At 67.9% G+C, this 55,866-nt stretch carries 57 protein-coding genes (2 of these 57 cut by a window edge); 26 read left to right on the forward strand and 31 right to left on the reverse strand.

Annotation, left to right across the window (positions count from 1 at the left end; translation table 11 throughout):
* Nucleotides 1–231, forward strand: partial view of an ATP-binding cassette domain-containing protein gene (locus ACFTWF_RS19270; protein ID WP_378462778.1) — the 3' portion only. Its footprint begins 726 nt before the window's first position; only the last 231 of its 957 coding nucleotides appear in the window; its start codon lies off the left edge, out of view; its stop codon occupies nt 229–231.
* A complete protein-coding gene (locus ACFTWF_RS19275; protein ID WP_378462779.1) occupies nt 228–1,046 on the forward strand; it encodes an ABC transporter permease in 819 nt (272 codons plus the stop codon). The genes ACFTWF_RS19270 and ACFTWF_RS19275 overlap by 4 nt, the downstream gene beginning before the upstream one ends.
* 18 nt (nt 1,047–1,064) lie before the next feature.
* Here the strand turns inward: ACFTWF_RS19275 and ACFTWF_RS19280 are convergent, their stop codons facing one another.
* On the reverse strand, nt 1,065–1,646 hold the full coding sequence (locus ACFTWF_RS19280; RefSeq protein ID WP_378462780.1) for an NTP transferase domain-containing protein: 582 nt from the start codon (nt 1,644–1,646) through the stop codon (nt 1,065–1,067).
* 116 nt (nt 1,647–1,762) lie between these two features.
* Here ACFTWF_RS19280 and ACFTWF_RS19285 point away from each other — a divergent pair, with 116 nt between their 5' ends.
* Nucleotides 1,763–2,707, forward strand: coding sequence for an alpha/beta fold hydrolase (locus ACFTWF_RS19285; RefSeq protein WP_378462781.1), 945 nt, complete (start codon nt 1,763–1,765; stop codon nt 2,705–2,707).
* A gap of 73 nt (nt 2,708–2,780) precedes the next feature.
* Here the strand turns inward: ACFTWF_RS19285 and ACFTWF_RS19290 are convergent, their stop codons facing one another.
* Together ACFTWF_RS19290 and ACFTWF_RS19295 are read right to left on the reverse strand one after the other, a co-directional pair.
* Nucleotides 2,781–3,320 carry a hypothetical protein gene (locus tag ACFTWF_RS19290; protein ID WP_378462782.1) on the reverse strand — a complete coding sequence of 180 codons (540 nt, stop codon included), beginning with the start codon at nt 3,318–3,320 and terminating at the stop codon, nt 2,781–2,783.
* Between the two features lie 103 nt (nt 3,321–3,423).
* Complete coding sequence (locus ACFTWF_RS19295; RefSeq protein ID WP_378462783.1) at nt 3,424–4,317, reverse strand: LysR family transcriptional regulator; 894 nt, start codon at nt 4,315–4,317, stop codon at nt 3,424–3,426.
* A gap of 152 nt (nt 4,318–4,469) precedes the next feature.
* On the opposite strand from ACFTWF_RS19295, the gene ACFTWF_RS19300 reads away from it, so the two are divergent.
* Both ACFTWF_RS19300 and ACFTWF_RS19305 read left to right on the forward strand, forming a co-directional pair.
* Nucleotides 4,470–5,774: an NAD(P)/FAD-dependent oxidoreductase gene (locus ACFTWF_RS19300; protein WP_378462784.1), complete on the forward strand. Its 1,305-nt coding sequence runs from the start codon at nt 4,470–4,472 to the stop codon at nt 5,772–5,774.
* 9 nt (nt 5,775–5,783) lie between these two features.
* A complete protein-coding gene (locus tag ACFTWF_RS19305; RefSeq protein ID WP_378462785.1) occupies nt 5,784–6,260 on the forward strand; it encodes an NUDIX domain-containing protein in 477 nt (158 codons plus the stop codon).
* 7 nt (nt 6,261–6,267) lie between these two features.
* On the opposite strand, the gene ACFTWF_RS19310 is transcribed toward ACFTWF_RS19305, so the two are convergent.
* The 5 genes from ACFTWF_RS19310 to ACFTWF_RS19330 all read right to left on the reverse strand — a co-directional run bounded on the left by ACFTWF_RS19310 (nt 6,268) and on the right by ACFTWF_RS19330 (nt 12,126).
* Nucleotides 6,268–8,979 carry a molybdopterin-dependent oxidoreductase gene (locus ACFTWF_RS19310; RefSeq protein WP_378462786.1) on the reverse strand — a complete coding sequence of 904 codons (2,712 nt, stop codon included), beginning with the start codon at nt 8,977–8,979 and terminating at the stop codon, nt 6,268–6,270.
* On the reverse strand, nt 8,976–9,785 hold the full coding sequence (locus ACFTWF_RS19315; protein ID WP_378462787.1) for an FAD binding domain-containing protein: 810 nt from the start codon (nt 9,783–9,785) through the stop codon (nt 8,976–8,978). The genes ACFTWF_RS19310 and ACFTWF_RS19315 overlap by 4 nt, the downstream gene beginning before the upstream one ends.
* 4 nt (nt 9,786–9,789) lie before the next feature.
* A complete protein-coding gene (locus ACFTWF_RS19320; protein ID WP_378462788.1) occupies nt 9,790–11,172 on the reverse strand; it encodes an 8-oxoguanine deaminase in 1,383 nt (460 codons plus the stop codon).
* Nucleotides 11,169–11,684 carry a 2-oxo-4-hydroxy-4-carboxy-5-ureidoimidazoline decarboxylase gene (uraD, locus tag ACFTWF_RS19325; protein ID WP_378462789.1) on the reverse strand — a complete coding sequence of 172 codons (516 nt, stop codon included), beginning with the start codon at nt 11,682–11,684 and terminating at the stop codon, nt 11,169–11,171. Before uraD ends, ACFTWF_RS19320 begins: the two co-directional genes overlap by 4 nt.
* 67 nt (nt 11,685–11,751) lie before the next feature.
* The gene (locus ACFTWF_RS19330; RefSeq protein WP_378462790.1) at nt 11,752–12,126 is read right to left on the reverse strand and encodes a WhiB family transcriptional regulator; all 375 of its coding nucleotides are present in this window, start codon (nt 12,124–12,126) and stop codon (nt 11,752–11,754) included.
* Between the two features lie 214 nt (nt 12,127–12,340).
* Between ACFTWF_RS19330 and ACFTWF_RS19335 the strand changes: the two genes are divergently transcribed.
* Entirely contained in the window at nt 12,341–13,030 is a 690-nt protein-coding gene (locus ACFTWF_RS19335; RefSeq protein WP_378462791.1) for a GntR family transcriptional regulator, read from the forward strand.
* A gap of 156 nt (nt 13,031–13,186) precedes the next feature.
* Nucleotides 13,187–14,521, forward strand: coding sequence for a flavin monoamine oxidase family protein (locus ACFTWF_RS19340; RefSeq protein ID WP_378462792.1), 1,335 nt, complete (start codon nt 13,187–13,189; stop codon nt 14,519–14,521).
* Between the two features lie 15 nt (nt 14,522–14,536).
* On the opposite strand, the gene map is transcribed toward ACFTWF_RS19340, so the two are convergent.
* Nucleotides 14,537–15,307 carry a type I methionyl aminopeptidase gene (map, locus tag ACFTWF_RS19345; RefSeq protein WP_378462793.1) on the reverse strand — a complete coding sequence of 257 codons (771 nt, stop codon included), beginning with the start codon at nt 15,305–15,307 and terminating at the stop codon, nt 14,537–14,539.
* A 98-nt stretch (nt 15,308–15,405) separates the two neighbouring features.
* Here map and ACFTWF_RS19350 point away from each other — a divergent pair, with 98 nt between their 5' ends.
* Nucleotides 15,406–15,672, forward strand: coding sequence for a helix-turn-helix domain-containing protein (locus ACFTWF_RS19350; RefSeq protein ID WP_185727326.1), 267 nt, complete (start codon nt 15,406–15,408; stop codon nt 15,670–15,672).
* An 82-nt stretch (nt 15,673–15,754) separates the two neighbouring features.
* Here ACFTWF_RS19350 and ACFTWF_RS19355 read toward each other — a convergent pair whose 3' ends face one another.
* The 8 genes from ACFTWF_RS19355 to ACFTWF_RS19390 all read right to left on the reverse strand — a co-directional run bounded on the left by ACFTWF_RS19355 (nt 15,755) and on the right by ACFTWF_RS19390 (nt 24,494).
* Nucleotides 15,755–17,110, reverse strand: coding sequence for an MFS transporter (locus ACFTWF_RS19355; RefSeq protein ID WP_378462794.1), 1,356 nt, complete (start codon nt 17,108–17,110; stop codon nt 15,755–15,757).
* A gap of 267 nt (nt 17,111–17,377) precedes the next feature.
* Nucleotides 17,378–18,106 carry an aspartate/glutamate racemase family protein gene (locus ACFTWF_RS19360; RefSeq protein ID WP_378462795.1) on the reverse strand — a complete coding sequence of 243 codons (729 nt, stop codon included), beginning with the start codon at nt 18,104–18,106 and terminating at the stop codon, nt 17,378–17,380.
* Between the two features lie 12 nt (nt 18,107–18,118).
* A complete protein-coding gene (locus ACFTWF_RS19365) occupies nt 18,119–19,657 on the reverse strand; it encodes an NCS1 family nucleobase:cation symporter-1 (RefSeq protein ID WP_378462796.1) in 1,539 nt (512 codons plus the stop codon).
* A 178-nt stretch (nt 19,658–19,835) separates the two neighbouring features.
* Nucleotides 19,836–20,549: a GntR family transcriptional regulator gene (locus tag ACFTWF_RS19370; RefSeq protein ID WP_378462797.1), complete on the reverse strand. Its 714-nt coding sequence runs from the start codon at nt 20,547–20,549 to the stop codon at nt 19,836–19,838.
* A gap of 10 nt (nt 20,550–20,559) precedes the next feature.
* A complete protein-coding gene (gene puuE, locus ACFTWF_RS19375; protein WP_378462798.1) occupies nt 20,560–21,492 on the reverse strand; it encodes an allantoinase PuuE in 933 nt (310 codons plus the stop codon).
* Nucleotides 21,489–22,484, reverse strand: a complete 996-nt coding sequence (gene alc / locus ACFTWF_RS19380; protein WP_378462799.1) for an allantoicase — start codon at nt 22,482–22,484, stop codon at nt 21,489–21,491. The genes puuE and alc overlap by 4 nt, the downstream gene beginning before the upstream one ends.
* Nucleotides 22,485–22,573: 89 nt before the next feature.
* Nucleotides 22,574–23,821: a DUF6986 family protein gene (locus ACFTWF_RS19385; protein WP_378462800.1), complete on the reverse strand. Its 1,248-nt coding sequence runs from the start codon at nt 23,819–23,821 to the stop codon at nt 22,574–22,576.
* 94 nt (nt 23,822–23,915) lie between these two features.
* Complete coding sequence (locus tag ACFTWF_RS19390) at nt 23,916–24,494, reverse strand: TetR/AcrR family transcriptional regulator (protein WP_378462801.1); 579 nt, start codon at nt 24,492–24,494, stop codon at nt 23,916–23,918.
* Nucleotides 24,495–24,572: 78 nt separating this feature from the next.
* Between ACFTWF_RS19390 and zapE the strand changes: the two genes are divergently transcribed.
* On the forward strand, nt 24,573–25,490 hold the full coding sequence (zapE, locus tag ACFTWF_RS19395) for a cell division protein ZapE (RefSeq protein WP_378462901.1): 918 nt from the start codon (nt 24,573–24,575) through the stop codon (nt 25,488–25,490).
* A gap of 48 nt (nt 25,491–25,538) precedes the next feature.
* Here the strand turns inward: zapE and ACFTWF_RS19400 are convergent, their stop codons facing one another.
* Nucleotides 25,539–26,855 (reverse strand): TrpB-like pyridoxal phosphate-dependent enzyme, encoded by a 1,317-nt coding sequence (locus ACFTWF_RS19400; protein ID WP_378462802.1) that lies wholly within the window; start codon nt 26,853–26,855, stop codon nt 25,539–25,541.
* 131 nt (nt 26,856–26,986) lie between these two features.
* Here ACFTWF_RS19400 and ACFTWF_RS19405 point away from each other — a divergent pair, with 131 nt between their 5' ends.
* Genes ACFTWF_RS19405 through ACFTWF_RS19425 form a run of 5 tightly spaced genes read left to right on the forward strand, consistent with a single transcriptional unit; the run spans nt 26,987 to nt 30,915 of the window.
* Nucleotides 26,987–27,949 (forward strand): DUF4129 domain-containing protein, encoded by a 963-nt coding sequence (locus tag ACFTWF_RS19405; RefSeq protein WP_378462803.1) that lies wholly within the window; start codon nt 26,987–26,989, stop codon nt 27,947–27,949.
* Nucleotides 27,931–28,413: a hypothetical protein gene (locus ACFTWF_RS19410; protein ID WP_378462804.1), complete on the forward strand. Its 483-nt coding sequence runs from the start codon at nt 27,931–27,933 to the stop codon at nt 28,411–28,413. Before ACFTWF_RS19405 ends, ACFTWF_RS19410 begins: the two co-directional genes overlap by 19 nt.
* Entirely contained in the window at nt 28,410–29,366 is a 957-nt protein-coding gene (locus ACFTWF_RS19415) for an AAA family ATPase (RefSeq protein ID WP_378462805.1), read from the forward strand. The genes ACFTWF_RS19410 and ACFTWF_RS19415 overlap by 4 nt, the downstream gene beginning before the upstream one ends.
* Nucleotides 29,363–30,586 (forward strand): DUF58 domain-containing protein, encoded by a 1,224-nt coding sequence (locus tag ACFTWF_RS19420; protein WP_378462806.1) that lies wholly within the window; start codon nt 29,363–29,365, stop codon nt 30,584–30,586. Before ACFTWF_RS19415 ends, ACFTWF_RS19420 begins: the two co-directional genes overlap by 4 nt.
* A complete protein-coding gene (locus ACFTWF_RS19425) occupies nt 30,583–30,915 on the forward strand; it encodes a hypothetical protein (protein ID WP_378462807.1) in 333 nt (110 codons plus the stop codon). Before ACFTWF_RS19420 ends, ACFTWF_RS19425 begins: the two co-directional genes overlap by 4 nt.
* Here ACFTWF_RS19425 and ACFTWF_RS19430 read toward each other — a convergent pair.
* The 3 genes from ACFTWF_RS19430 to kstD form a co-directional block, all read right to left on the reverse strand.
* Nucleotides 30,894–31,421, reverse strand: a complete 528-nt coding sequence (locus tag ACFTWF_RS19430; RefSeq protein ID WP_378462808.1) for an NlpC/P60 family protein — start codon at nt 31,419–31,421, stop codon at nt 30,894–30,896. The two genes, ACFTWF_RS19425 and ACFTWF_RS19430, sit on opposite strands and share 22 nt — an antisense overlap.
* A 189-nt stretch (nt 31,422–31,610) precedes the next feature.
* Nucleotides 31,611–32,477, reverse strand: a complete 867-nt coding sequence (locus tag ACFTWF_RS19435; RefSeq protein ID WP_378462809.1) for a MaoC/PaaZ C-terminal domain-containing protein — start codon at nt 32,475–32,477, stop codon at nt 31,611–31,613.
* A complete protein-coding gene (gene kstD, locus ACFTWF_RS19440; protein WP_378462810.1) occupies nt 32,467–34,173 on the reverse strand; it encodes a 3-oxosteroid 1-dehydrogenase in 1,707 nt (568 codons plus the stop codon). Before kstD ends, ACFTWF_RS19435 begins: the two co-directional genes overlap by 11 nt.
* A gap of 148 nt (nt 34,174–34,321) precedes the next feature.
* Between kstD and ACFTWF_RS19445 the strand changes: the two genes are divergently transcribed.
* Genes ACFTWF_RS19445 through dmpG form a run of 3 tightly spaced genes read left to right on the forward strand, consistent with a single transcriptional unit; the run spans nt 34,322 to nt 37,054 of the window.
* The gene (locus ACFTWF_RS19445) at nt 34,322–35,107 is read left to right on the forward strand and encodes a 2-keto-4-pentenoate hydratase (protein WP_378462811.1); all 786 of its coding nucleotides are present in this window, start codon (nt 34,322–34,324) and stop codon (nt 35,105–35,107) included.
* A 10-nt stretch (nt 35,108–35,117) separates the two neighbouring features.
* On the forward strand, nt 35,118–36,020 hold the full coding sequence (locus tag ACFTWF_RS19450) for an acetaldehyde dehydrogenase (acetylating) (protein ID WP_378462812.1): 903 nt from the start codon (nt 35,118–35,120) through the stop codon (nt 36,018–36,020).
* Nucleotides 36,017–37,054 carry a 4-hydroxy-2-oxovalerate aldolase gene (gene dmpG, locus ACFTWF_RS19455; RefSeq protein WP_378462813.1) on the forward strand — a complete coding sequence of 346 codons (1,038 nt, stop codon included), beginning with the start codon at nt 36,017–36,019 and terminating at the stop codon, nt 37,052–37,054. Before ACFTWF_RS19450 ends, dmpG begins: the two co-directional genes overlap by 4 nt.
* Before the next feature lie 39 nt (nt 37,055–37,093).
* Here dmpG and ACFTWF_RS19460 read toward each other — a convergent pair whose 3' ends face one another.
* The 3 genes from ACFTWF_RS19460 to ACFTWF_RS19470 all read right to left on the reverse strand — a co-directional run bounded on the left by ACFTWF_RS19460 (nt 37,094) and on the right by ACFTWF_RS19470 (nt 39,098).
* Nucleotides 37,094–37,471 (reverse strand): VOC family protein, encoded by a 378-nt coding sequence (locus tag ACFTWF_RS19460; protein WP_185727345.1) that lies wholly within the window; start codon nt 37,469–37,471, stop codon nt 37,094–37,096.
* Between the two features lie 134 nt (nt 37,472–37,605).
* Nucleotides 37,606–37,953: a hypothetical protein gene (locus tag ACFTWF_RS19465; RefSeq protein WP_378462902.1), complete on the reverse strand. Its 348-nt coding sequence runs from the start codon at nt 37,951–37,953 to the stop codon at nt 37,606–37,608.
* 2 nt (nt 37,954–37,955) lie between these two features.
* Nucleotides 37,956–39,098, reverse strand: a complete 1,143-nt coding sequence (locus tag ACFTWF_RS19470; RefSeq protein ID WP_378462814.1) for a Rieske 2Fe-2S domain-containing protein — start codon at nt 39,096–39,098, stop codon at nt 37,956–37,958.
* 190 nt (nt 39,099–39,288) lie between these two features.
* On the opposite strand from ACFTWF_RS19470, the gene hsaA reads away from it, so the two are divergent.
* From hsaA to hsaB, 4 genes are read left to right on the forward strand one after another with little or no spacing between them, the layout of a single operon-like run.
* Complete coding sequence (hsaA, locus tag ACFTWF_RS19475; RefSeq protein WP_378462815.1) at nt 39,289–40,464, forward strand: 3-hydroxy-9,10-secoandrosta-1,3,5(10)-triene-9,17-dione monooxygenase oxygenase subunit; 1,176 nt, start codon at nt 39,289–39,291, stop codon at nt 40,462–40,464.
* Nucleotides 40,465–40,472: 8 nt separating this feature from the next.
* Nucleotides 40,473–41,351 carry a 4,5:9,10-diseco-3-hydroxy-5,9,17-trioxoandrosta-1(10),2-diene-4-oate hydrolase gene (hsaD, locus tag ACFTWF_RS19480; RefSeq protein ID WP_378462816.1) on the forward strand — a complete coding sequence of 293 codons (879 nt, stop codon included), beginning with the start codon at nt 40,473–40,475 and terminating at the stop codon, nt 41,349–41,351.
* Nucleotides 41,351–42,253 carry an iron-dependent extradiol dioxygenase HsaC gene (gene hsaC, locus ACFTWF_RS19485; protein ID WP_378462817.1) on the forward strand — a complete coding sequence of 301 codons (903 nt, stop codon included), beginning with the start codon at nt 41,351–41,353 and terminating at the stop codon, nt 42,251–42,253. The genes hsaD and hsaC overlap by 1 nt, the downstream gene beginning before the upstream one ends.
* Entirely contained in the window at nt 42,250–42,837 is a 588-nt protein-coding gene (gene hsaB / locus ACFTWF_RS19490; RefSeq protein WP_378462818.1) for a 3-hydroxy-9,10-secoandrosta-1,3,5(10)-triene-9,17-dione monooxygenase reductase subunit, read from the forward strand. The genes hsaC and hsaB overlap by 4 nt, the downstream gene beginning before the upstream one ends.
* Before the next feature lie 3 nt (nt 42,838–42,840).
* Here the strand turns inward: hsaB and ACFTWF_RS19495 are convergent, their stop codons facing one another.
* Entirely contained in the window at nt 42,841–44,289 is a 1,449-nt protein-coding gene (locus ACFTWF_RS19495) for an NAD-dependent succinate-semialdehyde dehydrogenase (protein WP_378462819.1), read from the reverse strand.
* Nucleotides 44,290–44,404: 115 nt separating this feature from the next.
* Between ACFTWF_RS19495 and ACFTWF_RS19500 the strand changes: the two genes are divergently transcribed.
* From ACFTWF_RS19500 to ACFTWF_RS19510, 3 genes are all read left to right on the forward strand, one after another.
* On the forward strand, nt 44,405–45,646 hold the full coding sequence (locus ACFTWF_RS19500; RefSeq protein ID WP_378462820.1) for an aspartate aminotransferase family protein: 1,242 nt from the start codon (nt 44,405–44,407) through the stop codon (nt 45,644–45,646).
* 69 nt (nt 45,647–45,715) lie between these two features.
* Complete coding sequence (locus ACFTWF_RS19505; RefSeq protein WP_087559473.1) at nt 45,716–46,210, forward strand: DUF3830 family protein; 495 nt, start codon at nt 45,716–45,718, stop codon at nt 46,208–46,210.
* Between the two features lie 73 nt (nt 46,211–46,283).
* A complete protein-coding gene (locus tag ACFTWF_RS19510) occupies nt 46,284–47,105 on the forward strand; it encodes a PhzF family phenazine biosynthesis protein (protein WP_378462821.1) in 822 nt (273 codons plus the stop codon).
* On the opposite strand, the gene ACFTWF_RS19515 is transcribed toward ACFTWF_RS19510, so the two are convergent.
* On the reverse strand, nt 47,102–48,262 hold the full coding sequence (locus ACFTWF_RS19515) for an iron-containing alcohol dehydrogenase (protein ID WP_378462822.1): 1,161 nt from the start codon (nt 48,260–48,262) through the stop codon (nt 47,102–47,104). The two genes, ACFTWF_RS19510 and ACFTWF_RS19515, sit on opposite strands and share 4 nt — an antisense overlap.
* 12 nt (nt 48,263–48,274) lie before the next feature.
* Nucleotides 48,275–49,765 carry a CoA-acylating methylmalonate-semialdehyde dehydrogenase gene (locus ACFTWF_RS19520; RefSeq protein WP_378462823.1) on the reverse strand — a complete coding sequence of 497 codons (1,491 nt, stop codon included), beginning with the start codon at nt 49,763–49,765 and terminating at the stop codon, nt 48,275–48,277.
* A gap of 116 nt (nt 49,766–49,881) precedes the next feature.
* Here ACFTWF_RS19520 and ACFTWF_RS19525 point away from each other — a divergent pair, with 116 nt between their 5' ends.
* Nucleotides 49,882–50,781 (forward strand): LysR family transcriptional regulator, encoded by a 900-nt coding sequence (locus ACFTWF_RS19525; RefSeq protein ID WP_378462824.1) that lies wholly within the window; start codon nt 49,882–49,884, stop codon nt 50,779–50,781.
* A gap of 1 nt (nt 50,782) precedes the next feature.
* Here ACFTWF_RS19525 and ACFTWF_RS19530 read toward each other — a convergent pair whose 3' ends face one another.
* The 3 genes from ACFTWF_RS19530 to hisD all read right to left on the reverse strand — a co-directional run bounded on the left by ACFTWF_RS19530 (nt 50,783) and on the right by hisD (nt 54,347).
* Nucleotides 50,783–51,133, reverse strand: coding sequence for a WhiB family transcriptional regulator (locus tag ACFTWF_RS19530; protein ID WP_378462825.1), 351 nt, complete (start codon nt 51,131–51,133; stop codon nt 50,783–50,785).
* A 470-nt stretch (nt 51,134–51,603) separates the two neighbouring features.
* Nucleotides 51,604–53,025 carry an aspartate ammonia-lyase gene (locus ACFTWF_RS19535; protein ID WP_378462826.1) on the reverse strand — a complete coding sequence of 474 codons (1,422 nt, stop codon included), beginning with the start codon at nt 53,023–53,025 and terminating at the stop codon, nt 51,604–51,606.
* Nucleotides 53,022–54,347: a histidinol dehydrogenase gene (hisD, locus tag ACFTWF_RS19540; RefSeq protein WP_378462827.1), complete on the reverse strand. Its 1,326-nt coding sequence runs from the start codon at nt 54,345–54,347 to the stop codon at nt 53,022–53,024. The genes ACFTWF_RS19535 and hisD overlap by 4 nt, the downstream gene beginning before the upstream one ends.
* Nucleotides 54,348–54,688: 341 nt before the next feature.
* Here hisD and ACFTWF_RS19545 point away from each other — a divergent pair, with 341 nt between their 5' ends.
* Nucleotides 54,689–55,708 (forward strand): aldo/keto reductase, encoded by a 1,020-nt coding sequence (locus ACFTWF_RS19545; RefSeq protein WP_378462828.1) that lies wholly within the window; start codon nt 54,689–54,691, stop codon nt 55,706–55,708.
* A 122-nt stretch (nt 55,709–55,830) separates the two neighbouring features.
* On the opposite strand, the gene ACFTWF_RS19550 is transcribed toward ACFTWF_RS19545, so the two are convergent.
* Nucleotides 55,831–55,866 carry the 3' portion of a mycofactocin-coupled SDR family oxidoreductase gene (locus ACFTWF_RS19550; RefSeq protein ID WP_378462829.1) on the reverse strand. Its footprint extends 822 nt past the window's final position, so only the last 36 of its 858 coding nucleotides appear in the window; its start codon lies beyond the right edge, outside the window — the gene reads right to left on this strand; it ends in the stop codon at nt 55,831–55,833.

A 55,866-nucleotide genomic window follows, 5' to 3' on the forward strand; every position in this document is an offset into this window, starting at 1 on the left:
GTGGTGCGCGACGAACTGGCCCCGCTCGCCGCAGGCGACATCCTGGTGGAAGAAAACGTCCGCCGGGTGACGGTCCCGGTCACCGGGGGTGCAGACGCGCTCGTCGAGGCGCTGGGCCGACTCTCGAATCGAGGAGTGAAGGTCTTCGACGTCGGTCTGCGCAGACCGACCCTCGACGACGTCTTCCTGACCCTGACCGGACACGAAGCCGAAGAGGAGCACGTCTCATGAGCGCCCAGCAGACGGCATCCGTGCACACCGCGCTCGCGGACGGACTCACCATCGCCAAACGCAACATGATCAAGATCAAGCGCGTCCCCGACCTCATCGTGTTCACCACGTTGTCGCCGATCATGTTCGTGCTGCTGTTCGCGTACGTGTTCGGTAGCGCCATCCAGGTTCCCGGGATGTCCTACCGCGAATTCCTGATCGCCGGCATCTTCACACAGACGGTCATCTTCGGGGCCACATGGACGGGCCTCGGAATGGTCGAGGATCTGCAGAAGGGGATCATCGACCGGTTCCGGTCGCTGCCGATGGCCCCGTCCGCCGTGCTGCTCGGCCGCACGTCCACAGACGTCCTGATCAACATCGTCAGCCTCGTCGTGATGTCGCTGACCGGCCTGATCATCGGGTGGCGCATCCACTCGAGTGTCGGAGAAGCGGTCCTCGGCTACCTACTCCTGTTGCTGTTCGCCTACGCCCTGTCCTGGGTGATGGCGGTGGTCGGGCTGTGGATCCGGACACCGGAGGTGTTCAACAACGCCAGTTTCATCGTCATCTTCCCGCTGTCGTTCATCGCGAACACATTCGTCGAGACCACCAACCTGCCCGGACCGCTGAAGGTGATCGCGGAATGGAACCCGGTGTCCGCGGTGACGCAGGCCGTGCGGGAACTGTTCGGAAACACCAACCCGGCCATGACCGTTCCCGACGCGTGGCCGTTGCAGCACCCCGTCATCGCCTCCCTGGCGTGGTCGGCGGTGTTGCTAGTGATCTTCGTGCCGTTCGCGATCCGCCGGTACAAGAAGGCCGTCAGCCGCTAGGTCCCGCTCGTCCGGGAGTCAGCCGAGTTCGCGTGGCGAATCGACGTCGCGGCCCGAGCCCAGATCGGAGCAGTCGACCGTCTCGGCGCCGTGCGCGGCAAGGTATGCGCGGGCGCCGGAGTCTCCGGTGAGGCTGCGCCGCAACGGGAGCCAGTGGTCCCGGCCGATCAGCACCGGGTGGCCCGGATGTCCGGCGTAGTGGGCCTGGCGGAGGGCCGACCGGGCGGCGTCGGGCGGCACCGACGCCATCCGCCGGATGGCGTCGGCGCCGAGGTCGGGGAGATCGACGAGGGTGATGACGACGGCGTCGACGTCGTCGAACGTCGCCGCGACCTCCAGCCCGCTGCGGAGGGACGCGGAGAGCCCCGACTGCCAGTCGTCCGCGATTCCGACGGTCACGGGGACGCCACCGGGCAGCAGCGTCCGCGCCTCGTCGGCGCGGGCACCGAGCACCACCACGGTGGGTTCGCATCCCGCGTCCGCCAGCACGCGGACACCACGCGCCAGCCACGGCTGCCCGTCCGCACCGACGACGAGGGCCTTGGGCATGCCCATGCGGGACCCGGCCCCGGCGGCGAGCAGCACGCCTCCGATCGTCATCAGGGTCTCACCGGTCCGCGCTGCATGCGTCCAACCTACTTTCCCGGGCGGAGTTCGCGGGGCGTCGTAGACTGGCCGGTGGCCTCGACACGGCGACAGCCGGAACGGACGGACACATGGTGGATCCGAATAGAGTCGGCGAACCTGCCCCGCAGGAGTTCGCGGACCGCTGGGGCGGCGTGGGCCGCGTCGTCGACCTCGACGGCCCGGTGCACTGGGTCGAGTACGGCGAAGACACCGGGGCCACTCCGGTCGTCATGGTCCACGGACTCGGCGGCTCGCACCTCAACTGGGTTCGCATCGCGCCGGTCCTTGCGAAACGCACGCGGGTACTGACCGTCGATCTCCCCGGCTTCGGTCTCAGCCCGTCCGGACACCGCCGGACGGGGGTCGATGCCAACGCGGCAGTGCTGCACCGCTTCCTGCGCGAGGTCGTCGGCCGTCCCGTCATTCTTATAGGCAATTCGATGGGCGGAATGATCTCACTGTTCGAGGCGGCGGCGCACCCCGACACCGTCTCGGCGCTGATCCTGGTCGACCCCGCACTGCCTGTGGCGCAAAGGGTCCCGGACCCGCGGATCGCGGTGCAGTTCGCGATGTACTTCACACCCTTCGTGGGGGAGCGGTACCTGCAGTACGCCGGCCGGAAGATGACGGACCGGCAACTGGTCGAGCGCATGATCGACCTGTGTTTCGCCGATCCGAGCCGGGCGTCGGAGGATTCCCTCGCCGCGGCAGCGGCACTCACGGGCTACCGTCGCGGACTGCCGCCCGAGGACGCCGCGTTCCTTCAGGCCAGCCGATCGCTGATGCGGGTGCTGGCCCGCCCGCGGCGATATCTCGGCGTCATGCAGTCGATCGCGCAGCCGGTCCTGCTGCTCCACGGCGACCGCGACCGACTGGTTCCGGTCGCGGCGGCCCGCAAGGTGGCGACGGCAAACCCGCGGTGGGACAGCGTGATTCTCGCCGACGTGGGGCACACCCCGCAGCTCGAGGTCCCCGACGCTCTGCTCGACCACGTGCAGGCCTGGGTCGACCGGCACGGACTGATCGACGTCTAGAGCATGTCTGCTCATTGCGGACGAGGTTCCACGGACGTCCCCTGCGTCCGTCGGGGCAGGTAGCACACACGCTCTACGGGACAGGGAAGGTACCGAGCCCCGGGTTGACCAGTATCTGATACCCGTCGACCGGGGGGTGTGCGCCGACGTCGGCGACCGCGGCGATCGTGCCGCTGCCGGTGACGACCGTCGCGGGCGCGTATCGGCACCGATCCGACGGTCCGGTGGGCCGACTGTGGTCGGGCTCCACGTGTCGGAGGGGGGTGGTGCCGGCGACGCCGGTGGTCAGGTTCCGCCAGTTCACCCACACGGCGACGCAATAGGTCGAGTTGGTCGCCGAACGCTCCGCGGCAAAGGTCACCACGCCGGATGCACCCGTCGTTGCCGACGGCGTCACGGTCGACAGTGGCGGCGGGTACTCACAGGCCAACACGGTCATCAACAGGCATCCTGCGACGAACCGCACCGGGACCTGGAACGCCGTGGTCGTCGCTGCCGGGACCGGCGGCGGGTTCGCCATCGCGGTGGCGAACGAGCAGAGCGGGATCGCGAGGACCGTCACGGCGGCCGCGGTCCAGGCTACGAACGAACGACGAATTGCTTCACGACGCACGGCGTCAGCCTCTCGTGTTGGATCTGCCCCGATCCCGGTGCAGTGTCAGGCTACTCGCTCGGTGGCAGCGCAGACCTGGCAATGGCGAGCCGGACAGACACCTTCAGATCGATCCGCCGGACCCGGCGATCGACTGCGCGAGCGCGCGGAACAGGCGCGTGAGTTCGGGTCGTGTCGCGGTTCCGCTGCGGACCACGCCGCACACCGGGATGCGCAGACGGTCGTGGGCCTCGCGCAGAAAGCTCAAACCTCGTCGGGGAGTCGCGTCCGCGGTGTCGGCGTACAGCACGGTCCACGACCGGGGTGTCGTGAGGACGTCGAGGGTGGCGGTGTGGTCGCTGGGGATCGACGGTCCGAGCATCACCCGCTGGCCGACCTGCCGGAATGCGTCCTCGACCACCGTGTGGATCAGGATCTGACTGCTGCGCGGCGGCAGGAGCAGCGGGTACGGCGCCAGTTCGCTCAGGTCGACGGTCGAGACCCCGGCCAGCGGATGTTTGCTCGACGTGACGATCACCAGATCTTCCAGCCCGAATTCCACCGTTTCCAGACCGGGCCGATCGACGCCGCCGCGGATCAGTGCGAGATCGGCGTCGCCCGACGCGACCGCGGTCATGCGGTCGGTGAAGTCCTTGATGACGAATTCGATGTCGAGCTGTGGGAAGTCCTCGCGCACAAGCGAAATGGCCTCGAGGCTCTGCGTCGCGAAGCTCATGCTCGCGCTGATGCGCAGACGGTTGCGCGGATCGAGTCCCACCGACAGCGCGCGCGCCTCGAGACCCATCATCTCGGCCGCGATCGGCATCAGGCGCTCACCGGCGGGGGTGAGCTTGGTGGCGCGGGTGGTCCGCTCGAGCAGGGTGGTGCCCAACTCCTGCTCGAGTTTGGCGATCTGGTGGCTGATCGCCGACTGTGAGATGAAGCAGCGTTGCGCCGCGCGCGAGAAACTGCCCTCCTCGCCGACCGCGAGGAAGTAGCGAAGCTGTCGGAACTCCATGACTCGAGGTTACGTCCTTTTCACACGACTTATGAGCAATCGAGATAACACAATTTCGATTTCCCCAGCTTACTGGCAATTGGCATTCGTCGATCCCTAATGTGGAGCTCATACGCAGCGCTAAGTGACGCTCAGGCAGTAGGAGGTTTTCGGTGGATCGCACACAGGTCGTCATCGTGGGATCGGGATTCGGCGCCCTCGCGGCGGCGAAGAAGCTCGGCAAGGCAGGCACGCCGTTCGTGCTGATTTCCGAGACCACCGAACATCTGTTCCAGCCGCTCCTGTACCAGGTCGCGACCGGCGTCATCTCGCCCGGCGAGATCGCCCCGTCGATCCGCGCGATCCTCGCCAAGTACCCCAGCGGGGACGTCCGCCTCGGCCGTGTCGTCGACGTCGACCCGGACAAGAAGGAGGTCGTCTACGAGGCCGGCAGCATCCGCCACACGATCGGCTACGACAGCCTCATCGCCGCGACGGGCGCCCGGCAGGCCTATTTCGGCCACGACGAGTTCGCCGAGGTCACGTATGCGCTCAAGACCGTCGCCGACGCCGACCGGCTGCGCCGTCAGATCGTCCGCTGCTTCGAGGAGGCGCACACCACCTCCGACCCGGAGCGTCGCCGCGACCTGCTGCATTTCATCGTGATCGGTGCCGGCCCGACCGGTGTCGAACTGGCAGGTCAGATCAAGGAACTGGCGGGCCGCTACTTCGAGAAGTCGCTCCGCGACATCACGTCCGAAGACGTCACGGTCACCCTCGTCGAGGGCGCCAACGAGACGCTGCCGGTGTTCGGGGGCAAGCTCAGCAAGTACACCCAGGACTCGCTGGAGAAGGCGGGTGTCGAGGTGGTTCTCGGCACCATGGTCACCGACATCGACGAGCGCGGCGCCACGCTCTCGTCGCCCAGCACCGGTTTCGAGAAGCGCCTCACGGCGGACACGATCATCTGGTCGGCCGGCATCCAGGCGAACGACTTCGCGGCCGTGCTCGCGGACCGGACCGGTTGTGAGACCGGGCGCGGTGGCCGCCTCCTGGTCGACGAAGACCTCACCGTGGGCCGCTACGACGACGTCTACGCGATCGGCGACATGGCCTCGCTGAACAACCTGCCCGCACAGTCGCCGTTCGCGATGCAGGGCGGCAGGCACGTCGCGGCAATCATCAACGGAAAGCGCGCCCTCGGAACGCCGTTCAAGTACCGGGACAAGGGCAGCATGGCCATCATCAACCGGTTCCGCGCAATCACCCGCGTCGGCAAGATCGAGCTGACCGGTGTGCTCGCCTGGTTCCTGTGGCTCGCCGTGCACCTCGTCTACCTGGTCGGGTTCCGCAACCGGTACGTCGCGGTGATGTCGTGGTTCGGTTCGTTCGTCGGACACCGCCGGCCGCACTTCCACTACGCCCAGGAGATCGAGTCGATCGAATTGACCGACCAACGGGAGGGCGCCGCGGCCTAACCTGGGTCGATGGCCGTCACCAGCGCTGGAGTGCTCCTGTATCGCATCGACGATGCAGGAGTGCTCCAGTTGTGGATCGTGCACATGGGCGGCCCGTTCTGGGCGCGCAAGGACGAGGCTGCGTGGTCGATCCCCAAGGGCGAATACGTCGAGGGCGAGGACCCCTTCGCGGCCGCGTTGCGCGAGTACGAGGAAGAGATCGGCGCACCGCCGCCGGACGTCGAGTATCACCTGCTCGGACAGTTCAAGCAGCCGTCCCGCAAGCTGATCACCGTCTACCTGGCGGAGGCGACCGACGACGTCACGTTCGTCGGGAGCAACACCTTCGAACTGGAGTGGCCGCCGCGATCGGGGAAGCGTCAGCAGTTCCCCGAGGTCGACGACGCCCGCTGGTTCCCGGTGAGCGTCGCCGAGACGAAGTTGGTCAAGGGCCAGCGCCCGATTGCGCTTCGCGCCCGTGAGTACTTATTAACGTCGGGCGGTTAACAAGTACTCACGGGCGCGGGAGCGCACGCCAGACGGCGGCGGGGGTCATCGGGAGACGGCGAAGCCGAGCGCCCGTGGCGTGAGCGATGGCGTTGGCCAGGGCCGGGGCGACCGGGTTGTACGGAGACTCACTCATCGACTTGGCGCCGTGCGGGCCCAGTTCGTCGTAGGTGTCCGCGAAATAGACCTCGGTGTCCGGCACGTCGACGAGCTGCGGAATGTGATAGTTCCGCAGCTGCGGGTTGAGGACCGTTCCGGCACCGTCGAGCAGGATCTCCTCGTACAGCGCGCTGCCGATCGCCTGCGCCACACCGCCCTCGACCTGCCCGCGGCACTGCTGCGGGTTGAGGACCGTGCCGGCATCCGCTGCCTGGATCGACTGCAGGATCCGGACCTCGCCGGTGACGGTGTCGACCGCCACCCGGAACGCGTGCACGTTGAACACCACCGAGCGGGGGGTGCCGTCGTGCTTGCCCTCGGCGCGGAGCGGTCCCTCGGGCACCAGTTTGTCCAGTTCGACGACCCGCCCGGCCACCTCGACCGCGTCGGGTGTCAGCGCGCAGTCGCTGTCCGGGTCGGCGCCCGCGATGCGGCGGGCGACGTCGAACAGCTGCTCCCGTAACCGGGTTCCCGCGATGTGCACCGCCTTCCCCGCGACGACCGTGCCGGCCGAACCGAACGCGCCGGTGTCGTGCCCGGCGACGTCGGTGTCGGATTGGATCACGGTGATCCGGTCCGCGGTGGTGCCCAGCGCCGACGCCGCGAGTTGGGCGTGCACGGTGGTGGTGCCGTTCCCGAACTCGGCTGTGCCCACCCGCAGTTCGTACCGGGCGCCCTCCACGAGGGTGCAGGACACGTCCGCGAAGTGGCCCCGCGGCGGAATGGTCGCGATCATCGACGCCGCCATGCCCTCGCCGACCTTCCACTGCGGGCCGTCCGGCGGTCGGACGTCGTTGCCGCGGCGCAGTGCGGTTTCCGCGAGGTCGAGGCACTGGTCGAGTCCGTAACTGCCGTACGTGAGGTCGCCGTGCTCCACTTCGAAATCGACGAAGTCGTCACCCGGGACGACCACGTTGCGACGACGGAGTTCGAACGGATCGATGCCGAGTTGCGTCGCCAGTTGATCGAGCGCCGACTCCACCGCGAAGATGACCTGCCCCAGCCCGTAGCCGCGGAACGCGCCGGACGGCAGATTGTTGGTGTAGACGGCCTGCGCGTCCACCCGCTTGTTCGGCGACCGGTACAGCGCAACGGATTCGCTGCAGCCGTGGAACATCACCCCCACCGAGTGATTGCCGTACGCGCCGGCGTCCGAGAGCACGTCGACGGCGAGCGCCGTCAGCAGTCCGTCGCCGTCGGCCCCGACCTTCACTGCGACCCGCATGGGATGCCGGCAGGGAGCGATGGTGAACTGGTCCGACCGGGTGAACTCGTACTGCACCGGCCTGCCGGTGCGCAGCACGGCGAGGGCGACGAGGTCCTCGACCAGCATCTCCTGCTTGGCGCCGAAGCCGCCGCCGACGCGGGCGGTGAACACCCGGACCTGTGCGCGGTCGAGCGAGAACAGGTGGGCGAGTTCGTCGCGGACGAGGAAGGGCACCTGGGTGCTGCTGCGGAGGGTGAGGCGCCCGTCGGTGTCGAGCCAGCCGATGGCCGAGTGGGTTTCGAGATGCGTGTGCTGCACGCGCTGCGTCTGCCACGTGCCCTCCACCACCGCGCCCGTGGCCCGCGCCGCCGCGAGTCCGGCTGCGAGGTCGCCGACCTCGCCGTGCACCTCGGCCACCAGATTGCGCGCCGGATCGGCGATCCGGGAGCCGGGACCCTTGTCGCCGTGCAGCAGCGGCGCGCCGGGGCGCCGTGCCAGATCGGGGTCGAAGACGGGTTCGAGTATTTCGTACTCGACGTCGATCAGTTCCACTGCGCGACGGGCGATGTCGACGGAGTCCGCGACGACCGCCGCGACGCGCTGCCCCCGGAACCGGAGGATGGTGTCGAACACGTAGGTGTCGTCGGGGTCGTCGGTGCGGAACTCGTGGCGCGCGGTGGAGAAGGCGACGTCGGGACTGTCGCGGTGGGTGAGCACCGCGTGGACGCCGGGCAGCCGCTCCGCCGCGGACGTGTCGAGTCGGGTGATGCGGGCGTGCGCGTGGGGGCTGCCGAGGAGCTGGATGTGGGTCAGACCCTCGACTGCCAGGTCGAGCGTGTACGGCTCCGCGCCGCACACCACCCGCGTGGCGGCGGGGGCGGGAATCGAGCGGCCGAACGACGCACCGGCGCTGTCCGATTCGGTGGTGCGCACCCCGCCGACGGCGTCGCGAATGGAGCGATACCCGGTGCAGCGGCACAGGTTTCCCTTCAGGGAGCGCGGCAGGTCGGCACGCCGGTCGTCGTCGAGTGCGGACGCCGTCACCACCATCCCGGGGGTGCAGAACCCGCACTGGAAGCCGGCCGCGGCGACGAACTGCTGCTGCACGGGATGGAGCCGATCGGGACTGCCGAGTCCGGCCGCGGTGGTCACCTCGCGGTTTTCGGCGCGGTGCGCCGGCACCACACACGAGTGCACCGGAGCGCCGTCGAGCAGCACGGAACAGGCTCCGCAGTCGCCGGCGTCGCAGCCCTTCTTGACCGCGAACAGTTGCTGCTCGCGGAGGAACGTCCGCAGGCACTGTCCGGGCCGGGGTTCGGCATCCACCGTCTGCCCGTCGACCGTCACCTTCATTCCAGTTCCCTCCTGATCTCCTCGGCGAGAACTCCCGTGACGTGACGACGCCAGTCCGCGGCGCCGTGGGCGTCGGTTAGGTAGTCGTCGGGGGAAATCCGTTCCGACAGCGAACGACTCAACGTGTCGGGGTCGGGAACCGCCGGAAATCGCAGCACGAACGGGCGGACGGTGGACGCCGTGACGGTCAGCGCGAAGCCGTCCGCCGCGGCGCGTCCGACGAGCAGGGCGCCGGACCGACCGAGCGGCGAGTACGCGATCTTGCGCAGCGACGTGCGGCCCCGCAGGGCGGCGGCGGGGAGGTGAATGCTGCGAATCAGTTCGCCGGGCGCGAGCGCCGTGCGACCCGCGCCGGTCACGAACCGGTCCACCGGAACTCGTCGTTCACCACCGCCGTCGGTCCAGATCAGGAGTTCGGCGTCGAGTGCGCAGCAGAGCGTGATCATCGCGCCGGCGGGAAGGGCCAGCGCGAGGTTGCCGCCGACCGTCGCGGTGTGCCAGATCTTCCACGACGCGACCAGGGACTCGGCGCACGGCCGGAACAGCTTTGCCGCCGTCCACTCTTTGGGAAATGTTGCAGTGCACAGATTCTCGATGGTGCAGGTCGCGGCGAGTTCGAGTTCGTCGTCGTGGACGGTGATCGCGGGCCAGTCGAGGGTGGTCAGGTCCACCAGCCGGGTGACCGTCGGTTGCGGTTCGGAGTACAGCCAGGTACCCCCTGCCAGGAAGGCCGTTCCAGGTGCCGGGGCGGGCAGGTCGTCGCGGCTGCGCGGAGCCGAGATCTCGGTGACGAACGACAGATCCACGGTGTCACCCTGCCCGAAGCACCAGGGCCCGGTGGGCCCGCTCGACCTCCGCGGCGACGCTCTCCTCGTTCACAGTGATCACTCTCCCACGCTCGACGACGGCCCGCCCGTTTACCAGCAGTAACTCCAGGGGTGGAGTGACGCCGAGGACGAGCGCGGCCACCGGGTCGGTGATGCCGGAATGCGCGAGGGTGTCGACTCGCCACAGCGCGAGGTCGGCGAGTTTCCCGGGCTCGAGAGAGCCGAGGTCGTCGTCGCGGCCGAGCACCCGGGCCCCGCCTCGCGTGGCGAGTGCGAGGGCGGTGCGCACCGTCATCTCCCGCGGACCGCCGCGGGCCCGGGCGAACAGCACGGCGTGCCGGGCCTCCTCGAGCATGTTGCACGCCTCGTTGCTCGCGGCGCCGTCGACACCGAGTCCCAGCGGGACCCCGGCCGTGTGGAGGTCCGTGGCGCGGGCGATCCCCGCGCCGAGGCGGGCATTCGACGTGGGGCAGTGGGCGGCACCGGTGCCGGTGCCGGCCATCGTGCCGATCGCGTCGTCGTCGAGGTGGACGGCGTGTGCGTACCAGACGTCGGGGCCGACCCAGCCGAGTCGTTCCATGTACTGCAGCGGGGTGCAGCCGAACCGTTCGAGGCAGAAGTCCTGCTCGTCAAGGGTTTCCGCGAGATGGGTGTGCAGCCGCACCCCGGCGGAACGGGCGAGTGCCGCCGCCTCGGTGAGCAGATCGCCGGTGACGGAGAACGGCGAGCAGGGCGCCACCGCGATCCGCAGCATCGAGTCGGGCGCCGGGTCGTGCCAGCGGTCGATGACGTCCTGGGTGTCCGTCAGGATGTCGTCGAGACGCTCCACCACCGAGTCCGGTGGCAACCCTCCCCGGCTGTGGCCGAGGTCCATCGACCCTCGGCTGGGGTGGAACCGCAGGCCGACGGTCTGCGCGGCCTCGATCTCGGCGCCGAACACGTCGCCACCGTCTCGCGGCACGACGTAGTGGTGGTCCGTCGTGGTGGTGCACCCGTGCTTGGCCAGCCAGGCGAGTCCGCCGGTGGCCGCGGTCCGGACGGCGTCGGCGTCGATGCCCGCCCAGATCGGGTAGAGGGTGGTCAGCCAGCCGAACAGATTGTCGTCGGCGGCGAGTCCGCGAGTGATCCACTGGTACAGGTGATGGTGGGTGTTCACCAGTCCGGGTGTCAGCAGGCAACCGCGACCGTCGACGACCCGGGCGCTCTCGACCACCGGCGCGGGTCCGGCGCCGACGTCGACGATGCGGTTGCCCCGCACCACCACGTACCCGTCCGGGTGCTCGGTGCCCGCCGCGTCGACCGTGGCCACGTACGCGCCGGAGACGACGACGGTGCCGTCCGCGATGTCACCGGTGGGATCGGTCATCGGAGTTGCCCGCTTGCGATCTCGTCGAGGAGGCGTTCGAGGCGGATCCGGTTGATGGCGGCCAGTTCGGACCGCAGGATCGTGCGTTCCGTCGCGGCGTCGTTGCCGAGACGCTCGTGCAGCACGTCGAGCAGTTCGTGCGCCGACCGACCGGATGCGCATACCAGGTAGACGTGCCCGAATTTCTGCTCGTACGCCTCGTTGCCGGCACGCAGCCGAGCTCGGACGTCGTCGCCGGCGGACGCGACCGCCGACTGTTCGCGCGCGGACGACGGGTTGTCGGCGCGGTCGCCGATCCTCGGATGGCCGGCCAGGGCCGCGTCGACCTCGGATTCTGTCAGGGCGGCCAGAACCTCGTCGGCGGTGCGGTACAGGGCGTCAGCGGACCGGAACGGCCGGCCTGCCGCCACCCGCCGAGCCCAGACGGTGGACGAGCAGCACCGCGCGAGCAGCTCGACGGCCCGCGCGTCGCTCAGTGCGTCGAACTCGATCAGCCCGGGCGGTGCGGTCATGAGGGCTCCTCGCTCGTGCGCCTTTTCGGTAGCTCTGGCTACCACTATGGCGCACGGGCGCGGAGCGCTACAGCTTCTGCCGCCCCGGGCTGGGGTGTCGTGAGGAGATGGTCAGGCGCGGTGCGATACGTGCGGACGGGGTGTCCGCATCGGCCCGCCGCGGCGCCCGCCCGCTTCTGAACCGGCGGTCGGACTCGGTCGTGCCGCCCCAGATGCCGAACGGTTCCCGGACCGCCTGGGCGTGCGTCTGGCAGTCGGTCACGACCGGGCACGACTGACAGATCCGGGTGGCGAACTCTTCCCGGTACCGGCGCGCCTGTCGCGTTTCGCCGTCGGGGGAGAAGAACAGGTCTGTGCCCATGTTCCGGCAGCGGGCATGCAACTGCCAATCCCACTGCTCGGTCGAGGGCGTGAGGAGACGCGTTGTCAGAGACGGGCTCATGATCTCTCCGCTTCTGTCAGGCTCGATCGACGCTCGGATGATGTGACGGGGATCATCCTGCACACACCCTAAAGTGTGATCACAGATCACACAAGGGTTGGAAGTGAATGCGCCCGGGTTGCCGTCGACGCCGATCAACAGGGAACCGGCTGGCCTCGCCTTGGCCGTGTCGGTAACTGAGATTCAATTGACAGTTAATATGTGATCTGTGGTCATGACCAAGCGCGCCGAGCCGACACTGCTGACCGATCAGGTCTACTCGATGATTCATGAGGCAATCATGACCGGCGAACTGCCGGCCGGAGCCCGCCTGCGGGTGCGCGATCTCGCCGAGCAGGTGGGGACGAGCGTCATGCCGGTGCGCGAGGCGATCCGCCGGCTCGAGGAGGCCGGCCTGGCCGAACGCGTGCCGCACAAGGGGGCCGTGGTCAAGGGCCTGACCCTCGCCGAGTTGGTGCATGTGTACGACGTACGCCGGCTGCTCGAAGTGGAGGCCGCCCGGCTGGGCGCCCAGCGGATCACGAGCGAGGACTGCGACAGGATGCAGGCCGAGTACGACCTGATGCGAACCGCCGCCGCCGAAGGGCGGGTGGTCGCCTACCTCGACCACGACGAGGCGCTGCTGTCGATCCTGTACACCGCTGCGGCGAATCCGGTTCTTCTGCAGTCGATTCGCAACCTGTGGAATCACTGTCGCGCATACAAGATCGTGGGTGCGCAGGGAAGCCTGAACGACCCGGTCGACGACTCGCTGTGGCGGTTCCAGGAGCGCCTCGTTGCCGCGGCGCGGGACCATTCGGGCGGATCGGCGGCGGCGGTCAACGACGAATCGCTCCTCGATGCGACCGACCGCATCAAGGCCCTTCTGGCCTCCGAGCAGGCCGCGTCGGCGAGCGCTGGGTAGGCGAACCCGCACCGCTTCGAACGCCTGACGGTTTCACTCGGAGGGGTGACGCATCCGCGGTTGTGTGATCTGTGATTACATATTAGTGTCCTCGACGAGACGCGCATCACATCCGCTTCGTTGCAACGCTGCGCCCGAAAACCTCAGGAGAGATGCATGTACGACGTGGTCGTCATCGGTGGCGGTACAGCAGGGACAGCCACCGCGTACTTTCTTCGCGACCTGAAACTGGATGTCTGCGTGCTCGAAGCCACCGGTGAAGTGGGCGGGAGATCGAACACGGTAGATCTCGCCGGGGCGAGCGCGAACTCCGGTGCGCTGTTCATCTACCGGAATACCCGGACCGAAGAACTCGCCGCCGAACTCGGGCTCGACGTCGTACCGTTCGAACCCACCACCTACGGAATCCACGTCAACGGCGAGACGATCGTCGCCGAGACCAACGAAGACCTCGTCGCGCGCCTCGATCTGACCGATTCCGAAAAGGCCGAACTGAGCGAGTTCATCGACAGCGCGCTGCGCGAATACCACGAGCACACGAGCGACGGCGTCCTGGACCAGGACGAACACGGCCGCCTGGCGACCGAGACGATCGCCGAACGTCTCAGCGGACTGCGGCCCGCCGTCCGGGACATCATCGACGCGGCCATGCGTGGCGGCGCGGTGGGCGATCCGGCAAAGCTTTCGGCCAAGTACGCCCTCCGGTATTTCGCCAGCTACCTTGCACGAGAGAAGCACAACCGGTCGTTCGCCCTCGGCGGCATGCAGGCGATCCCCCGTGCCATGCACACCCACCTGGCCGAGGGCACCGTTCGCTTCGACTCGGAGGTCACGGACGTCAGGTTCGACGAGGAGCAGGGCGTCTACGAGGTGACGTTCACCGGCCCGAACGGTACGGAGACGCTTCTGACGCGGCACGTCGTGTCGACGCTACCGGCCCCCGTCGTTCCCTCCGTGTTCGACTTTCTGCCCCCATGGAAGGTGGCCGCGCTCAACAGCTTCGACACTCCGGGCAGCACGACGCTCAACATCGTCGCCGACATCGACGGGCTACCCGACATCGCGGACTGGGCGTTCATCGTGACCGTCGGAACGCCGTTCGACGCGGTGATCAACCCGACCCCGGGTCGGTCCGGCCCCCACTGGGCTGCGGGCAAAGTGCAGTTCACCTGTTACGGAAACTCCGCCGGATTCCAGCCGGGATTCGCCGAAGACGAGGACAGGGTGGCCGGCTGGGTGGAGAGTTTCCTGGAGGTGGCACCGCAGCTCAGGGGACGAATCCTCGGCGTCCACGCCCGAACGTGGCAGCACTGCTTCGCGTTGCTCGGTCCCGACCGCACCGCGAATCTGGCCGACCTCCAGGCCTCGGTGGGCTCCCTCCACTTCGCCGGCGACTACACGTCCGAGACCGCGGGTACCCACGGGGCGTACACGGAGGCAGAACGTGTGGCCTCCCTGATCAGGGCCTCGGTCGCCGCATCGGACAACTGACCGGCCGCGAGTGCCTCAAGCCGCGCGGCGCGTCAGGATCAGCGGTTCACCATCGGTGATCGCGATCGTGTGTTCGCTGTGGGCGGTCCGCGATCCGTCGGCCGATCGGATGGTCCATCCGTCCGGGTCGTAGACGATCTTGTCGGTGCCCCGGGCGAACCAGGGCTCGAGCGCGAGGGTCAGGCCGGGCTTCAGCACCAGGCCCCGTCCGGCGCGTCCCTGGTTGGAGACGTGCGGGTCCTCGTGCATGGTGCGACCGAGACCGTGCCCGCCGAATTCGGTGTTGACCGGGTAGCCGTAGTCGGCGGCGACCGCGCCGATCGCCGCGGAGATGTCACCGAGACGACCACCGGGACGTGCGGCGGCGATACCGGCGGCGAGAGCGCGTTCGGTGGCCTCGATCAGCCGCTCGTCGTCGGCTCGCGGTGTGCCGACGACCAGGCTTCGCGCCGAGTCGGCCACCCATCCGTCGATCGACACCGCGATGTCCATGCTCAGCAGGTCGCCGTCGCGCAGAACGTAGTCGTGCGGCAGACCGTGCAGCACCGCATCGTTGACGGACAGGCAGATCACGTTGCGGAACGGGCCGCGGCCGAACGACGGCGAATAGTCCCAGTAGCAGGACACCGCCCCGCGCTCCTCGATCAGCTGCCGCGCGCGGTGTTCGAGGTCGAGCAGATTCACCCCCACCCGGGCACGCGAGTGCAGGTCGTCGAGCAGTTCGGCGATGAAGGCGCCGGTGTTCCGCATCGCCTCGATCTCCGCTGGCGTCTTCAGTTCCAACACGCGTTCACGCTCCACATCCTCGCCGACAACCCGGTATAGAAATACCAGACTAGTGGAGAGGTCGGTATTTTCATACCGAGCGTGCGTATCCTTGTCCTATGGTGCGATCCCCATTGACGCCGCAGCAGCGTGCTGCCGGCAAGCGACTCGGCGCTTACCTCCGGCAGGCGCGAGGCGACCGCAAGCCCGCCGAGGTGGCGCACGCCGCGTCGATCTCGCCCGAGACCCTGCGCAAGATCGAGACGGGACGCCTGGCGACCCCGGCCTTCACGACGGTCGCCGCACTCGCGGCCGTGCTGGAGATTCCGCTCGACGATCTCGCCCGCATCTGCCTTCCCGACATGGACCTGCAGGAAACCGGGTAGCGGACCTCGTCGACACATACAGCAGTGGTGGGGGTTGCACACGTTCTGTGTGCAACCCCCACCACTGGTTTGTCGAGGCAGACTAGGAGGCGGAGGGGATCCTCTGGGTTGAGCTAGCGGGGGTCAGGGCGGCGCTCTCGGTGAGCGACATTCCGCGGGTCTCGGGTGCCATGAACTGAGAGAGGACGGCGCCGATCAGGGTGATTGCTGCCGCGATCAGCATGGTGGCGCCGATGCCGATGCTGCTGAGCGACAGGGGAACCAGGAAGGTGCCGACCGCCGCTCCGATGCGGCTGAGCGAGGACGCCATTCCGACCGCGGAGCCACGGATCTCGGTGGGGAACAGCTCGTTCGGGTACACCCACTGCAGGATCTGGCTACCGCCGATGACGACGGCGTAGACGGCGAACAGTCCCATGATGATCATGCTCGGGGCCTCGGGGAAGAGTCCGAGGGCCAGCAGTGCGAGTCCGGACCACAGGAAGCTGTGAATGAGCAGGGGTCGCCGGCCCATTCGGTTCACCAGCAGCAGGGCGACGACGCAGCCGACCAGGAACAGGATCGTGATGAACGCCGACCCGAAGTGCGCGGCGTCGCCTTCGAGCTTCAGCGCGCCGAGAATGGCCGGTGCGAATGCGTAGACCGCGAACAGCGGGACGATCGAGCACGTCCAGAACAGGGTGATGAAGGCCATCCGCTTGCCGTATCCGGAGCGGAGGAGATCCTTGACGCTGACGTTCGCGTCCTCTTCCTGGGGCAGGTCCGCGATGCTGACATGGGGGCCGTAGACCTTGCGCATCACGTCGTTCGCCTCGTCGAGACGTCCCTTGCTGGCGAGCCAGCGGGGCGACTCGGGGGTGCCGACGCGGGCCAGGACGATGATGATCGCGGGCACTGCGGCGCTGGCCAGCATCCACCGCCATGCGTCGTCGTGACCGGTGCGTGCCAGGAATTCGCCGACGACGTACGCGGCTGCGGCGCCGACGAACCACATGGCGACGAACGCGCCGAGGAACGGTCCTCGATACTTGCGTGGAGTGAACTCGGTCAGCAGCGATGTGGCGATCGGGTAGTCCGCGCCCACGGCCATGCCGATCAACAGACGCAGGATGATCAACCAGACCACGTCCTGGACGAAGAACTGAGCCACCGAGAACACGATGATGGCGATCAGGTCCAGGGTGAACAGGATTTCACGACCGAACTTGTCGGTCAGCCATCCGCCTGCGTAGGCGCCGAGGAGGATGCCGATCAGGGACGACGCACCGACCAGTCCCTGCTCGACGGACGACAGGCTCCACTGGTCGGCGAACTGCACCATCGCGACACCGATGATCGACAGAACGTAGCCGTCGAGGAACGGCCCTCCCGACGAGAACACCGCCAGCTTTTTGTGAAATCTGGACAGCGGTGCGTCGTCCAATGGGTTGGTCGTCATATCGAGGCTCCTCTTCGACGGTGATGCGAATTTCGTTGCGGCGAAAAGCATGTCGAACCAGTCGGTTCGCGGCTCGGTCGTTCCGCAGCGTCGCGGACCGATTCTGGATGTACCTGGGGGACAGAGGCGGGTGCGGACACGAGGACCGGGAATGTCGATCGGTGCGGCCGCGGCTTCTGTGATGTAACTCTCTCTAGAGTAATTTGTGATCACAGATCACGCAAGAGGTGACAGAAGGATTCCCTGGTTTTCCGCAGCAGCGGTGGTTCAGCGACCGAAACCCTCGAGCAGTCCGGTGTACGCCTTGGGGAGGGGTGGCGCGAACTCGCCGCGCGCGCCGGTCCGGAGACCGAGAGTCACGAGGGACTGCACCATGAGGGTGGCCGCCGCCACGCCGTCGACCACCGGCACCCCGAGGTCGGCCGACAGGACGGCGCACAGGTCGGCCATGCCGGCGCAGCCCAGCACGATCGCGTCCGAACCGTCCTGGGTGAGGGCGGCGCGGCACGCCTCCGTGATCACCTTTACGGCATCGGGGTCGCTGTCGAGGTCGAGGACGGCGATCTCGCACGCATGGACGTCGAGACAGAAGCGGTGCATCCCGTACCGTTCGGCGAGTTCCCACGCCCGGCCCCGGGTGCGCCCCAGCGTCGTGACGACGCTGAACCCGCGGCCGAGGAAACTCGCGGCGTGCATGGCTGCCTCGGCGATCCCGAGCACGGGACCGGACGCCAGCTCCCGGGCCGCGTCGAGGCCCGGGTCGCCGAAGCAGGCGATCACGTACCCGTCCACCCCGGCCTCCTCGCCGCGCGCGATCTCATCGAGAATCCCAGGGACGCTGAGTGCTTCGTCGTAGTGGCTCTCGATCGAGGCGGGACCCATCTTCGGGCTCACCGCCTCGACGAGCGTCCCGGGGCCCGCGACGGACCGGGCGCAGTCGCCGATCTTGTCGGTCATCGACTGCGTGGTGTTGGGATTGACGACCTTGATGAGCACGTGGATTCGAATCTAGGCGTCGATGGTGGCCGCGCGATGCGATCGCCGGGCACCGGCGGACAGGAGCAGGTAGCAGGCGAATCCGACGCCCATACCCAGGAACCACGAATACTGGGCGGCGCCCGCCATGCCCCACGCGTCGAGTCCGAACGGCTGGGCCTTGAGGACCACGGGTACGACGGCCACCAGCGCTCCGATGACGGTCGAGATGATCGCGGCCGGGTTGTAACCCTTCTTGTACCAGTAGGTTCCACCGTCGGACATGGTGAACATGTCGTCCACGATCACCCGCTGCCTGCGCACCAGGTAGTAGTCCGCGATGAGGATTCCGAACAGCGGTCCGATGAACGCGCCCAGCGTCTCGAGCGTGTAGTGGATCACCTCGGGATTGTTGTACAGGTTCCACGGCGTGATCAGGACGGACCCGACCGCGGCGATCATCCCGCCCGTCCGCCAGCTGATCCGCTGCGGGCTGACGTGCGAGAAGTCGAACGCGGGGGAGACGAAGTTGGCGACGATGTTGATGCCGATGGTGGCGACGATGAACGTGAGAAGACCGAGGACGACGGCGAACAGGTTGTCCATCTGCGCGACCGTTTCGACCGGATCGGTGATCAGGCGCCCGTACACGGGCAGGGTGGCGGACGCGGTGACGACAGTGAGGATGGAGAAGAACAGGAAGTTCACCGGGAGGCCGAGGAAGTTGCCGCGCTTGACCGCGTCGAACGTCTTGCCGTACCGGGAGAAGTCACCGAAGTTGAGCATCGGGCCCGAGAAGTACGACACGACAAGGGCGATCGCGCCCAGCACGACGGGCACGGCCGACCAGCCGGAGTAATGGACCTCGCCGAGATTCAGGCTGATGTTCGACCACCCGGCCTCGCTGATCAGGTAGATCGCGAGCATCATCATCACCACGTATACCGCGGGACCGCAGAAGTCGATGAACTTGCGGATGCTCTCCATGCCGCGCCAGAAGACCAGCGCCTGCAGCACCCACATCGTCATGAATCCGGCCCAGCCGAGGGCCGACAGTCCGAGGAAACCGTGTTCGTGCACGTCTGCCCACGGCGCCAGGCCCGGCCAGATCTTCAGTCCGAGGATCACGAACGCGTGCGACGCCAGATAGGTCTGGATTCCGTACCACGCCACCGCGATGACACCCCGGATGACGGCAGGCACGTTGGCGCCGAGAACGCCGAAAGCGCTGCGGCACATGACCGGATAGGGAACGCCGGTGACCTGACTGGGCTTGGCCACCAGGTTCGCGAACACGTTGACGATCGCGATACCGACCACCAGGGCGACGAGGACCTGCCAGCTCGTCAGGCCGAGCGCGAACAGGCTGCCCGCGGTGACGTACCCGCCGACGCTGTGCACGTCGGACATCCAGAACGCGAAGATGTTGTACGCCGACCACGACTGCGTCTTCAGCGGCGCGAGATCGTCGTTGGTCAGCCGTGGGTGGTAGCCGGGCTTGATCAGCCCCGCGCCGGCCAGGTGTGCACCGGGGACGGTGTCGCCTTCTGAGGAGGACGCTGTTCGAGTCATCGTTTTGCTCCCTGGTGCAGTCCGCAGATGACTGCCTCGATGTAAGGGTGCCTCGGTGAAAAGCACACCACCGAAGCGTTGGGAGCAAAAGTAGTTTTGGGATATTTCCTGGCTGTGACGGCGAAGATATATTCTCGCGGGCCCTCGTCCGAGCCGAGAATATATCTTGCCGGACGGCCTACCCGGGCGTGTCCCGGAAGATTCCGGTGTCCGTGGGGAGTGCGGCGATCACCGTGTCGAGTTGTTCGTTGTGCCGATCGGTGGCCGCCTTCAGCGCCGCGGCGTCCCGGGCGAGGAACGCCGCGAGCATGTCGCGGTGCCCGAGGTGGAGCCGCAGCCGTTCCGGCGTTCCCACCTGCGACATCGGCTGCACCGGTTCGGTGATGTTCCACGCCGCCTCGAACATGTGCAGAAGCCGCTGCATTCGGCACGGCGACGCCAGCGCGAGGTGGAAGTTGCGGCTCTCCCGGTGGTACGCCGTCAGGTCGTCCTCGAGCACCGAGCGGTCCAGTGCCTCGTACGCCTCCTTCGCCCTCGTGTCGTCCGCCTGGTCGGCGAGGGTGATCGCCACGGAATGCGCCGCCGACTCGAGGACGCCCCGCACCAGGTAGAGCTCCTCGAGTTCGTCGACGGTGAGCCGGGCGACCGTGTACCCGGCGTTGGCCCGGTGATCGACGAGGCCCTCGCCGATCAGCGTCTTCAGCGACTCCCGGATCGGGATCCGGCTGACCCCGAAGTGCTCGGCCACCTCGTCGACCGGGATCGGGGTGCCCGGCGGGGCGCCGCCGCTGAGGATCACCCGGCGAAGCTCCTCGAGGATCACCGTCTGAGAGCTGCCGGGATCCCGGTTGGCCAGGTTCGTGACCAGCATCGACGGCCGTCGTGAGGGCATCGGTGCGTCCTCAGGCGGGGTGGACGTCGCGCCAGTGGCGGGCGATCTCGATGCGCCGGGCCACCCAGACGCCGTCGTGCGATTGCACGTGGTCGAGGAAACGCTCGAGTGCCGCGGTGCGGGCCGGCCTGCCGACGATGCGGCAGTGCAGACCCACCGACAGCATCTTCGGGGCGCCGGCCGTTCCCTCCGCGTACAAGACGTCGAACGCGTCCCGCAGGTGAGCGAAGAACTGCTCGCCGCTCGGGAAACCGCCGGGCGACGCGAACCGCATGTCGTTGGTGTCGAGGGTGTACGGCACCACCAGGTGATCGACGAGGCCCTTCCCCGGGGCGTCGACCTCCACCCAGTAGGGGAGGTCGTCGGCGTACGAATCGGAGTCGTACTCGAAGCCGCCGTGCTCGACCACCAGTTGCCGGGTGACCGGGGAGTCGCGGCCGGTGTACCAGCCCAGCGGCGCCTCACCGGTGAGGTCCCGCAGGATCTCGACCGCCTCCGCCAGGTCCCGGCGCTCGGCGTCCTCGTCGGAGAGCTGGTACGACTTCCACCACAGGCCGTGGCAGGCGATCTCGTGACCGAGTTCGCGAAAGGCGCTGACCGCCTCAGGGTTCCGCTGCATCGCCTTGGCCACCGCGAAGATCGTGAGCGGCAGCCCTCGTCGTTCGAACGTCCGGAGCACGCGCCACAGTCCGGCGCGGGAACCGTATTCGTAGATCGATTCCATGCTCATGTGCCGGTTCGGAAAGGGCTGGGCCCCGACCATCTCGGACAGGAACGTCTCCGAGGCCTGGTCGCCGTGGAGAACGTTGTTCTCGGCGCCCTCCTCGTAGTTGAGGACGAACTGGACGGCGATCTTCGCCCCGCCCGGCCACTGCGGGTCCGGCGGGTTCTGCCCGTAACCGACCAGGTCACGCGGATAACTGGAGTCGAAACCGTGGGTCATGCCGTCAACCCTGCCCGACCCGCGTCGGTCAGGGAACCCCACAACCGCAACCGCGCCATGCCGCCGTCCGGGAAGATGTCGAGCCGGGCCTCCGTGACGGGCCGGCCACCGTCGAGGACGAATCGGTGCCTCGTGTCGGGCTGCAGATGCGTCCGGGGGAGTAATTCCGTCCACTCGCCGTCGCCGTCGCGGCCGAGGAGGCTCGCCTCACCGGGGGCGTTGCCCAGGAAGTAGGACGTGTCGAGTTCGGCCAGCGACACCGTGCCCTGCGCGGCGAGCCGGATCTCGACCCAGTCGTTGCCGTCGTCGCGGCGGCGGGACGTCTCCCAGCCGTCGCCCATCACCCGGGCGAGACCGGGGAGAAGCATGTTCTGCGGCGACCCGTAGAACATGTTGGAACAGGACGTGACTCGGGCGCCGTTCTCGAGAGCCGCGAGATCGACCGGGCCCGCGTCGAGGAAGCGGGGGTCGGGGCGGCCCTCACCGTGCACCCGCAGGCGCGCGACACCGCCGTCCGGATGCATTGCGAGCTTCACGTGCGTCCATCGGCGGTCGGAGTCGACGGCGAACGGATTCTCGGTGTCGCCCTGCACGGGGCTGCGCTCGACGATCGTGGTCCAGTCGGCGCCGACCAGTTCCGCGGCGGACGGGTAGCCCTCGACGGACGCCGCCGCCACGGAGATCTCCGGCGGGTAGTTGCCCTTGAACCACGCCGTGTCGACCACGACGCCGCGCACCACACCGGGAACACCGAGCCGGACGATGGCCTCGTCGGTACCTGACACCCGGCGACGGCGGGTCTCCCACCCGTCGTACACCTGACCCTTGTGGCCGAACGTGGCCGGCTGGTACTCGGCGGCGGCCGGGCGGATGAGGTTCTCCCGCTCGGCGAACAGCTCGTCGTTGGCCCAGACGACGGCGCCGCCGAGGGTGCGGACGGCCAGGTCCGGGAGACTGCGGAAATCGGGTGTGGTCGGGGTGTTCGGGGACACGATGTTCGGCTACCTCCTGATCGGGCGTGGGGCAAGTGTAGGGGAGTTCGAGGCGTGCGGCGCCGACCTCGAGCCGGGGCCCGCGGTGCTCAGGGCTCCGGAACCACGGTGCGCGAGAGGACGTCGCGGAGCGTGGCGGTGTCGCAACTCGGCGCCTGGGCGAGGACCGCCGCCTCGTCGAACGCCCCGCACGCCAGACCGCGCAGGACCACCGTCGCGAGCGCCTGGGCGGTGGCCGGTTCGTCCATCACCCCGCCGCCCTGGCGGTCGAGGTAGGCCTGCAACCGGGTGGCGGCGGCGGTCAGCGCGTCGCGGTAGAAGTCGAACGTCGCGAGCCAGCGGGTGATCAGGTGCCCCGGGTGCATGTCCCATCCCTGGTAGTACCCGCGTTCGAGCGACCGGGTGACGAGCCGGTAGTGCCGGGCGAGCGCGCCGCGGATCTCGTCGTCGGTGCCCGCCGGGACCACCTGGGTGGACCCGTCGCACACCCAGACCCCGGTCTGCGCCGCCGCCACCAGCATCACGGACTTCGCGTGGTCGGCGACCGGGTGCTCGAGCGACTGGAATCGCGACGCGATCCCGCAGGCCGCGCTGTAGTCGTAAGTGCCGTAGTGCAATCCGGTGCACCGGCCGTCGGCGAGGTGGATGGCCTTCGCGACGGTCACGCTGCCGTCCGGGCCGAGCACGGCCTGCGGGCTCTCGATCTGCAACTCGAAGAGCAGCGTGTGGTCGGGAAGACCGTACGCGCGCTCGAGTTCCTCGCACAACGCGACGACGGCGGTGACCTGTTGGGCGGCACGAAGTTTCGGGACGGTGAACACGAAGCCGTCGGGAACGCCGCCCGCACCTTCGAGCACGAGTTCGAGGGTCCGGATCCCGCGACGGCGCTCGTGCGGAGCCAGGCCCTTGGCCCGGATCCCCAGCGACCGCGGCCCGGCCGGGTCGGCCGAGAGCGTTCGCAGCGTGCGCCCCGCCTCCAGCGCGGTGGCGTCCTCCACGTCGTCGCTCCGCCAGCCGAAGCCGTCCTCGAAGTCGATCCGCAGATCCATGACCGGACGGTGTTCGAGCATCGCGCGGACGTCGGGAAGCGCACCGGTCGTGCCGATTTCGGTCAGCGCATCGGTGTGCCTGTCCAGCAGTTCGACAGCCTGATCGCCCCACACCCTCGGGGTGTCCGGTCCCGCGTCCGCCGCACTCACATAGACCGTGTGAATGGGCTGCGCTCGCTGCCGATCGCCCGGAAACGCGTCCGCGAGGTCGGTGTCGACGGGGTCGAGGAGTGCGTCGACGCGGTCGAAACTGCTGTCGGGGAGACGGCTGAGGTACTGGGGGTTCACGTCACGATTTTGGCAGAAATGGGGGATTCGCGTCGTCCACCCGCTCGCCCGATGTCACCTCGGTCCCGTCCGGCGGCACCGCGGTGACATTCGCTCAGGCCGTCGCGCCGCGCAGAAACGACTCGACGGCGCGGGCCAGTTGCCGCACGCTGCGTTCGGTGCCGGGTTCGAGACCGTCGAGGGATCGGGCGCCCATGAAACGGTCGAAGACCAGGCCCTCGACGACGCTGACGAAGTCGGCGCCCGCATCGCCGGGGTCGGCGACGCCGAGGGCCTCGAACAGTGCGGTGGCGCGGGCGCGGGAGAACAGGCACGTCGCGAGCAGTGCGTGCAGTTCCGCGTCGCCGGACAATTCGATGGTGAGGGCGTGCCGCGCGACGAGGTCGTCGCGGCGGGTGTGCAGCAACCGGTCGAGGGACCGGGCCACGTCCTCGGCCAGGGACGACAGGTCGAGGGGCGGCGGTGCGGCGTTCTCGAATTCGTGGCGCGAGCGGTCGGTGAGCCGGCGTACCGCGGATTCGACGAGGGCGCGCCGGGTGCGGAAGTAGTACGACGTGGAACCGCCCGGCAGGCCGAGGCGGCGGTCGACGGCCCGGTGCGTCAGGGCGCGCATGCCGTCGCGCGCGATGATCGTGATCGCCGCGTCGGCAATCTGCTCACGCCGTTCGGGCACGGTGTCTGCCTCCTCACATCGGCTTGTCGCCCGCGACTCTACATTCGTAGTGTTTCCTCTATGGATGTAGAGGTGCTGCTGGACGACGAACAGCGTGCGGCCGCGGCGGTCCTGCGCGAGACCGCCGACGGTTTGGATAACGACCGGTCCGCGGTCCGCGGCGTCTACCTGTGGGGACCGGTCGGGCGAGGCAAGACCTGGTTGATGGACGGCTTCTTCCGATCGGCGCCGGGGCCGAAGCGGCGGGTTCACTTCCACGACTTCTTCCGGGGACTCCACGCCGACGCGCACGAACTGGGATCCATCGACCTCGCCGTCGACGCGGCACTCGGCGACGTCCGGTTGCTGTGCTTCGACGAATTCCACCTCCACGACGTCGGCGACGCGATGCTGGTGGCGCGACTGCTGAAGGCGCTGTTCGCCCGCGGAATCACGCTGGTGGTCACGTCGAACTATCCCCCCGGCGGCCTGCTGCCCAACCCGCTGTTCCATCACCTGTTCGCGCCGACGATCGCCGTGCTGGAACAGCATCTGACGGTGGTGGAGGTCGCGGGGCCGGTCGACTATCGCACCGTGACGACCGCCGAGGGCGGGTTCGGGCCCGGACGGTTCACCGGCGCCGCCGAGACCGAGCGTCCGGACCTCCGCGAGCGTGTTGTGCTGCCGGTCGGCACACGCACCGTGACGGCGTCGGCGGTGCGGGACCGGACCGTGTGGTTCGACTTCCGGGCCCTGTGCGACACCCCGACCACGCCCGCCGACTACCTCGACCTGTCGGCCCGGTTCCCGTGCTGGGTGATCACCGGGGTGCCGCGACTGCGGGACGTCGGCGCGGAGACCGTGCGGCGGTTCGCGAACGTCGTCGACGTGCTGTACGACCGGGGGACAGCGCTGACCGTTGTCGCGGACGTGCCGTGGGACGACCTGTTCGCCGGACTCGGGGACATGCTCGACGTGGATCGCCTGGTGAGCCGGTTGTCGACGCTGCGCCGATGACCGTCGCCGAGGCGGACCCGGGGGTCGGCCTCGGCGACGGGGAATCGATCAGACGTACCGGCTGTACGCGGGCAGGTCCAACTGGCCGTTGCCGGACAGTCCGATGACCACGACCTCCGGTTCGGTGACCGTGCGGGCGTGCGCGATGGCCGCGGCCACACCGTGCGTGGATTCCGGTGCGGGGATGATGCCTTCGGCGCGGGCGAAGAGTAGGCCGGCCTCGAGTGCGTCGTCCTGTTCGATCGCCGTCGCCTCCATCAGGCCGAGCGCGACGGCGTGCGAGACCATCGGCGACATGCCGTGGTACCGCAGGCCACCCGCGTGGATCGCGGGCGGAACGAAGTCGTTGCCCAGCGTGTACATCTTCAGGAGCGGGGTCAGGCCGGCGACGTCGCCGAAGTCGTAGCGGTACTCGCCCTGCGTGAGGGACGGGCAGGCCGCCGGCTCACAGGCGACGAGGCGCGTGGTGGTGCCCTCCCGCAGGTTGCGGCCGAGGAACGGGAACGTCAGCCCCGCGAGATTGGAACCGCCACCGGCGCAACCGAACACCGTGTGCGCGACGGGCTCGCCGGCGTCCTCCAGCTGCGCCATGGCCTCCTGGCCGATCACGGTCTGGTGGAGCATGACGTGGTTGAGGACGCTGCCCAGCGAGTAGTGGGCGCGGGGGTCGCCCGCGGCCACCTCGACGGCCTCGCTGATCGCCATGCCCAGCGACCCCGTGGTGTCGGGGTGCTCTGCGAGCATCGCCCGTCCGGCCTCGGTGAGGTCGGACGGCGACGGATGGCAGATGCCGCCGTAGGCCTCCATCTGGAGGCGGCGGTAGGGCTTCGCGTCGAACGAGGCCCGCACCTGCCACACCTCCACCTCGAGCCCGAGCAATGCGCCGGCGAACGACAGCGACGCGCCCCATTGGCCGGCGCCGGTCTCGGTGGTGAGCTTGGTGGTTCCCTCGAGGGCGTTGTAGTACGCCTGCGCCACAGCCGTATTCGGCTTGTGCGAGCCGACGGGACTCACACCCTCGTACTTGTAGTAGATCCGTGCGGGCGTACCGAGAACCCGCTCCAGCCGGTGCGCGCGCACCAGCGGCGACGGACGCCACATCCCGTAGATCTCCCGGACCGTGTCCGGGATCTCGATGTAACGGTCGGTCGCCACTTCCTGCTCGATGAGGCTCGCGGGAAACAGCGGAGCCAGATCCTCCGGGCCCAGCGGCTCCCGGGTTCCGGGATGCAGATGCGGCGGAACGGGTTCCGGAAGATCCGCCGCCAGGTTGTACCAATGCGTGGGCACGGCCGACGGAACCGCAACCCCCAGGGGTTCCAGTGATCGCGACAATTCGGCTCCGGTAACCGGGGAGGTGGTCAAGTAACTCTCCTTCGTGGATGGATACGTCCGGAACATGCTGCGCCGTCCGCCGCCGTGAACGGGTGATTTTCCCCGCCCCCGCGTGTCACGATGGAAGGGCAACTCGGGAGTGGAGGATGCCGGACCGTCGGGTGAGAAGCAGGGTCGTCCACACGGTCGCCCTGCTGGCGGCCGTCGTGGCGGTCACGTTCGCGGCCAGGGTGGTCCCCGCGCCCGACACCCCCGCGACACCGACGGAACCGGGCGCCGGGGCGACGCGGGCGTTGGTCGTCCTCTCCGCGGTCGCGGTCGTCGTCGCGGCGGTCGCGCTGGCGTCCGCCGTCCGCGGCGGTCGGCCTCGTGTCGCCCCGGAACCGCCGTCGCTGGGTCCCACCGGCAGCACCGGAGTGTCGGTGTCGCGCCGGCACCTGGTCGGGTGGGCGGCATTCGCCGCGCTCCTGGTGGCGACGGTGCTCGTCGCCGGATCGATCGGTGGCAGCAACTCACCGGACCGTACGCCGTCCCCGGCGAGCCCGACCGCCGACGACGACGGTGCCGCTCGATCCGGCGACACCGCGCCCATCGAGACGAGTCCGCCGTCCGGCGAGGTCGGCGCGACGCGGGAGGACCTCACGGAATTGTGGACCGCGGCAGCGATTGCCGGACCAGTACTGGTGACGCTGCTGATCCTCGGCGCCGCGGCGCGGCGTCCTGTCCGGGCCCGGGCCGAGGCGTGGACGGCGGCGCGTGCCGGCGTCGTCGCGGGCACCTCGCAGTCCTTGGCCCGCGCGGCTGAGGAAGGCCTCGCCGTGGTCGTCGCCCCGGATCTGCCGCCGCGCGAGGCCATCATCGCCAGCTACGTCGCGATGGAAGATGCGCTACGCGGCGCGCCGGGCGCCGAGCCCCGCGACTCGGACACACCGTCCGAAGTGCTGGCCCGCGCAGTGCAACTCGGTGTCCTGCGCTTCGAGGCCGCGGCGCCGCTCGTGCGGCTGTTCTCCGAGGCGAGGTTCAGCCTGCATCCGATGGACGAACGTCATCGCGACGAGGCGGCGGATCTGCTCAGGCGGGTGCGGGGCGACCTCGGGAGCGACACGTGTTCGCCGTCGCAGTAGTCGGGGTGGGGGCGGTGCTGGCCGTGGAGGTCCCGCTGGTGGCGGCGGGCCGGTACAGCGCGGCCGTCCTGGTCGCGGGTGTGGTGACGGCACTGGTGCTCTTCGAGATTCGACGGCGCCTCGCACCCGAGGAACCGGGCGACCTCCCGTCGGGGGCGGTGGCGGAACGGGCCGAGGCGATGGCCCGCTGGGTGGCGCGGACCGAGACGCTGATCAGCTGGGCCGACGGCACCCGCGGCGACTGGGACCACCATCTGCGCCCGCTCCTCGCGCGTGAATTCCAGCAGTCGACCGGACAGCGGCAGGGGCGTGACCCGGCCGATGTCACGGCGGCGGGTGAGGTGTTCTTCGGCGACCTGTGGCAGTGGGTCGATCCCGACGGCATACAGCGCACCGACCGGACCGCACCCGGTCCGGGTCGCGACGTGCTCGACCGGATCCTGCGACGACTGGAGTTGCTGTGACGATGCCCGCCGAGGTCACCACCGCGCGCGCCCACGCGGTGCTGACCGAGGTCGAACGGGCGGTGGTCGGCAAGCACGACGAACTCACGTCGATCCTGCTCGCGGTGCTGGCGGGCGGGCACGTGCTCATCGAGGACCTGCCGGGGCTCGGAAAAACCTTGGTGGCACGATCTTTCGCTGCCGCGCTCGGGCTCGACTTCACCCGGGTCCAGTTCACCCCCGACCTGCTGCCCGCCGACCTGCTCGGCGCCACCATCTACGACATGCCGTCGGGCCGCTTCGAGTTTCGTCCGGGTCCGATCTTCACGAATCTGCTCCTCGCCGACGAGATCAACCGCACCCCGCCCAAGACCCAGGCGGCGCTGCTCGAGGCGATGGCTGAGGGACAGGTCAGCGTCGACGGCACCACCCGGACGCTGCCGCGCCCGTTCGTCGTGCTCGCCACCGACAACCCCATCGAGTACGAGGGCACGTACCCGTTACCCGAGGCGCAACTCGACCGGTTCGCGCTCCGACTGCGACTCGGGTATCTCACCGAGGACGACGAGCACGAGATGCTGCGTCGACGGCTGGATCGGGGATCGGCGCCCGTCGAGATCCGGCAGGTGGTCGACGCCGCCGACCTCCTCGCGATGCGCGAATCGCTCGAGCAGGTCAGCGTCCACCACGACGTGCTCGGATACGTCGTCGCGCTCGCGAACGCCACCCGCCATCACCCGCAGGTCGAGGTCGGGGCGAGTCCCCGCGCGGAACTCGACCTCGTCCAGCTGGCGCGGGCCCGCGCCCTTCTCTCCGGCCGCGACTTCGTCATTCCCGAGGACATCAAGGCGCTGGCCGTTCCCGCTGTCGCGCACCGCATCAGCCTGCGCCCGGAGATGTGGGTGCGCCGGATCCGGAGCGACGACGTCCTCGCGGAACTGCTGCGCCGCCTCCCGGCACCGAGGGCACGATGACGGAGCACCCGCTGGCCTGGCGGGCGTCGCCTGCCGCCCTCGCGCTGGCGACGTGCGCGGCCGTGGCACTGACCGTGGGAGTCGTGGGGCGCTGGTGGGAACTGGTGGTCTTCGCCGCTCCGATGCTCGGCGCGCTCGGCGCGGTGACGTGGCTGCCGCGACCGGCGACCCGTGTGCGGGTCGAGACGCCCGATGGCGCGCTGCGGTGTTTCGAATCCGAGTCCGTGCGGTTCTCGGTGCAGGTGAGAGCGTGCGGCGGTGCGGCGGAACTCACGGTGACACCGGCGGAGTCCGACAGCTATACGGTCGAGCAGGGCGGCGACGGCGACTATCTTGTGTCGGCGCACCGGTGGGGTCGGTACAAACCCGCACTGATCGTCACCGCACACGCCGGCGGCGGCCTGCTGACGGCGACCGTGCGGGTGCCCGTCGCCGAGTTGCGGATCTTTCCGCTCGCGCCGCCGATGCCGACTCCGCTTCCGCACGCCCCGCTTCCGGATCGCATCGGAGCGCACCGGACTCGACGGTACGGTTCGGGGGTCGAGTTCGGCGACATCCGGCCGCACGCCCCTGGCGATCCGCTGCGCAGCGTCAACTGGCCCGTGAGTGCCCGGCGCGGCCGGCTCCACGTGACCGAGCGGATCATGGACCGCGCCGCGGATGTCGTCGCGGTACTCGACACCACCCCGCAGGCGCCGGGGCCCGCGTCGGAGAGCCTGCACCGGATCGTCCGCGGGGCTACACAGGTGGTGCAGTCGGCGTTGCAGCGCGGTGATCGCGCCGGGGTGGTCGCCAGCGGACTGCGGCTGCGATGGCTCGGCGCCGACATCGGGCGCAGGCAGTTCTACCGGATCCTCGACACCGTCCTCGACTCGGAGGCCGGAGCCTCCGAAGGCACATTGGTCCCGCGGGTCGCGTTGCCGCCGAGGGCGGTGGTCATCGCGTTCTCCACCATGCTGGACACCAATTTCGCACTGGCGCTGCTGGAATTGAGGCGACGCGGGCACGTCGTCGTCGCAGTGGACGTACTCCGCGGCCCCCCGTTCGAGCACGAACTCGACCCGATGACGGCACGGATGTGGCGGCTCGAACGCCGCAACATGTACCGGAACATGGGTGTTCTCGGGGTCCCGGTGGTGGCATGGGACGACGATTCCGCGCTGGATCTGGCGCTGGCCCTCGCGGATCGGGCCCGCAGGCCGTCGGGGGCGCTCCGATGAGAGGGGTGGCCGTGATCGCGGTGCAGGCGGCGCTGGTCGCACTCGTCCTGGGCAGTGCGTCCGCGTTCGCGGCGGCTGCCGCGGGTGTCGCGGCGACGGTTCTGCTGCTCGTCGCGTACACCGGTGTCGCACCGGGAGTGCCGACGCTCCTGCTGGGCGCGGTCGTCGCCGGGGCGGCAGCGAGTCTGGCGGCGACACTCCCCGACGGGCCGGCGTGGTCGTCCCTGCTCGTGCCGGGCGCGGTGGTGCTGCTGTTCGTGGTCGCGGTGTGGCCGTACGCGCGGCGCTCCGGGTCGTCGGCCGAACCTCAGAACCGCCGGATGCTGTAGATGTGGAACTGCGACAGCGGCGCCAGACCGACCGGCACGCCGCGTCCGTACGCATTGAACACCTGACCGAAGCCCGCGTAGATACCGATGTGCGACGCGTCGTCGTTGAGCACCACGATGTCGCCGGGAGCCAGGGCCCACAGCGGGATGGGTGCACCGACCTCGGCCTGCTCCCACGTGGTCCGGGGCAGATTCACTCCCGCCTGCCGGAACGCCCACTGCACCAAACCCGAGCAGTCCCACGCGTCCGGGCCCGTCCCACCCCACAGATAGGGCTTGCCCGTCTGGGTGACTGCCGCCGCGAGCGCGGCCAACCCGGTCGGCGTGGGAATGGGTGTCGGGAGTACGGACGAACCCATCGAACTGCCGCCGGTGCTGCCGCTGTCGGAACTGCCGGCGACCGGTGCGGCGTTCGCCGGAAGCGCGACCAGTGCGGTCGCGCAGAACGCGAGGGCACCGGCAACGGCGGCACGCCGCACGGGACGGAGAGGCCTGTGCTGGGACACGACGTCCCCCCTTTGTTCGCTCCTGCTCGTGCGTTTTGCTACTGCTCCGAGAGCCGTGGAACCGCCCCGACCATCGGCTGACACGGCTCGATGAGGTCACGGAAAGCGTACAAAGTGTTGCGGCGTCGTGCCCGGCAATTGCGAATATCCGTCCGAACTGGGCACATTCGGGTCAAATTCGGGTAACTGTCACCCCTGCACCAGGGTCAGCACCACGTCGGCCAGCGCCGGCGCATGATCGCGCTCGGGAACCGTGGCGGAGATGAGGAGCCTGCCCTCGTCCTTCCAGATCCGGGTGTGCAGCGTCTCGCCCGGAAACACCACGCCCGCGAACCGGACGCGGAACCCCGCCACCTGCGACGCGTCCGCGTCGAGGACCGTGTCGACCGCGGCCTTGCACACCATTCCGTAGGTGCAGAGGCCGTGCAGAATCGGTGCGGGAAACCCTGCGGCGGAGGCGAACTTCGGGTCGGAATGCAGGGGATTGCGGTCGCCGCACATCCGGTACATCAGCGCCTGCTGCGGCAGCACGGGGGAGTCGACCTCCGCGTCGGCGGGACGGTCGGGCAGCGTGACGGACGTCGACGGTCCGCGCTCACCGCCGAAGCCGCCCTCACCGCGGGCGAAGATGGACGAGCGCCCCGTCCACAGGGGAGTGCCGTCGAGGTCGGTGGTGGTCGATTCCTGCACGATGACGGCGGCCTTGCCCTTGTCCCACACCTCGGCGATGCGGGTGGTGGTGCGGGCCTTGCCCTCCGGAGGGATCGGCCGGTGCACGGTCACGTCCTGGCTGCCGTGGACCACCTTCGCGAGGTCGATCTCGACTCCCGGGAACGATACGCTCGGCGCCGCGGTGGCATGAAAGTTCGCGGCGACGGTGGCGAACGTGGGGAGCACCTGCGGTGTCCCGTCGGTCAGATACCGCAACTCCTTCTCGTCGAGCGGACGTGATCCGGCGCCGAGTGCGAGGTGGTAGTGCTGCACGTCGGAACTGGTCCAGGAGAATTCCTGGGTGGGCAGTTCGGCTCCGATGGCGATATCCGGATCAATGGGCATTGGTGGGATCTCCGGTCAGCTCGGCCTGTTCGGATTTTGCGAGGATGTCGAGGACGGCGAGATAGCCGAACGTCATCGCCGGACCGATGGTCGCTCCGGGGCCCGCGTAGGTGTGGCCCATCACCGGGCCGCTGGCATTGCCCACCGCGTACAGGTTCTCGATGCTGCTGCCGTCCTCCCTCAGGACGCGGGCGTGGCGGTCGGTGCGGAGGCCGCCCTTGGTCCCGAGGTCGCCCGGGACCATCTTGACGGCGAAGAACGGCGCCTTCTCGAGCGCGCCCAGGCTGGGGTTCGGCTTGTTGCGGGGATCCCCGTAATAGTGGTCGTAGCCGCTCTCGCCTCGGCCGAAGTCCTCGTCCTTGCCGGTCCGGGCGAAAGTGTTGAAACGCGAGACCGTTTCGGTGAGTGCGTCGACGGGGACACCGATCTTCCCGGCGAGTTCGGCGACGGTGCCCGCCTCGACGACGACTCCGGCCTTCAGCCAGCGACCGGGGAACGGGGACCGCGGGGTGAGGCCGGCGAACGCGTACCGGTCGCGGTACCGCTGGTCGAGGACGAGCCAGCACGGAACGTTCTCGCCCGGACCGTCGCCCTGCCCGTACGCGCCGCCGTACATCGCGTGCGTCGCCTCGACGTACGGAGCCGACTCATTGACGAACCGCGTGCCGGATTCGTTGATCATGATGCAGCCGGGCAGGCTCCGCTCGGACAGCGCGAACCATGGGCCCCCGGTGAGTGGGATCGACGGACCCCACCAGGCGTCCTCCATCAAATCGAGCGCGGCACCGAGCTTTTCACCCGCCCAGATGCCGTCGCCGGTGTTGGCCTTGGCGCCGACGGTCCACTCCGTGCCGATCGGGGCGCGTTGATACTTCTTGCGGGCCTCGTCGTTGTGCTCGAATCCGCCCGACGCGATCACGACGCCGCGGCGCGCCCGGAACACCTGCGGCTGCCCGTCGACCGTGGCGGCGACACCGCGGACCACGCCGTCCTCCACGTAGAGGTCGGTGAGCGGGGTGTCGAGCAGGATCGGGACGCCCGCGGCCTTCAACCCGGCCTGCAGTCCCGCGACGAGCGCCTGACCGCGGACGAGCAGCCGTTTGCCGGTGAGCTTCGCGCCGAGGAACCGGAGCCCGACCCGCGCGGCCCGCAGCGGACCGCGCGGGTTGCGCATCAGCAGGTTCAGCCACCGGTAATCGGCCTGGGTGATCACGAAATTCGACGGAGCCTTGACGTAATCGGGTTCGAGTTTCGCGAGGTCGGCACCGAGTTTCCGGCCGTCGAACGGTGTCGGCTCGACGGACCGTCCGCCGAGCCGTCCGCCGGGGGCCTCGGGGTAGTAGTCGGAATATTCGGGCACCCACTGCAGCTTCAGCGGGCTGTTCTTCAGCACGAACGACAGCATCTCGGGGCCACGGTCGATGTAGGCGTCGATGCGGTCCTTCGGGACGACGTCGCCGATGATGCTGTGCAGGTAGGTCCGGGCGGCGTCGGTGGTGTCGTCGACTCCCGCGGCGATCAGCGCCTCGTTGTTGGGGATCCACACGCCACCGCCGGAGCGCGCGGTCGAGCCGCCGAAGTGCGCTGCCTTTTCCAGGATGACGACGCTCAGTCCCTTGTGGGCCGCGGTCAGGGCAGCGGTCATCCCACCGGCACCGCTCCCGACGACCACGATGTCGTATTCGTGCTTGCTCATGTAGAACACGTTATAGAATGATGGGGTTGTCAGTCCATCGTTTCTGCCAGGAAGTATTACTGACGCCAACAAACAAGAACGAAACACGTTGCAGTGAAAACCGGTGGGCGTGCGCACGCAAACGAACTTCTGGGAAGGTCCTCACACCATGCTCTCGACGCAACTACGCACCGAGTTGGCGGATCAGCTCGACGCTGCCGAACGCGGCCGGGCCCCCATCGGCCCCCTGACCGCGGACCACCCCGACATCGACGTCGTCGACGCCTACGAAATCCAGCTGATCAACATCCGCCGCCGGTTGCAGGACGGGGCGAAGGTCGTCGGGCACAAGGTCGGCCTGTCATCCCTTGCGATGCAGCAGATGATGGGTGTCGACGAACCCGACTACGGTCACCTGCTCGCCGACATGGAGGTGTTCGAGGACCAGCCCGTCGACACCGCGCGGTTCTGCTTCCCGCGCGTGGAGGTCGAGGTCGCGTTCGTGCTCGGCGCCGACCTCCCCGGGGCCGGCTGCACCGAGCAGGACGTCCTGGACGCCACTGTGGCGTTCGCGCCGTCCATCGAACTGATCGACAGCCGGATCACCGATTGGAAGATCACCCTGCCCGACACGATCGCCGACAACGCGTCGTCCGCCGGTTTCGTGCTCGGCAAGAACCGGGTGCGGCCGACGGACATCGACATCAAGGCCATCGACGCCGTCCTGACGAGCAACGGTGAGACCAAGGCCGAGGGCCGCAGCGACGCCGTGCTCGGCAACCCGGTGACCGCCGTCGCCTGGCTCGCGCAGAAGGTCGAGAGCTTCGGCGTCCGGTTGAAGGCCGGTGACATCGTGCTGCCCGGCTCCTGCACCCGCGCCATCGACGCGCACCCGGGCGATCACTTCCGCGCCGAGTTCAGTGGGCTCGGAACCGTATCCCTGCAGTTCAAGTAGGAGATTGTTCATGACCAAGGCAAGTGTGGCGATCGTCGGCTCGGGCAACATCAGCACCGACCTGCTCTACAAGCTGCAGCGATCCGAATGGCTCGAACCCCGGTGGATGATCGGGATCGACCCCGCGAGCGAGGGCCTCGCGCGGGCCCGCACGATGGGACTGGAGACCTCGGCCGAGGGGGTCGACTGGTTGCTGAACCTGCCGGAGAAGCCGGACCTCGTGTTCGAGGCGACGTCCGCTTACGTCCACCGGGAGGCCGCACCCCGGTACGAGGCCGCGGGTATCCGCGCCGTCGACCTGACCCCCGCCGCCGTCGGACCTGCCGTGGTCCCGCCGGCCAACCTGCGCGAACACCTCGGCGCCCCCAACATCAACATGATCACGTGCGGCGGGCAGGCCACGATCCCGATCGTGTACGCGGTCTCCCGCGTCGTCGACGTGCCCTACGCCGAGATCGTCGCCTCGGTGGCGTCCGTGTCCGCGGGCCCGGGCACCCGCGCCAACATCGACGAGTTCACCAAGACCACCAGCCGCGGCATCGAGACCATCGGCGGAGCGCAGCGCGGCAAGGCCATCATCATCCTCAACCCGGCCGACCCGCCGATGATCATGCGCGACACCATCTTCTGCGCGATCCCCGAGGACGCCGACCGCGCCGCCGTCACCGATTCCATCCACCGCGTCGTCGCGGACATCCAGCAATACGTCCCCGGCTACCGGCTGCTCAACGAACCGCAGTTCGACGACCCGAGCGTCGTGTCGGGCGGGCAGGCGACGGTCACGACGTTCGTCGAGGTCGAGGGCGCAGGCGACTTCCTGCCGCCGTATGCGGGCAACCTCGACATCATGACCGCGGCGGCAACCAAGGTGGGCGAGGAGATCGCCCAGAAGCTCCTGAGTGTGGAGGCATGAGCACTATGGTCCATTTCGACCCCAGCTGGGACATCCGCGTCACCGACACCTCGCTGCGGGACGGTTCGCATCACAAGCGGCACCAGTTCACCGGTGACGAGGTCCAGGCCATCGTCGGTGCGCTCGACGGCGCCGGGGTCCCGGTCATCGAGGTGACGCACGGCGACGGACTGGGCGGGTCCTCGTTCAACTACGGGTTCTCGAAGGTGCCGGAGCAGGAACTCATCTCGATCGCCGTCGACACGGCGAAGAACGCGAAGATCGCCTTCCTGATGCTGCCGGGGCTCGGTATCAAGGACGACATCATCGTCGCGCAGGACAACGGCGCCTCCATCTGCCGCATCGCCACGCACTGCACCGAGGCGGACGTGTCTATCCAGCACTTCGGGCTGGCCCGCGACCGCGGTCTCGAGACCGTCGGCTTCCTGATGATGGCGCATTCGATCTCCCCGGAGAAGCTCGCCCAGCAGGCCCGCATCATGGCCGACGCCGGCTGCCAGTGCGTGTATGTCGTCGACTCCGCGGGCGCCCTCGTGCTCGAGCAGGTGTCCGATCGCGTCGAGGCGCTGGTGCAGGAACTCGGCACCGATGCCCAGGTGGGTTTCCACGGTCACGAGAACCTCGGACTCGGTGTGGCCAACTCGATTGCCGCCATCCGGGCCGGTGCCAAGCAGATCGACGGCAGCACACGGCGATTCGGAGCCGGCGCCGGAAACGCGCCGGTCGAGGCGATCGTCGGCGTGTGCGACAAGATCGGCGTCAAGACGGGCATCGACTTCTTCGCGATCGCCGACGCCGCCGAGGACGTGGTGCGTCCGGCGATGCCCGCCGAATGTCTCCTCGACCGGCAGGCGCTGATGATGGGGTACGCCGGCGTCTACTCGAGCTTCCTCAAGCACGCCGAACGCCAGGCCGAACGGTACGGCGTCTCGTCCGCCGAACTCCTCGTCCGCGCGGGCAAGCGCAAACTCGTCGGCGGCCAGGAAGATCAGCTCATCGACATTGCCCTCGAACTGCAGCGCGAGCGCCCGTGAGTACTTGTTAACCGCCGGACGTTAACAAGTACTCACGGGTCAGCGGGCGGTCTCCCACAGCCCGACGACGTTGCCTTCCGAGTCGGTGAAGTATGCGGCGAAACCCATGTTCCCGACGGGGGTCCTGCCGGTGACGGTTTTCCCGCCGAGGGATTCGATCTTCGCGAGGGCGGCGTCGATGCTCTCGACGTCGACGGTGACCACGGGGGACGTCACCTCCCCGCGCTGCATCATGCCGCCGTTGATGTACCCCGGTTCGTCGGGCATACCGCTCTCGCCGACCGGTCCGGTGCTGACCATGCTGTAGTCCATGTCGGGGATCTCGGCGATGGCCCACCCGAACGCGTCCCGGTAGAACGTTCGTGCGCGGTCACCGTCGTCGAAGGGGATCTCGAAATGCACGATTCGGCCTGTCATGGGACGCCTCCGGTTCGGCGGGGAACCGCCGTATCCGACGGCACATCCAGCCTATGCGCCCAATGTGACATTCGTGCAGACAGAAGGCACGAATGTCACATCGGGCGACGTGTCCGGGCGGACGGCGCCGACGACTATTCGACGTGATCCCGCACGTCGATGAACCCCTCCATCACCGCGTGGTTGATGCTGTCCCACAGTCGCGGGCACCCTTCCCGGAGCGCGGTGGACTGTCCCTCGCCGACGGCGTCCCGGAAGGTCGGGCACGTCTTCGCGGGGTCGTCCGTCCACTGGACGCTCGTGTGCTTAAGGCTGTTCTTGCGCACCAGCACACAGGTTCCGCACGTACGGCACTCGACTTCGTTCATTCCGTCGTCGAGGTAATTGGCCTTGTCGGCCACCGTCTGCGCATGAATGGCCTCGAGCCGAGCAGGCTGCCCGGCGAAGTCGGGAGCTTTAGCCCATTCGGTCGAGGCACTCATCATCAGACCTGCGCTTCCGTACTCTCGCGTTCGGCCTTCTGACGGGCCAGGTTCTCCTCGACTTCGTGCTGCCAGGCCTCGTTGGCCTTGGTGGTGTCGACCTCGAATTCGAAGCGTTGCGTCATCTTGTCGGTGACGTCGGCGACGTCGACGTAGAACTGGTCGTACCAGCGTCGCAGCTGGTACACCGGCCCGTCCTCGTCGCAGAGCAGGGGGTTGTCGATCTTGGTCTTGTTCTTCCAGATCTCGACGTCCTGCAGGAAGCCCTCGGCGATGCCCTCGGTGAACTTCGCGGCCAGTTTGTCGGCCGTCACGTCGTCGATGCCGGTCGGCTTCTTGACGGTGACGCCGTACTGGAGCATGAACGAATTGTTCGTCACCGGATAGTGGCAGTTGATCAGGACGCTCTCGACCTCGTACCCGCCGTAGCTGTTCCACAGCGGATTGATCATGTAGGACGGGCCGTAGTACGCGGCCTCGGAGCGCAGCAGCGATTCCATGCCGTACTGCGTCGCCATCCCGACGTCGGGGCGGCCCTTCGTGTTGAGGTACTGCGTGGCGATGTGGCCTTCGAAGACGTTCTTGAAGTAGGTCGGGAACGCGTAGTGGATGTAGAAGAAATGCGCCATGTCGACGACGTTGTCGATGATCTCGCGGCAGTTGGAGCCCTCGATGAGCATCGAGTTCCAGGTCCAGTCGGTCCATTCGTCGCTGTACGCGCCCTCGATGCGGGGGATGGTCACGTTCTCCGGCGGGGGATTGCCCTCCGGGTCGTTCCAGACGAACAGCTGACCGTTCTGCTCGAGGGTGAGCCACGCGCGGGTGCGGGCGATCGGGGGAACCCGGCGCGCGTACGGGATGCTGGTGCACTTGCCGTTGCCGCCCCAGCGCCAGTCGTGGAACGGGCAGGCGACGGAATCGCCCTTCACGGTGCCCTGCGACAGATCCCCGCCCATGTGACGGCAGTACGCGTCCAGAACCTTCAGCTCGCCCTTGCTGTCGGCGAAGACGACGAGTTTGGTGCCGAATGCCTCGATCGAATGCGGTTTGCCGTCCTTGAACGTCTTGGTCAAACCGAGGCAGTGCCAACCACGCGCGAAGCGGGTCTGGACCGTGCCCACATCGATCTCGCGAATCTGCGCCATTGTGCCCTCACATCCCTTCATGCTGTTAGTAGAACACGTTATAGAACTTCGCCGAGATCCGCCAGATTTCTGAGGGCTTTCTTCCAGACCTGGGCCGTCAAACAGCGGCTTTGCCGGTATCTCGACATAAAAGGGAACGTGTTCTAGTCTCAGAAGACAAGTGAACCATCGAAGGAGACAGGAGCGTCCTGTGGGTGACCATGACAGTCACGAGGTGATGCAGCGGCTCGACGCACTACTGCCGACGCTGCGAGAGCGTGCGCAGGAGACCGAGGATCTCCGTCGCATCCCCGACGATTCCATGAAGGCGCTGCAGGAGACCGGATTCTTCCGGTTGCTCCAGCCCGAACAGTGGGGTGGTTACCAGGCCGATCCGGTGCTTTTCTACTCCGCGGTGCGGAAGATCGCGAGCGCCTGCGGTTCCACGGGGTGGGTCTCGTCGATCATCGGTGTCCACAACTGGCATCTCGCCCTCTTCTCACAGCAGGCGCAGGAAGACGTGTGGGGCAACGACACCGACGTCCGCATCTCGTCGTCGTACGCGCCGATGGGTGCCGGTCAGGTCGTCGAGGGCGGATACACGGTGAACGGCGCCTGGGCGTGGTCCTCCGGCTGCGACCATGCCACCTGGGCGGTCCTCGGCGGTCCCGTCATCAAGGACGGCCGCCCCGTCGACTTCGTGAGCTTCCTGATCCCCCGCGAGGACTATCGGATCGACGACGTGTGGAACGTGGTTGGGCTCCGCGGAACCGGAAGCAACACCGTGGTGGTCGAGGACGTGTTCGTCCCGACGCATCGCGTCCTCAGCTTCAAGGCGATGAGCACCCTCACCGCTCCCGGGCTCGAGCGCAACTCCGCGCCCGTCTACAAGATGCCCTGGGGGACAATCCATCCCACTACCATCTCTGCGCCGATCGTCGGAATGGCCTACGGCGCCTACGACGCGCACGTCGAGCACCAGGGCAAGCGCGTGCGCGCGGCGTTCGCCGGCGAGAAGGCGAAGGACGACCCGTTCGCCAAGGTCCGCATCGCCGAGGCGTCGAGCGACATCGACGCCGCCTGGCGTCAGCTGTCCGGCAACGTCGCCGACGAATTCGCGCTGCTCGTCGCCGGGGCGGAAGTGCCGTTCGAACTGCGACTGCGCGCCCGCCGCGACCAGGTGCGGGCCACCGGCCGGGCCATTTCGTCCATCGACAAACTGTTCGAGAGCTCGGGGGCCACCGCGCTGGCCAACGGGACTCCGCTGCAACGCTTCTGGCGAGACGCGCACGCGGGACGCGTCCACGCCGCCAACGATCCGGAACGCGCCTATGTCATGTACGGCACCGGCGAATTCGGTCTGCCCATCACGGACACGATGGTCTAGGAGAACACGTGACGACGACCGAAGAAGCTCTCACGTTCGAGTCCACCTCGAAGTTCGCCCAGGTGCGGCCCGACCTGAGGTTGCATTACCACGAGGCCGGAGTCGGCAACGACACCACGATCGTGCTGCTGCACGGTGGCGGACCGGGTGCGTCGTCGTGGTCGAACTTCGCGCGGAACATTCCGGTTCTCGCCGGCAAGTTCCACGTGCTGGCCGTCGACCAGCCGGGATACGGGTTGTCGGACAAGCCGACCGAGCATCCGCAGTACTTCGTGCACAGTGCATCCGCGCTGAAGGATCTGCTCGACACCCTCGGTGTCAGCGGACGCGTCCATCTCCTGGGGAACTCTCTCGGGGGCGGTGCCGCCGTGCGTTTCGCGCTCGACTACCCGGACCGCGCCGGCCGGCTGGTGCTCATGGGTCCGGGCGGGCTGAGTGTCAACCTGTTCGCGCCCGACCCGACCGAGGGCGTCAAGAACCTCGGCAAGTTCGGCTACCAGCCCACCCGGGAGAACCTCGAGGCGTTCCTGCGCATCATGGTGTTCGACCAGAAGCTGATCACCGACGAACTGATCGACGAACGCTTCGCCGCCGCAAGCACTCCCGAATCGCTCGCCGCCGCCAAGGCGATGGGAAAGTCGTTCTCGTCGGCCGACTTCGAGCTCGGCATGTTGTGGCGCGACGCGTACAAGCTGCGCCAGCGGGTGCTGCTGATCTGGGGTCGCGAAGACCGGGTCAACCCGCTCGACGGGGCGCTCGTCGCTCTCAAGCTGATCCCGCGGGCGCAGTTGCACGTCTTCGGCGGGTGTGGACACTGGGCGCAGCTGGAGAAGTTCGACGAGTTCAACCGTCTGGCAACCGATTTCCTCCTGGACGGGGGCAAGTAATGAGTATTCGTTCGCTGGCGTACATGCGCATCGAGGCCACCGACATGGCCGCGTGGCGTGAATACGGTCTCAAGGTGCTCGGCATGGTCGAGGGCAAGGGCTCCGACCCGGACGCCCTCTATCTGCGGATGGACGACTTCCCGGCGCGCCTCGTGATCGTCCCCGGGGAACACGACCGGTTGTCGGTGTCGGGCTGGGAGACGGCCAACGCCGCGGAGTTGCAGGAGGTGCGCGACAACCTGTCGGCGGCGGGTGTCGCGTTCAAGGAGGGCACGGCGGAGCAATTGCAGGACCGCCGGGTCGACGAACTGATCACGTTCGAGGACCCGTCCGGCAACACGCTCGAGGCGTTCCACGGCGCCGCACTCGAACACCGCCGCGTGGTCAGCCCGTACGGGCACAAGTTCGTCACCGGCGAGCAGGGCCTCGGGCACGTCGTCCTCTCGACCACCGACGACGAGGCGTCGCTGCACTTCTACCGCGACGTGCTCGGCTTCCGTCTGCGCGACTCGATGCGGTTGCCGCCGCAGATGGTCGGGCGGCCCGCGGACGGCAAGCCGGCGTGGTTGCGGTTCTTCGGCTGCAATCCGCGGCACCACAGCCTCGCGTTCCTGCCGATGCCCACGCCCAGCGGCATCGTGCACCTGATGATCGAGGTCGAGAATTCCGACGACGTCGGACTGTGCCTCGACCGCGCGCTCCGCAAGAAGGTCAAGATGTCGGCCACACTCGGCCGCCACGTCAACGACCTGATGCTGTCGTTCTACATGAAGACGCCCGGCGGTTTCGACGTCGAATTCGGTTGCGAAGGACGTCAGGTGGAGGACGACAGCTGGATTGCGCGGGAGAGCACGGCGGTCAGCCTGTGGGGTCACGACTTCAGCGTGGGGATGCAGCCGTGAGTGGGGTGACCGGGGACGGGGCCGTCGCGGCCGAGGCGATCGATCCGCGACGGTTCCGGACGGTGCTCGGCCAGTTCTGCACCGGCGTCACCATCATCACCACCATCGACGACGGCGAACCGGTGGGGTTCGCGTGTCAGTCGTTCGCCGCGCTGTCGCTCGAACCCCCGCTGGTGCTGTTCTGCCCGACCAAGACGTCGCGGTCGTGGGCGGCGATCGAGCGGAGTGGCGCGTTCTGCGTCAATGTGCTTGCGGAGGAACAGCAGTCGACGTGTGCGCGCTTCGGCTCCCGCGACCCGGACAAGTTCGCCGGCATCGACTGGACGGAGTCGCCGCTGGGCTCGCCGATCCTCACCGGTTCGCTCGCCCACATCGACTGCTCGCTCGAGAGCGTGCACGACGGCGGCGATCACTGGGTGGTGTTCGGCCGGGTCTCCTCCCTGAGCGAGATCAGGGAGGAGCGTCCGCTGCTGTTCTACCGCGGCCAGTACACCGGCATCGAACCGGACAAGACGGTGCCCGCGCCGTGGCGCGACGACCTCGAGGCGTTCCTCACCACGTCCTCGGAGGACACCTGGCTCTAGGTTCTAGACGGCGACACCGATGTACTTCGTCTCGAGGAATTCGTCGATGCCGGTGGCCCCGCCCTCGCGTCCGAGCCCGGATTCCTTCACCCCGCCGAACGGCGCCGCCGGGTTCGACACCACACCCTGGTTGAGTCCGACCATGCCCGATTCCAGTGCCTCGCATACGCGGATGCCGCGCTTGAGGCTCTCGGTGTACACGTAGGCCACCAGCCCGTACGGGGTGTCGTTGGCCCGCTCGACGGCCTCGGTCTCGGTCTCGAACGTGCTGATCGCGGCCACGGGACCGAAGATTTCGTTGTGGCACATCTCGGCGTCGTCGGGCACACCCGTCAGGACCGTCGCCGGGTAGAAGTTGCCCGGGCGGTCGAGTGCCGCGCCGCCGGTGAGCACCGACGCCCCGCGGTCGACGGCATCCGCGACGAGACTGCTCACCTTCGCGACGGCGGCCTCGTCGATGAGCGGTCCGACCACGACGCCGTCCTCGGTGCCGCGCCCGACGGGCAGGGCCTCCATCCGCTGCGTGAGTTTGCGCGTGAACTCTTCGGCGACCGAACTGTGCACGAGGATGCGGTTTGCGGCGGTGCAGGCCTGGCCGATGTTGCGCATCTTCGCGGCCATCGCGCCGTCGACGGCGTCGTCGAGGTTGGCGTCGTCGAAGACGAGGAACGGTGCGTTGCCGCCGAGTTCCATGGACGTGCGCATGACGGTGCGGGCGCACAGTTCGAGCAGATGCTTCCCGACCTTGGTGGAGCCGGTGAACGACAGCTTGCGGGCCCGGCCGTCGAGAATCAGGGGAGTGATGACCTCGTCCGGGCTGGACGTGGTGACGACGTTGACGACGCCGTCCGGCAGTCCGGCCTCGGTGAGGATGTCGGCGAGCGCCAGGATCGACAGCGGCGTCTGCGCTGCCGGTTTGATGACGGACGTGCACCCGGCGGCGATCGCGGGCCCGATCTTGCGGGTGCCCATCGCCATCGGGAAGTTCCACGGGGTGATGAGCAGGCTCGGCCCGACGGGCTGTTTGGTGACGAGGAACCGCGACCCGCCGCCCGGCGCCGTCGTGTACCCGCCGTCGATGCGGACCGCCTCCTCGGAAAACCAGCGGAAGAACTCTGCGGCGTAGGCGATCTCGCCGCGCGCCTCCGCGAGAGGCTTGCCCATTTCGAGCGTCATGACGAGCGCGAGACGGTCGACGTTCTCGAGCAGTAACCGGTGCGCGTTCATCAGGATGACGCTGCGTTCGCGGGGGGTGGTGGCCGCCCACGACGGTTGCGCCGCGACCGCCGCGTCCAACGCCTCGCGGGCCTCCGCCGCGTCGGCGTCCGCGACCGTGCACAGGATCTGTCCGGTCGACGGGTCGTGGACCGGCATGGTGCGGGCGCTGTCGCGCCATTTGCCGCCGATGAACAGGCCGGTCCGGACCGATCCGATTGCTGCTTCCTCGAGCATGATTACTCCCGATTCGCCGTTGCCGTGATGACGTGGCCCATGTTATACAGATTGTTGACAATCTGACAATGCACATTTCCGACATTCGGCGGTATCTACGCGTGGGAGGGTTCTCGTGACTCGGTTATCTCCACTGCTCGCACAGGCCACACCCGTGACGGTCGATCACGGTGAAGGCTGCTACCTCTACGGCACCGACGGTCGGCGCTATCTCGACTTCACCGCGGGCATCGGCGTCACCAGCACCGGCCACTGCCATCCCCACGTCGTGGAGGCCGCGCGCAGACAGGTCGGCTCCCTCATCCACGGCCAGTACACGACGGTCATGCACCAGCCGATGCTCGAACTGGTCGACCGTCTGGGGTCGGTGCTGCCGGAGGGCCTCGACTCGCTGTTCTTCGCGAACTCGGGGAGTGAGGCCGTCGAGGCGTCGCTCCGACTGTCGCGGCAGGCGACCGGCCGCCCCAACGTCATCGTCTTCCACGGCGGTTTCCACGGACGCACGGTCGCGACGGCGACGATGACCACGTCCGGCACCCGGTTCTCGGCCGGCTTCAGCCCGCTCATGGGCGGCGTGCACGTGGCCCCGTTCCCCAACGCCTACCGCTACGGCTGGTCCGAGGAGGAGGCGACCGCGTTCGCGCTCAAGGAACTCGACTACATCTTCGCGACGCTCACCGCGCCGAACGAGACGGCGGCATTCGTGGTCGAACCGGTTCTCGGCGAGGGTGGGTACGTGCCCGGCAACACCACGTTCTTCCAGGGACTCCGCGAGCGCGCCGACAAGTACGGCATCCTGCTCGTCATCGATGAGATCCAGACCGGGTTCGGACGCACCGGCAAGTTCTTCGGCCACCAGCACTTCGACGTCCGGCCCGACATCATCACCATCGCCAAGGGCCTGGCCAGCGGCTTCCCGCTGTCGGGCATCGCGGCGTCCGAGGAACTCATGGCCAAGGGCTGGCCGGGGTCGCAGGGCGGGACGTACGGCGGCAATGCCGTCTCCTGCGCGGCCGCGGTCGCGACGCTCGAGGTGATCGAGAAGGAAGACCTGGTGGCCAACGCCGCCGCACGCGGCATCCAGTTGCTCGAGGGCGCCCGCCGGAAAGCCATCGACGGGATCGGCGACGTCCGCGGCCTCGGACTGCTGGTGGGCAGCGAATTCACCGCCGCCGACGGCACCGCGGACCGCGCGAAAGCGGCTGCGGCGCAGCAACTGGCCGCGAAGAAGGGGCTGCTGCTGTTGACCTGCGGTGCCCACATGAACGTGGTACGGATGATTCCACCGCTCATCGTCACGTCGGAACAGATCGAGGACGCCCTGACCGTCTGGTCCGAGGTGCTCGACGAAGTGTGACCCGCACCTGTGAGTACTTGTTAACCGCGGGCGGTTAACAAGTACTCACAGGCTCCGAAGGAGGCATACATGGCTCGCTACATCACCATCACCCTGGACAAGCGCGGCGTGACGTGCCGTGCCCGGCTTCTCGACGAGGACGCACCGCTCACGTGCGATGCAGTGTGGAACGTACTTCCGCAGAGCGGCGATGCGTACCACGCCAAGTACGCGCGCAACGAGGTGTACACCCTCATCCCGCGGATCACGGCGGCACCGCGACGGGAAAACCCCACCGTCACACCGATTCCCGGCGACGTCTGCCTGTTCGACTTCGAGCCCTGGGAGATCGGAAACTCCGCCTACGGGTACGAGCCCGGCTCCGAGGCGCACGCCGCGCAGGGCGCCACCGACCTCGCGATCTTCTACGGCCGCAACAACCTGCTGCTCAACGGCGACGTCGGCTGGGTGCCGGGCAACGTGTTCGCCGCCATCGAGGAGGGGCTGCCGGAACTGGCGGCCGCCTGCAACGACCTGTGGATGCGCGGGGTCGAGGGGGAGACGATGAGCTTCGCGCGGGCCTGACCGGCGCGACCGGTCCAGCGTGTGCAGGATGGCCCTCGACGAGCGCGGGGGCCGTCCACCATCATCGGACGGTATGAAGCTCGACATCCATCAGATCGACGCATTCGCCGCCGGACCCTTCGAGGGCAACCCGGCGGCGATCATGCCGCTGACCGACTGGCTGGACGATTCGGTTCTCCAGCAACTCGCCGAAGAGAACAATCTGTCCGAGACGGCGTTCTACACCGCCCGGCTACCCGACGACATCCCGTCCCACGACCGCGAACACCCGGCCTATCACCTGCGGTGGTTCACGCCCGCGGTCGAGGTGGACCTGTGCGGCCACGCGACCCTCGCCGCGGCCGCTCAGATCTTCGAGGACGTGCACCCGGACGCCGACCGCATCCAGTTCTGGACGCGCAGCGGGTGGCTGCACGTCGACCGGGGTCCGGACGCGACGCTGGTGATGGATTTTCCGGCCGAGCCGCCGGTGCCGACCGCGGCCGATCCCCGGGTCGTCGCGGCGCTCCGCATCCCGGTCCGGGAGTGCCTGAAGGGCACCGACCTCGTGTTCGTCGCGGAATCCGAAGCCGACATCGCGTCGATGACCCCCGACTTCGCCGTGATCAGCCCGCTCGACGTGCGCGGCATCGTCGTCACCGCGGCGTCGGAGTCGGACGGCGTCGACTTCGTGTCGCGATGGTTCGGCGCCGCGGCCGGGATTCGGGAAGATCCGGTGACGGGGTCCGCGCACTCGCAGATCGCGCCGTACTGGGCCGACGTCCTGGGCCGAAACAGCCTTGTCGGACGCCAACTGTCGGCGCGCGGCGGAACGGTGCACTGCGAGGTGCGCGGTGACCGCGTCCACCTGTCCGGGGCATACCGGCGGTACCTTCGGGGCACCGTCGAGTTCTAGCTGAACACCTCCGAATACAGCGTCTCGATCTGGCCGGCGGTGGGCACGACCGGATTGTTGCCGGGTGATCCGGACGCCAGCGCCTGCTCCGCCATCAGCGGGATGAGACCGTCCCAGGCGTCGCGGTCGATGCCGTAGGCCAGCGGCGTCGGAACCTTCAGGTCGTGGCACAGCGTGCCGAGGGTCTCGACGAGGAACTGCGCGGCGACAGAATCGCCGGCCGATTCCGGTGCCGCGCCGAACGCCCGCGCGCAGTCGGCGTAGCGGCTCTCCGCTCCCTGCACGGAGAACGCCGTGATCGCGGGAAGCAGCATGGCATTCGACAGTCCGTGTGCCACATGGAAATGCGCCCCGATCGGCCTGCTCATCCCGTGTACCAGCGCCACGCTCGAGTTGGAGAACGCCATGCCGGCCTGGAAGGACGCGACCATCATCGCTTCCCGCGCGGTGCGGTCTTCACCGTCCGCGTAGGCCGTGCCGATGTGCTTGCCGATGGTGCGGATCGCGGCGAGGGCGAGTCCGTCGGTGAACGGCTGCGCCTTCCGGCTGACGTACGCCTCGATGGCGTGGGTGAGCGCATCGATTCCGGTGTCGGCGGTGAGCCGCGGCGGCATCGACATCGTGAGTTCGAAGTCCACGATCGAGGCGATCGGCAGAAACGACAGCCCCGGGCACAGCATCTTCTCGTCGGACGCGCTGTCGCTGATGACCGTGAATTGCGTCGCCTCGGAGCCGCTTCCGGCGGTGGTCGGGATCGCGATGATCGGCAGCGCCTTCCCGGTGTACACGTGGGGTGCCTTGTACGACCGCATCTCGCCGCCGTTCGCGGACAGCACGGCCAGTGCCTTCGCGGTGTCCATCGGACTGCCGCCGCCGAACCCGATCACCGAATCCGCCCGGTGCTCGGCGACGATCCGCAGCCCTTCTTCGAGAGAATCGGTGGTGGGGTCGGGCACGGTGCCGGAGAACAGGGCCGGCTCCTTGCCTGCCGACCGGAGGAGGGTCATGATCCGGTCGGCCGCGCCGGTGCCGGTCAGGTAGGAGTCGGTGACGAGAATCGGCCTCTGCAGACCCAATTGGTCGACAACCGAGCCGATCTCGTCGACTGCTCCCGCCCCGATCCGGGCGAAACGGGGAAGTGAGAGGTGTGCGGTCATGGGAAGAGGTCCTTAGTTGTTCTGGGGGAATCCGAGGTTGAGGCCGCCGTGGCTGGGGTCGAGCCAGCGGGTGGTGACGACCTTGCCGCGGGTGAAGAAGTGCACGCCCTCGGTGCCGTGGGCGTGGCTGTCACCGAACAGCGAGTTCTTCCACCCACCGAAGGAGTAGTAGGCCATCGGGACGGGGATCGGGACGTTGATGCCGACCATCCCGACCTCCACCTCGTTCTGGAACCGTCGCGCCGCGCCGCCGTCGTTGGTGAAGATGGCGGTGCCGTTGCCGAATTCGCTGGAGTTCACCAACTCCAGGGCTTCGTCGTACGAGTCCACCCGGATCACGGAGAGGACGGGTCCGAAGATTTCGTCGGTGTACACACTCATGTCGGTGGTGACGTGGTCGATCAGGGTCGGGCCGAGCCAGAACCCATCCGCCCCGCCATTGGGCTGTACCTGCCGGCCGTCGACGACGATCGTGGCACCGGCGGCTTCGCCGGCGTCGATGTAGGAGGCGACCTTGTCGCGGTGCACCTTGGTCACCAGCGGACCCATGTCGGAGTCCTTGGTGCCGTCGCCGATCTTCAGGGTGTCGGTGCGGTCCTTGATCTTCGCAACCAGTTCGTCGGCGATGTCGCCGACCGCGACGAGGGCACTGATGGCCATGCAGCGTTCGCCGGCGGAGCCGAAGCCGGCGTTGACCATGGCGTCGGCGGCCAGGTCCAGGTCGGCGTCCGGGAGGACGATGGCGTGGTTCTTCGCCCCGCCCAGGGCTTGGACGCGTTTGCCGTGGGCGGTGCCGGTGGCGTACACGTACTGCGCGATCGGGGTGGATCCGACGAAGGAGATGGCCTTGATGGAGGGGTGGGTGAGCAGTTCGTCGACGGCGGTCTTGTCGCCTTGGAGGACGTTGAACACTCCGGCGGGGAGTCCGGCCTCGGCCCAGAGTTCGGCCATCCAGATGGCGGCGGTGGGGTCCTTCTCGGAGGGCTTGAGGACGACGGTGTTGCCGGCGGCGATGGCGACGGGGAAGAACCACATCGGGACCATGGCGGGGAAGTTGAACGGGGAGATGATCCCGACCGGGCCGACGGGTTGGCGGATCGAGTGCACGTCCACATTGGTGGACGCGTTCTCGGTCATGCCGCCCTTGAGCAGCTGCGCGATACCGCAGGCGAATTCGACGACCTCCTGGCCGCGGCTCACTTCACCGAGTGCGTCGGAGACGACCTTGCCGTGCTCGGAGGTGATGATCTCCGCCAACTCGCCCTTGCGTTCGTTGAGCAGTTCCCGGAACTTGAAGATGATTTGGGTGCGCTTGGCGAGGGAGGTGTCGCGCCAGGCGGGGAACGCCGCGGCCGCGGCGTCGATCACTGCGCGGGCGTCCTCCACGCTCGCCAAGGCAACCTGACCGGTGACCTCGCCGGTTGCCGGGTTCGTCACCGGGGCGGTATCGACGCGCGTTCCGGGGTAGGACTTGTTGTTGAGCCAATGGGAGATGACGGCCATGAGGGTTTCGCTCCTGGAAGTTCGGGGGTGTCTCCGAGTCTGGTCTGGCAACAATGCCTGCGTCAACGAGTAATCTGGCATTGCAAACTGCAAAAATGCCGGGGAGGTGTGGGCCGTTGTTCACCGCCGACAACATGCGCTATCTGCTCGAACTGTCGCGGACGGGTCGTCTCGCGGATGCCGCGAAGCGTCTCGACGTCGACCAGACCACCGTGTCGCGCCGAATCACCCGCCTCGAGAAGGACACCGGGACGCGGCTCTTCGACCGCGGCGCGTCCGGGTGGCAGCTCACCGAGGCAGGCCGCCGCCTGATCCCGTATGCGGAATCGGTCGAATCGACGCTGCTCGCCGCCCTCGACGTGACGTCGTCCGCGGCTCCCGGCGCCCTCACCGGGACCGTCCGGATACTCACCCCCGACGGGTTCGGGGCGTTCGTGTTGGTGCCGGGACTGGCAGCGGTCCGCACCGAGCATCCGGACCTGTTCACCGAACTCGTCACGTCCACCACGCACGACGTGTTGACGGGCCGGGACTTCGACATCGCGGTGACGCTCGAACGTCCGTCGCCGCGGTCTGTCGTGGTCCGCAAACTCGCGGACTACGACCTGCGGCTCTACGCCTCGCGGCACTACCTCGACACGCATGACGCCATCGCCTCGATCGACGACCTGCGCACGCACACGCTCATCTGGTACGTCGACGCGTTCCTGGACGTCGAACCACTGCGGATCCTCGACCGGCTGCTGCCGGACTTCCGGGCGCAGATCCAGACCAACAACATCGCAGGCCACTACCAGGCCGTGAAACACGGAGTCGCGATCGCGCCGCTGCCGAGCTACATCGGGGCGCTGGACGAGGATCTCGTGCCGGTTCTGCGCGACGACTTCATCGCGCACCGCACCTACTGGCTGGTGGTACCGCGGGAACTGACACGCCTCGCCCGGGTCAAGGCGATCACCGAGGCGCTCTACTCCATCGTCGACGGCAATCCCGAACTACGGGGTGCGGCAGGGTGACTCAGCGATCGGACAACGCGCAGGCCACAGGTGATAGTGCGACGTTCGAGCTCGTGCAGTGCTCACGCCGGATTCGGCGGGCGTGCCGGCGTCGCTCATTTTCGGTCATCCCTCCCCAGATACCGTAGGGCTCTCTTGTTGCCAGAGCGTGGTCACGGCACGACCTCAACACCGGGCAGTTGTGGCAAATCTGCTGTGCCTTCTTCTCTCGCTTCTCGCGGTCCTGACCCCGTTCTCTGTCGGGGGAGAAGAAGACGGTCGATTCGAGCCCGCGGCATGCGGCTGTTTGTCGCCAGTCGCCCGCCGCCGATGGTATGCGTGCGGGCCGCGGGACGGATTCTGCGGTCAGCATTGTTACTCCTCACGTTCTGGAAGTAGACAAGGTGGGTGGTCACTTGAACCCGCAGCCCGGTGTCCAATGTGTGAGAGCAGATCAGGAACTGAGCGGATTGCACGGGGCGGCGAACGCCTGTCGGCGCTGGCCCGGAGGTGTCAGGGACAACGAGTTCTATGGGCAGCGTGATCTCCCGACCCGCGCCGCCACCGATGATGTCGAGCAGCAGTTGGGCCGCTTCTCGCCCCTAGTCGACGAGCGGCTGCCGAAATGGTGATCAGCGGACTCACATGCTCGAGTGCCGTCCGACCCCGGTGAGGAGGGGCCGGACGGCCGAGCGCAACTCGCCGTCGGCACGAATGTCGGTTCAGGACCGGGCGAGTCACTGGATCACCTGCGGGATCGGACGTCGTTGTCCGGGGGCCGGAATGCGGGTGATCACGTCGGTGAGTGCAGTTCGGCGACCCTTCGCCGCTCCTCGCACAGGATCAGCGGGTCGTAGGCGCCGGGACCGGGGTCAGCGAGACGGAACGAGTGAGATTTCCGGGGTGCATGACGCTGTCGAGTTGCTCCTGGGTGAGCAGGCCCCGCTCGAGCACGAGCGCGGCGACGGTGCGACCGGTTGCGAGTGCCTCTGCGGCGATCGCCGTGGCCGCGGTGTAGCCGATGTGCGGGTTGAGTGCGGTCACGAGACCGATCGAGGCGTCCACAGTGCGCGCGAGATGCTCGACGTTCGCCTCGATCCCGGCGACGCACCGCTCACGCAGCACCGTGCATCCGCGAGTGAGGAGTTCGATCGTTTCGAACAGACAGTGCGCGATGATCGGCTCGAACGCGTTGAGCTGAAGTTGTCCGCCCTCGGCCGCCATCGTGACGGTCAGGTCGTTACCGACTACCCGGAAGGCAATCTGGTTCACCACCTCCGGGATCACCGGATTCACCTTGCCCGGCATGATCGACGACCCGGCCTGCACGGGCGGCAGCGTGATCTCACCGAAGCCGGCACGCGGCCCCGACGACAGGAGCCGTAGGTCGTTGCAGATCTTGGACAGCTTCACCGCGGTGCGCTTGAGCACCCCGGACAGCTGCACGAACGCCCCCACGTCCTGTGTGGCCTCGACGAGGTTCGACGCGGTGACCACGTCGATGCCGGTGATCGCAGCCAGATGCTCTCGCACCCGGCCTGCATATTCCGGGTGGGCGTTGAGGCCTGTGCCGATGGCGGTCCCGCCCAGATTGATCTCGGAGATGAGGGTCGCGGCCTCACCGAGCCGCTGGGAGTCCTCGTCGAGCATCAACGCGAACGCGCCGAGTTCCTGGCCGAGCGTCATCGGTACGGCGTCCTGCAACTGGGTGCGGCCGATCTTCAGCACATCGGCGAACTCCGCCGACTTCAGCGCGAACCCCTCGGCGAGCCCGGTCAACGCCGACTGCAGCCGGGTCAGGGCCACCTGGAGGCCGACCTTGACCGCGGTGGGGTACACGTCGTTGGTGCTCTGACCGAGGTTCACATGTTCGAGCGGATGCAGATGCTCGTAGCTACCTCGGGCGTGGCCGAGCAGTTCGAGTGCCCGATTGGCTACCACCTCGTTGGCGTTCATGTTGCTGGAGGTGCCGGCACCGCCCTGGATGACGTCGACGACGAACTGGTCGTGCAGCGCGCCGGCCCGGATCTCCTCGCACGCCCGGACAATCGCGCCGGCCGTGCGCGCAGGTAGGAGTCCGAGAGATGCATTCGACTGTGCTGCAGCCTGTTTCACCGCAGCGAGCGCCGTCACCATGTCGGGGTGAATGGACAGGGGAATGCCGGTGATCGGAAAGTTCTCCGTTGCGCGCAGAGTGTGGATTCCGTAGTACGCATCGGAGGGAACTTCCCGGTTACCGAGCAGGTCGTGCTCGGTGCGGCTCATCGGTCCGAGGTCACCCGGGTCGGGATGTTGCCCCACGGCAGCGGGGCATTGCCGAACTTGGCGGCGCGGAGGTCGCCCGATCGGGCGTGGCCCTCGAATCGTTCGAGGCGCGAGACCCGGCCACAGACCTCACCCAATTGGGCGCTGGTCTCGAGGTTGCGGACCTCCTGGTAGGTGAGCGTCTTGAGGAACTTGCCCACCCACAGACCTCCGGTGTAGTTGGCGGCCCCCAGGGTGGGAAGGACGTGGTTGGTGCCGATCAGCTTGTCGCCGTATGGGACACACGTTCCTTCACCGAGGAACAGGGCACCGTAGTTCCGCATTGCGGTGAGCGCCTCGCGGGGCTCCTCGGTGAGGATCTGGACGTGTTCGGACGCGAACTCGTCGGCCAGCGCGTAGGCCGAGGCGAGATCATCGACGACGTGCACCTGACCGTGGTCGCGCCAGGCCGGGCCGGCAATGGCGTTGGTCTCCAGGCCGGGAAGTAGCGCCTCGATGTGGTCGAGGGTCGCGCGCCCCACGGCCTCCGACGTGGTGATCAGCACGCACGGGGAGTCGGGGCCGTGCTCGGCCTGGCTGAGCAGGTCGACGGCGATGGTGAACGGGTCGGCGTGGTCGTCGGCGACGATGAGGGTTTCGGTAGGTCCGGCGAAAAGGTCGATCCCGACCTCTCCGAACAACTGTCGCTTGGCCTCGGCCACGTACGCGTTGCCTGGGCCGGTCAGAATCGAGACCGGGGCGATGGTTTCGGTGCCCAGCGCCAGCGCGGCGACAGCCTGCACGCCGCCGAGGACGAAGATCTCGTCGGCGCCGGCGAGGTGCATGGCGGCGACACTGATCGGGGGTGCCTCACCGGCGTTCGGCGGCGTCGTTGCCGCGACCCGCTCGACGCCGGCGACCTTCGCGGTCAAAACCGTCATGTGCGCGGACGCGGTGAGCGGGTAGCGCCCGCCGGGCACGTACGCGGCGGCGGCGTCGATCGGGACGTTGCGGTGGCCGAGGAAGACCCCAGGCAGGGTCTCGACCTCGAGGTCCTGGATCGAGTCCCGCTGCGCCTGAGCGAAGCCCCGGATCTGACGCTGCGCGAACCGCAGGTCGTCGAGTACCGTCTCCGGAACCGAGCTGACGATCGAGCGCACCTGATCCTCGCTGAGACGGAACGATTCCGGGGACCAGCCGTCGAACTTCTCGGAGTACTTGCGCACGGCAGATTCGCCGTGCGCGCGGACGTCGGCGATGACGGCCGCGACGGTGTCGACGACGGCGGGGTTGCTGGACCGCTGTGCCGGTTCGCCGACGGCGGCCTTGAGAACGAATGACATGGATGCTTCCTTGGCGTCACGAGGGATGGAACTGCTTGGTTCAAGCATCCTGGCGTGACACCGAACGCAACAGGCGCAAAGCGGGAACACTTTGTGGATGGAAGTGCACATTGTGGTCAGTCTTGACGCCGGGCTGCCGAAAGTCTCTGGCAGGGAGCAATGCGCGCAAGCATTCGCCCCGGTGCTGCATACTCTGTGCATTCAATGGAGGTGCGAGCTCCCCTAGTCTTTGAACTGATGGCGCGGCCCGGACGAGAGCAAACTCGGTTATTCAAACACGAATACGCATCACACCGCGCGTGGGTCCGCGCTGACATCGAAACCACGACGTAGGGATGGATATGAAAGTGGATGCTGTGCGTACGCACGCCCGGTCCGGAATCGAGTTCACTGCGGCAGGTTTCGGTGGCGCCCCGATCGGAAACTTCAACCATCCGTTCACCGATACCGATGCACGCGAAACCGTAGTCAACTCCTGGAACATGGGAATTCGATACTTCGACACCGCCCCCGGCTACGGAAACGGCCTCAGCGAATACCGGCTGGCGCACGCCCTGCGCGACTATGACAGGTCCGAGTATGTGCTGTCCAGCAAGGTCGGACGGGTGGTTACTCCGCGACTCAATGCGCCGACGAGCGACGGCCAGTACAAGGACATTCCGCCCTTCGTCGCGGAGTTCGACTACAGCTATGACGGCGTGATGCGCTCAGTCGAACGGAGTATGCAGCGCATGCTGTGCGACCGTTTCGACATCCTGTTCATCCACGATGTGGATCGCTACACCCATGGCGCCGCTCAACCGGAATTGTTCAAACAAGCCATTGAAGGCGCCTACCCGGCGCTCGAGTCGCTGCGCGATCAGGGAGTGGTCAAGGCGATCGGGTTCGGGATCAACGACACTGATGTCATGACCGACGCGGTGCGCAGCACCGACGCCGATCTGTACCTACTCGCGGGACGGTACACCCTCCTCGAGCAGGAACCGCTGGACGAAGTGCTGCCGCTGTGCGAAGAGCAGGGTATCGGCATTGTCCTCGGAGGTGTGTACAACAGCGGAATTCTCGCCACCGGGCCGACCCCGGCCGCACGCTTCAATTACGCGCTCGCACCGGAGTCTGTGAAGGAGAGGGCGGGTCACCTCGAGCGGATCTGCAGCGACCACCACGTTCCACTGGCCGCGGCCGCACTGCAGTTCGCGTATGCGCATCCCTCGGTACTGAGCATCTGCATCGGCGCCCGCAACGTCGAACAGCAGAAGCGAAATGCCGAACTCTTCGACACGGTGATCCCGCAACAGCTGTGGGCGGATCTGCGCGCAGCCGGCCTGGTCCGCGACGACGCGCCGACACCCGAGTCCTGATCTGAACGAACGGCCCCCGCGCAGCGCTGCTGATTGGTGAACGCTGTGCGGGGGTCGTTTCACGTGTGTGCGACAGGCTCGTCGGATGAGTGAGCGCATCGACGAGCCTTCGAAACGAGGTGCTACGCCGTCAGGTGTGGTGCCTTGAAAGGTGTCAT

This window comes from Rhodococcus sp. NPDC056960 (assembly GCF_042674125.1).
In the GTDB taxonomy this organism is placed as follows: Bacteria; Actinomycetota; Actinomycetes; order Mycobacteriales; family Mycobacteriaceae; genus Rhodococcus_F.

Coding starts and splice junctions, on each gene's coding strand:
- ACFTWF_RS19275 (WP_378462779.1), top strand. CDS start 228: ATGAGCGCCCAGCAGACGGCATCCGTGCACACCGCGCTCGCGGACGGA.
- ACFTWF_RS19280 (WP_378462780.1), bottom strand. CDS start 1,646: ATGACGATCGGAGGCGTGCTGCTCGCCGCCGGGGCCGGGTCCCGCATG.
- ACFTWF_RS19285 (WP_378462781.1), top strand. CDS start 1,763: ATGGTGGATCCGAATAGAGTCGGCGAACCTGCCCCGCAGGAGTTCGCG.
- ACFTWF_RS19295 (WP_378462783.1), bottom strand. CDS start 4,317: ATGGAGTTCCGACAGCTTCGCTACTTCCTCGCGGTCGGCGAGGAGGGC.
- ACFTWF_RS19305 (WP_378462785.1), top strand. CDS start 5,784: ATGGCCGTCACCAGCGCTGGAGTGCTCCTGTATCGCATCGACGATGCA.
- ACFTWF_RS19310 (WP_378462786.1), bottom strand. CDS start 8,979: ATGAAGGTGACGGTCGACGGGCAGACGGTGGATGCCGAACCCCGGCCC.
- ACFTWF_RS19320 (WP_378462788.1), bottom strand. CDS start 11,172: ATGACCGATCCCACCGGTGACATCGCGGACGGCACCGTCGTCGTCTCC.
- uraD (WP_378462789.1), bottom strand. CDS start 11,684: ATGACCGCACCGCCCGGGCTGATCGAGTTCGACGCACTGAGCGACGCG.
- ACFTWF_RS19330 (WP_378462790.1), bottom strand. CDS start 12,126: ATGAGCCCGTCTCTGACAACGCGTCTCCTCACGCCCTCGACCGAGCAG.
- ACFTWF_RS19335 (WP_378462791.1), top strand. CDS start 12,341: ATGACCAAGCGCGCCGAGCCGACACTGCTGACCGATCAGGTCTACTCG.
- ACFTWF_RS19340 (WP_378462792.1), top strand. CDS start 13,187: ATGTACGACGTGGTCGTCATCGGTGGCGGTACAGCAGGGACAGCCACC.
- ACFTWF_RS19350 (WP_185727326.1), top strand. CDS start 15,406: ATGGTGCGATCCCCATTGACGCCGCAGCAGCGTGCTGCCGGCAAGCGA.
- ACFTWF_RS19355 (WP_378462794.1), bottom strand. CDS start 17,110: ATGACGACCAACCCATTGGACGACGCACCGCTGTCCAGATTTCACAAA.
- ACFTWF_RS19365 (WP_378462796.1), bottom strand. CDS start 19,657: ATGACTCGAACAGCGTCCTCCTCAGAAGGCGACACCGTCCCCGGTGCA.
- ACFTWF_RS19370 (WP_378462797.1), bottom strand. CDS start 20,549: ATGCCCTCACGACGGCCGTCGATGCTGGTCACGAACCTGGCCAACCGG.
- puuE (WP_378462798.1), bottom strand. CDS start 21,492: ATGACCCACGGTTTCGACTCCAGTTATCCGCGTGACCTGGTCGGTTAC.
- ACFTWF_RS19420 (WP_378462806.1), top strand. CDS start 29,363: ATGACGGAGCACCCGCTGGCCTGGCGGGCGTCGCCTGCCGCCCTCGCG.
- ACFTWF_RS19425 (WP_378462807.1), top strand. CDS start 30,583: ATGAGAGGGGTGGCCGTGATCGCGGTGCAGGCGGCGCTGGTCGCACTC.
- ACFTWF_RS19435 (WP_378462809.1), bottom strand. CDS start 32,477: ATGCCCATTGATCCGGATATCGCCATCGGAGCCGAACTGCCCACCCAG.
- kstD (WP_378462810.1), bottom strand. CDS start 34,173: ATGAGCAAGCACGAATACGACATCGTGGTCGTCGGGAGCGGTGCCGGT.
- ACFTWF_RS19445 (WP_378462811.1), top strand. CDS start 34,322: ATGCTCTCGACGCAACTACGCACCGAGTTGGCGGATCAGCTCGACGCT.
- ACFTWF_RS19450 (WP_378462812.1), top strand. CDS start 35,118: ATGACCAAGGCAAGTGTGGCGATCGTCGGCTCGGGCAACATCAGCACC.
- dmpG (WP_378462813.1), top strand. CDS start 36,017: ATGAGCACTATGGTCCATTTCGACCCCAGCTGGGACATCCGCGTCACC.
- ACFTWF_RS19460 (WP_185727345.1), bottom strand. CDS start 37,471: ATGACAGGCCGAATCGTGCATTTCGAGATCCCCTTCGACGACGGTGAC.
- ACFTWF_RS19465 (WP_378462902.1), bottom strand. CDS start 37,953: ATGAGTGCCTCGACCGAATGGGCTAAAGCTCCCGACTTCGCCGGGCAG.
- ACFTWF_RS19470 (WP_378462814.1), bottom strand. CDS start 39,098: ATGGCGCAGATTCGCGAGATCGATGTGGGCACGGTCCAGACCCGCTTC.
- hsaC (WP_378462817.1), top strand. CDS start 41,351: ATGAGTATTCGTTCGCTGGCGTACATGCGCATCGAGGCCACCGACATG.
- ACFTWF_RS19495 (WP_378462819.1), bottom strand. CDS start 44,289: ATGCTCGAGGAAGCAGCAATCGGATCGGTCCGGACCGGCCTGTTCATC.
- ACFTWF_RS19505 (WP_087559473.1), top strand. CDS start 45,716: ATGGCTCGCTACATCACCATCACCCTGGACAAGCGCGGCGTGACGTGC.
- ACFTWF_RS19510 (WP_378462821.1), top strand. CDS start 46,284: ATGAAGCTCGACATCCATCAGATCGACGCATTCGCCGCCGGACCCTTC.
- ACFTWF_RS19515 (WP_378462822.1), bottom strand. CDS start 48,262: ATGACCGCACACCTCTCACTTCCCCGTTTCGCCCGGATCGGGGCGGGA.
- ACFTWF_RS19520 (WP_378462823.1), bottom strand. CDS start 49,765: ATGGCCGTCATCTCCCATTGGCTCAACAACAAGTCCTACCCCGGAACG.
- ACFTWF_RS19530 (WP_378462825.1), bottom strand. CDS start 51,133: ATGCTGACCGCAGAATCCGTCCCGCGGCCCGCACGCATACCATCGGCG.
- ACFTWF_RS19535 (WP_378462826.1), bottom strand. CDS start 53,025: ATGAGCCGCACCGAGCACGACCTGCTCGGTAACCGGGAAGTTCCCTCC.
- hisD (WP_378462827.1), bottom strand. CDS start 54,347: ATGTCATTCGTTCTCAAGGCCGCCGTCGGCGAACCGGCACAGCGGTCC.
- ACFTWF_RS19545 (WP_378462828.1), top strand. CDS start 54,689: ATGAAAGTGGATGCTGTGCGTACGCACGCCCGGTCCGGAATCGAGTTC.